40 protein-coding genes and 1 tRNA gene (1 of these 41 running past the window's edge) are annotated in these 47,060 nt (G+C 73.3%); 11 read left to right on the top strand and 30 right to left on the bottom strand.

The features are described 5' to 3' along the window. Positions 1-95: 95 nt before the first annotated feature. Entirely contained in the window at positions 96-1,061 is a 966-nt protein-coding gene (locus IG63_RS0116840; protein ID WP_030485516.1) for a GlxA family transcriptional regulator, read from the bottom strand. 94 nt (positions 1,062-1,155) lie between these two features. Here IG63_RS0116840 and IG63_RS22810 point away from each other — a divergent pair, with 94 nt between their 5' ends. Beyond that, the gene (locus tag IG63_RS22810; protein ID WP_157210253.1) at positions 1,156-1,320 is read left to right on the top strand and encodes a hypothetical protein; all 165 of its coding nucleotides are present in this window, start codon (positions 1,156-1,158) and stop codon (positions 1,318-1,320) included. A 19-nt stretch (positions 1,321-1,339) separates the two neighbouring features. Here IG63_RS22810 and IG63_RS21745 read toward each other — a convergent pair whose 3' ends face one another. From IG63_RS21745 to IG63_RS0116820, 3 genes are all read right to left on the bottom strand, one after another. After that, complete coding sequence (locus IG63_RS21745; RefSeq protein ID WP_051707043.1) at positions 1,340-1,996, bottom strand: SIMPL domain-containing protein; 657 nt, start codon at positions 1,994-1,996, stop codon at positions 1,340-1,342. Between the two features lie 103 nt (positions 1,997-2,099). Beyond that, on the bottom strand, positions 2,100-3,575 hold the full coding sequence (rpsA, locus tag IG63_RS0116825) for a 30S ribosomal protein S1 (RefSeq protein WP_030485514.1): 1,476 nt from the start codon (positions 3,573-3,575) through the stop codon (positions 2,100-2,102). 167 nt (positions 3,576-3,742) lie between these two features. Beyond that, complete coding sequence (locus IG63_RS0116820) at positions 3,743-4,624, bottom strand: phosphotransferase family protein (RefSeq protein ID WP_051707042.1); 882 nt, start codon at positions 4,622-4,624, stop codon at positions 3,743-3,745. A 29-nt stretch (positions 4,625-4,653) separates the two neighbouring features. Here IG63_RS0116820 and IG63_RS0116815 point away from each other — a divergent pair, with 29 nt between their 5' ends. Continuing rightward, on the top strand, positions 4,654-5,454 hold the full coding sequence (locus tag IG63_RS0116815) for a class I SAM-dependent methyltransferase (protein WP_030485512.1): 801 nt from the start codon (positions 4,654-4,656) through the stop codon (positions 5,452-5,454). A 171-nt stretch (positions 5,455-5,625) separates the two neighbouring features. Here IG63_RS0116815 and pgfA read toward each other — a convergent pair whose 3' ends face one another. Then, on the bottom strand, positions 5,626-6,552 hold the full coding sequence (gene pgfA / locus IG63_RS0116810) for a cell envelope lipid trafficking protein PgfA (protein WP_169741816.1): 927 nt from the start codon (positions 6,550-6,552) through the stop codon (positions 5,626-5,628). Between the two features lie 163 nt (positions 6,553-6,715). On the opposite strand from pgfA, the gene IG63_RS0116805 reads away from it, so the two are divergent. Together IG63_RS0116805 and IG63_RS22285 are read left to right on the top strand one after the other, a co-directional pair. After that, entirely contained in the window at positions 6,716-8,542 is a 1,827-nt protein-coding gene (locus tag IG63_RS0116805) for a hypothetical protein (RefSeq protein ID WP_157210252.1), read from the top strand. Further along, positions 8,539-9,729 (top strand): acyltransferase family protein, encoded by a 1,191-nt coding sequence (locus tag IG63_RS22285; RefSeq protein ID WP_169741815.1) that lies wholly within the window; start codon positions 8,539-8,541, stop codon positions 9,727-9,729. The genes IG63_RS0116805 and IG63_RS22285 overlap by 4 nt, the downstream gene beginning before the upstream one ends. Here IG63_RS22285 and IG63_RS0116790 read toward each other — a convergent pair. The 5 genes from IG63_RS0116790 to IG63_RS0116770 form a co-directional block, all read right to left on the bottom strand. Then, positions 9,618-13,661, bottom strand: a complete 4,044-nt coding sequence (locus IG63_RS0116790; RefSeq protein WP_051707041.1) for an alpha-(1->3)-arabinofuranosyltransferase domain-containing protein — start codon at positions 13,659-13,661, stop codon at positions 9,618-9,620. The two genes, IG63_RS22285 and IG63_RS0116790, sit on opposite strands and share 112 nt — an antisense overlap. A gap of 47 nt (positions 13,662-13,708) precedes the next feature. Then, the gene (locus tag IG63_RS0116785; RefSeq protein ID WP_030485506.1) at positions 13,709-14,437 is read right to left on the bottom strand and encodes a class I SAM-dependent methyltransferase; all 729 of its coding nucleotides are present in this window, start codon (positions 14,435-14,437) and stop codon (positions 13,709-13,711) included. Beyond that, positions 14,434-15,618, bottom strand: coding sequence for a glycosyltransferase family 4 protein (locus IG63_RS0116780; protein ID WP_245604477.1), 1,185 nt, complete (start codon positions 15,616-15,618; stop codon positions 14,434-14,436). The genes IG63_RS0116785 and IG63_RS0116780 overlap by 4 nt, the downstream gene beginning before the upstream one ends. 54 nt (positions 15,619-15,672) lie before the next feature. Then, positions 15,673-15,834, bottom strand: a complete 162-nt coding sequence (locus IG63_RS22805; RefSeq protein WP_157210251.1) for a DUF2613 family protein — start codon at positions 15,832-15,834, stop codon at positions 15,673-15,675. Between the two features lie 76 nt (positions 15,835-15,910). After that, entirely contained in the window at positions 15,911-17,608 is a 1,698-nt protein-coding gene (locus tag IG63_RS0116770) for an MmpA family trehalose lipid delivery protein (RefSeq protein WP_157210250.1), read from the bottom strand. Positions 17,609-17,639: 31 nt separating this feature from the next. Here IG63_RS0116770 and IG63_RS0116765 point away from each other — a divergent pair, with 31 nt between their 5' ends. Beyond that, entirely contained in the window at positions 17,640-18,986 is a 1,347-nt protein-coding gene (locus IG63_RS0116765) for a lipopolysaccharide biosynthesis protein (protein WP_211249366.1), read from the top strand. On the opposite strand, the gene polA is transcribed toward IG63_RS0116765, so the two are convergent. Further along, complete coding sequence (gene polA / locus IG63_RS0116760) at positions 18,912-21,599, bottom strand: DNA polymerase I (RefSeq protein ID WP_030485502.1); 2,688 nt, start codon at positions 21,597-21,599, stop codon at positions 18,912-18,914. The genes IG63_RS0116765 and polA overlap by 75 nt on opposite strands. A 54-nt stretch (positions 21,600-21,653) precedes the next feature. After that, entirely contained in the window at positions 21,654-22,223 is a 570-nt protein-coding gene (locus IG63_RS0116755; RefSeq protein WP_051707038.1) for a GNAT family N-acetyltransferase, read from the bottom strand. 93 nt (positions 22,224-22,316) lie between these two features. Here IG63_RS0116755 and IG63_RS0116750 point away from each other — a divergent pair, with 93 nt between their 5' ends. Together IG63_RS0116750 and IG63_RS0116745 are read left to right on the top strand one after the other, a co-directional pair. Further along, positions 22,317-23,114, top strand: coding sequence for a DUF554 domain-containing protein (locus IG63_RS0116750; protein WP_030485500.1), 798 nt, complete (start codon positions 22,317-22,319; stop codon positions 23,112-23,114). A 197-nt stretch (positions 23,115-23,311) separates the two neighbouring features. Next, positions 23,312-24,613, top strand: a complete 1,302-nt coding sequence (locus IG63_RS0116745) for an ABC transporter substrate-binding protein (protein ID WP_245604476.1) — start codon at positions 23,312-23,314, stop codon at positions 24,611-24,613. A gap of 184 nt (positions 24,614-24,797) precedes the next feature. Here the strand turns inward: IG63_RS0116745 and IG63_RS0116740 are convergent, their stop codons facing one another. The 5 genes from IG63_RS0116740 to IG63_RS0116720 all read right to left on the bottom strand — a co-directional run bounded on the left by IG63_RS0116740 (position 24,798) and on the right by IG63_RS0116720 (position 29,631). Further along, positions 24,798-25,580 (bottom strand): ABC transporter ATP-binding protein, encoded by a 783-nt coding sequence (locus IG63_RS0116740; RefSeq protein ID WP_030485498.1) that lies wholly within the window; start codon positions 25,578-25,580, stop codon positions 24,798-24,800. After that, positions 25,577-26,527, bottom strand: coding sequence for an ABC transporter ATP-binding protein (locus tag IG63_RS0116735; protein WP_030485497.1), 951 nt, complete (start codon positions 26,525-26,527; stop codon positions 25,577-25,579). Before IG63_RS0116735 ends, IG63_RS0116740 begins: the two co-directional genes overlap by 4 nt. Beyond that, positions 26,517-27,512 (bottom strand): branched-chain amino acid ABC transporter permease, encoded by a 996-nt coding sequence (locus tag IG63_RS0116730; protein WP_030485496.1) that lies wholly within the window; start codon positions 27,510-27,512, stop codon positions 26,517-26,519. The genes IG63_RS0116735 and IG63_RS0116730 overlap by 11 nt, the downstream gene beginning before the upstream one ends. Before the next feature lie 13 nt (positions 27,513-27,525). After that, complete coding sequence (locus IG63_RS0116725; protein WP_157210249.1) at positions 27,526-28,881, bottom strand: ABC transporter permease subunit; 1,356 nt, start codon at positions 28,879-28,881, stop codon at positions 27,526-27,528. Between the two features lie 123 nt (positions 28,882-29,004). Continuing rightward, the gene (locus IG63_RS0116720) at positions 29,005-29,631 is read right to left on the bottom strand and encodes an ANTAR domain-containing response regulator (RefSeq protein ID WP_036195969.1); all 627 of its coding nucleotides are present in this window, start codon (positions 29,629-29,631) and stop codon (positions 29,005-29,007) included. 64 nt (positions 29,632-29,695) lie between these two features. Here IG63_RS0116720 and IG63_RS0116715 point away from each other — a divergent pair. After that, a tRNA-Leu gene (locus tag IG63_RS0116715) sits at positions 29,696-29,768 on the top strand. A gap of 8 nt (positions 29,769-29,776) precedes the next feature. Here the strand turns inward: IG63_RS0116715 and pyk are convergent. Genes pyk through gltB form a run of 3 tightly spaced genes read right to left on the bottom strand, consistent with a single transcriptional unit; the run spans position 29,777 to position 37,250 of the window. Continuing rightward, entirely contained in the window at positions 29,777-31,219 is a 1,443-nt protein-coding gene (gene pyk / locus IG63_RS0116710; RefSeq protein WP_030485493.1) for a pyruvate kinase, read from the bottom strand. A gap of 39 nt (positions 31,220-31,258) precedes the next feature. Beyond that, positions 31,259-32,725, bottom strand: a complete 1,467-nt coding sequence (locus IG63_RS0116705) for a glutamate synthase subunit beta (RefSeq protein WP_030485492.1) — start codon at positions 32,723-32,725, stop codon at positions 31,259-31,261. Beyond that, a complete protein-coding gene (gene gltB, locus IG63_RS0116700) occupies positions 32,718-37,250 on the bottom strand; it encodes a glutamate synthase large subunit (RefSeq protein ID WP_030485491.1) in 4,533 nt (1,510 codons plus the stop codon). Before gltB ends, IG63_RS0116705 begins: the two co-directional genes overlap by 8 nt. 191 nt (positions 37,251-37,441) lie before the next feature. Here gltB and IG63_RS0116695 point away from each other — a divergent pair, with 191 nt between their 5' ends. Continuing rightward, complete coding sequence (locus IG63_RS0116695; protein ID WP_030485490.1) at positions 37,442-37,633, top strand: ferredoxin; 192 nt, start codon at positions 37,442-37,444, stop codon at positions 37,631-37,633. After that, a complete protein-coding gene (locus IG63_RS0116690) occupies positions 37,633-38,850 on the top strand; it encodes an NAD(P)/FAD-dependent oxidoreductase (RefSeq protein WP_030485489.1) in 1,218 nt (405 codons plus the stop codon). Before IG63_RS0116695 ends, IG63_RS0116690 begins: the two co-directional genes overlap by 1 nt. Here the strand turns inward: IG63_RS0116690 and lgt are convergent. From lgt to trpC, 5 genes are read right to left on the bottom strand one after another with little or no spacing between them, the layout of a single operon-like run. After that, positions 38,838-39,734 (bottom strand): prolipoprotein diacylglyceryl transferase, encoded by an 897-nt coding sequence (gene lgt / locus IG63_RS0116685; protein ID WP_051707036.1) that lies wholly within the window; start codon positions 39,732-39,734, stop codon positions 38,838-38,840. The genes IG63_RS0116690 and lgt overlap by 13 nt on opposite strands. Beyond that, positions 39,731-40,327, bottom strand: a complete 597-nt coding sequence (locus IG63_RS0116680; RefSeq protein ID WP_169741814.1) for an SCO family protein — start codon at positions 40,325-40,327, stop codon at positions 39,731-39,733. Before IG63_RS0116680 ends, lgt begins: the two co-directional genes overlap by 4 nt. A gap of 10 nt (positions 40,328-40,337) precedes the next feature. Further along, a complete protein-coding gene (gene trpA / locus IG63_RS0116675; protein ID WP_030485486.1) occupies positions 40,338-41,162 on the bottom strand; it encodes a tryptophan synthase subunit alpha in 825 nt (274 codons plus the stop codon). Next, complete coding sequence (gene trpB / locus IG63_RS0116670; protein ID WP_051707034.1) at positions 41,159-42,448, bottom strand: tryptophan synthase subunit beta; 1,290 nt, start codon at positions 42,446-42,448, stop codon at positions 41,159-41,161. Before trpB ends, trpA begins: the two co-directional genes overlap by 4 nt. Then, entirely contained in the window at positions 42,445-43,233 is a 789-nt protein-coding gene (gene trpC, locus IG63_RS0116665; RefSeq protein ID WP_030485484.1) for an indole-3-glycerol phosphate synthase TrpC, read from the bottom strand. The genes trpB and trpC overlap by 4 nt, the downstream gene beginning before the upstream one ends. Before the next feature lie 127 nt (positions 43,234-43,360). Between trpC and IG63_RS20955 the strand changes: the two genes are divergently transcribed. Beyond that, complete coding sequence (locus tag IG63_RS20955) at positions 43,361-43,867, top strand: DUF4190 domain-containing protein (protein WP_051707033.1); 507 nt, start codon at positions 43,361-43,363, stop codon at positions 43,865-43,867. Between the two features lie 4 nt (positions 43,868-43,871). Here the strand turns inward: IG63_RS20955 and IG63_RS0116655 are convergent, their stop codons facing one another. The 5 genes from IG63_RS0116655 to IG63_RS0116635 all read right to left on the bottom strand — a co-directional run. Then, a complete protein-coding gene (locus IG63_RS0116655) occupies positions 43,872-44,336 on the bottom strand; it encodes a DUF2752 domain-containing protein (RefSeq protein WP_036195965.1) in 465 nt (154 codons plus the stop codon). Positions 44,337-44,343: 7 nt separating this feature from the next. After that, positions 44,344-44,550, bottom strand: a complete 207-nt coding sequence (locus tag IG63_RS0116650; RefSeq protein WP_030485481.1) for an HGxxPAAW family protein — start codon at positions 44,548-44,550, stop codon at positions 44,344-44,346. 71 nt (positions 44,551-44,621) lie between these two features. Then, on the bottom strand, positions 44,622-45,173 hold the full coding sequence (locus tag IG63_RS0116645; protein ID WP_051707032.1) for a Trp biosynthesis-associated membrane protein: 552 nt from the start codon (positions 45,171-45,173) through the stop codon (positions 44,622-44,624). Next, positions 45,166-45,507: a phosphoribosyl-AMP cyclohydrolase gene (hisI, locus tag IG63_RS0116640; protein WP_211249365.1), complete on the bottom strand. Its 342-nt coding sequence runs from the start codon at positions 45,505-45,507 to the stop codon at positions 45,166-45,168. Before hisI ends, IG63_RS0116645 begins: the two co-directional genes overlap by 8 nt. 11 nt (positions 45,508-45,518) lie before the next feature. After that, positions 45,519-47,060, bottom strand: the 3' portion of a protein-coding gene (locus IG63_RS0116635) for an ABC transporter ATP-binding protein (RefSeq protein WP_030485478.1). Its footprint extends 282 nt past the window's final position; 1,542 of the gene's 1,824 nt are visible here — the last part of the coding sequence; its start codon lies off the right edge, out of view — the gene reads right to left on this strand; its stop codon occupies positions 45,519-45,521.

The following is a 47,060-nucleotide window of genomic DNA, read 5'->3' as shown; positions in this document are numbered from 1 at the left end:
CCAGACGGTGGGTTGGTGTGGTAACCCCCCTCCGTACTGGAGGTCCTCGCTATCCGTCTACCGTCCCGCGTTCACAACCTCTGTGGGAACTACAGCTAGCCGACGCGCTGCTGGAAGGCCCGGCGGTAGGACTGGGGGCTCACCCCGCGGGAGCGCTGGAACTGGTGGCGCAGCGTCGCGGCGCCCGTCATCCCCACGGCGTGGGCGACCTGCTCGACCGAGAGGTCGCTGGTCTCCAGCAGCCGCTCGGCCTCGCGCAGCCGCTGGGAGGTCACCCAGGCGTGCGGCGTCGTGCCGGTCTCCTCGCGGAAGCGCCGCGCGAAGGTGCGCGGCGAGAGGTGGGCCTGCTGCGCCAGCGCCTCGACGCCGAGGTCGTCGGCCAGGTGCTCGGACGCCCAGGCCAGCAGCGGGGCGAGCGTGTCGGCCTCGCAGTCGACGACCGGGCGCGCGACGTACTGGGCCTGGCCGCCCTCGCGCTGGGGCGGCACCACCATCCGCCGCGCCACGGCCGCCGCCACCGCGGCGCCGTACTCCTGGCGCCAGACGTGCAGGCAGGCGTCGAGGCCGGCCGCGGTGCCGGCGCTGGTGACGACCTGGTCGGCGTCGACGTAGAGCACCTCGGGCACCACCTGGGCCAGGGGGAAGCGCTCGGAGAGCTGGCGGGTGTGCCTCCAGTGCGTGGTGCAGGCGACGCCGTCGAGCAGCCCGGCCTGCCCGAGCACGAAGGCCCCGGAGCAGACGGTGAGGATCCGCGCCCCCCGGGCGTGGGCGGCGCGCACGGTCGCCACGACCTCCTCGGTGATGCTGCCGACGCCGTCGATGGTGCCGTCGACCGCGGGGACCGCGACCAGGTCGGCCTCCGCCACCCGGTCGAGCCCGTGGTCGGCGGTCAGCGAGAAGCCGCCCGAGGTGCGCACGCGGCGGTCGCCGGGGGCGCAGACGGCGAAGTCGAGGAGCGGCACGCCGTCGTCGCTGCGATCGACGCCGAAGGCCTCGCAGACGACTCCGAGCTCGAAGGGGGCGACACCGTCGAAGACGACCACGGCCACGTTGGTCAGCACCTCACCATGGTGCCACACCGATTGGCAGGAGATCGACGCAGTGTGGCAAACCTGCCACTGGTGGCAGTCGATCAACGGGCGCAGCATTACTGCCATGACCGTACTCGTGATCCTCGCCCTCGTCTCCACCGTCCTGCTGACCTACGGCGTCGTGCACGCGCTGCGCCACGACCCCCGCCGACCCGACCTGACGCCGCCGCGCAGCCACCACCACGACGCCCCGCCCGAACCCTGGTACGACCACACCACCGCGGCCTGACGCCCGGCCTCGTCGCGCGTCAGCCGGCGAGGAACCGGATCCGCACCCCGGCGCGCACCACGACCTCGCGGGGTGCCACCGGCACCGGCGCCCCGTCGTCGGCGTCCCGGGCGGCGAAGGAGGCCGGCTCGACCGCCTCCCAGTCGTCGTCCCTCGACGACGCGTCGTCGGAGAGGGACACCGCCCGCACCTCACCGAGGGCGAGCGCGTCGGCGTAGTCCTGGGCCTGACGCACCGCCGCGGCGACGGCCGCGACCCTGGCGTCACGCTCCAAGGCGGCGCGGCGCTCGGCGGTGAGGTCCCAGGTGACCTGGTCGACCTCGAACCCCTCGACCGCGGCGCTCTGGGTCAGCCAGCGCCCGAGCGCCTCGTGGTCGGAGAAGGTCGCCACGATCGTCGCTCGCGCGTGCTGGGCGGGCTTGCGGAGACGCTCGCCGTAGTCGTCGTACCGCTCGAGCCAGGTGTGCACCTGGTCCCCGGACCAGCCGACGACAGGTCCGGCGACGGGGTCGTGCTGCGCCTCCAGCGACAGGTGTCGCCCTCGGGCCGCGTCGGCGACCGCCGCCATGGCCTCGTCGGCGGCCGCCCGCCACAGGTGCACGCTCGCGCGCACGGTGCCGCGCTCGGCGGGGGCGGCCACCTCGTGCGCGCCACGGACGGTGATCTCGACGGACATGTGCGCAACCTAGCCGCCCAGCCGGTCGTCGACCGCGGCGCGACGCGACGAGGCCCGCCCCCGCAGAGCGGGGACGGGCCTCGGGTGACGCTGGTGGTGACTGCTACTGCTGGCCGCCGGTGAGCTTCTCGCGCAGCGCCTGCAGCGCCTCGTCGCTCGCGAGCGAGCCGCCCTCCTCGTCGCCGCGCTCCGCGTCGGCGTCGGAGCCGCCGCTGGAGTACGACGTCGCCTGGCCGGCCTCGATCTCGGCCTGCTTGGCCTCGGCCTGCTGCTTGCCGTGGGCCTCCCAGCGGGCGCGTGCCTGGGCGTACTCGTCCTCCCAGACGCGACGCTGCTCCTCGAAGCCCTCGAGCCACTCGCCGGTCTCGGGGTCGAAGCCCTCGGGGTAGATGTAGTTGCCCTGCTCGTCGTAGGTGGCGCTCATGCCGTAGAGCGTCGGGTCGAAGTCCTCCGCGTCGGTCGACACGGCGGTCTCGTTGGCCTGCTTCAGCGACAGCGAGATCCGGCGACGCTCGAGGTCGATGTCAATGATCTTGACCATGACGTCGTCGTTGACCTGGACGACCTGCTCGGGGATCTCGACGTGGCGCTCGGCCAGCTCGGAGATGTGCACCAGGCCCTCGATGCCCTCCTCGACCCGCACGAACGAGCCGAAGGGCACCAGCTTGGTGACCTTGCCCGGCACGATCTGGCCGATCTGGTGGGTCCGGGCGAAGTGCTGCCAGGGGTCCTCCTGCGTCGCCTTGAGCGACAGCGAGACCCGCTCGCGCTCCATGTCGACGTCGAGCACCTCGACGGTGACCTCGTCGCCCACGGTGACGACCTCGCTCGGGTGGTCGATGTGCTTCCACGAGAGCTCGGAGACGTGCACCAGGCCGTCGACGCCGCCGAGGTCGACGAACGCGCCGAAGTTGACGATCGAGGAGACGACGCCCTTGCGGATCTGACCCTTCTGCAGCTGGGTCAGGAAGCCGTGGCGGACCTCGGACTGGGTCTGCTCGAGCCAGGCACGACGCGAGAGCACGACGTTGTTGCGGTTCTTGTCGAGCTCGATGATCTTCGCCTCGAGCGTCTGGCCGACGTACGGCTGCAGGTCGCGCACGCGGCGCATCTCGACCAGCGAGGCGGGCAGGAAGCCGCGCAGGCCGATGTCGAGGATCAGGCCGCCCTTGACGACCTCGATGACGGTGCCCTCGACGACGCCGTCCTCCTCCTTGACCTGCTCGATCGTGCCCCAGGCGCGCTCGTACTGGGCGCGCTTCTTGGACAGGATCAGCCGACCCTCCTTGTCCTCCTTCTGGAGGACGAGCGCCTCGACCTTGTCGCCGACGGCGACGACCTCGTTGGGGTCGACGTCGTGCTTGATCGACAGCTCGCGCGAGGGGATGACGCCCTCGGTCTTGTAGCCGATGTCGAGGAGGACCTCGTCGCGGTCGACCTTGACGATCGTGCCGTCGACGATGTCGCCGTCGTTGAAGTACTTGATGGTCAGGTCGACAGCGGCGAGGAAGTCTGCCTCGGAGCCGATGTCGTTGACCGCGACCTGCGGAGCGGAGTCGTAGGAGAGGGTGCTCGTCATGGAGTGGATAGAACCTTCGGATGGGTGGAGTCGTGCGGGCACGCGCCAAGGCCGGTTTCACCATCACGAGACGACCACGGGCCGATGACGACCTGAGCCACGAGCAACAGCGAGCGAGAGCCTGCTCGGTACGAGACGCACGCAGACCTCTGGCGCAGTCTGCGAGTCTACGCGCCCCTGCCCGGCGCGGTCCAACCCAGGAGCCGCTCCCGCGCCAGGCGCACCGGCGGCGTGTCCTCGCGGCGGGCGGCGAGCTCCACCAGCGAGGCCAGGTCGGACGCCCGGGCACGCTCCCGGACGTCGTCGGGCACGCCCGGCACCAGCGCGGCGTACGCCGCCAGCACGGCGTCGGCGAGCACCTCGCCCCGCTCGCCGTCCGGCACGTGGCGCAGCAGGTTGCCGAGGTCCTCCCAGGGGCCGCCGGCGTGCGCGAACTCCCAGTCGAGCACCGCGGTGACCTCGAGCGTGGCGGGGTCGACGAGCACGTTCTTCGGGTTCAGGTCGCCGTGCACCAGCACCCGGCGTCGGTCCTCGGCCAGCAGGTCCTGCGCGGCCTCCGCCGCCTCCCGGAGCCCCGGGACGAGCGCGGCCGGAAGCCGCTCGAGGTGCCCGGCGACCCACTCCCCGAGCTGGGGGAGGTCCTCCTCCACGACCAGGTCTGGCGTCGCGAAGAGACCGGCGCGCACCTGGAGCACGAGCCCCAGCCGCCCCAGCAGGGTGCCGAGCGCGCTGCCCACCGCGTGCAGACCCGACTCGTCGAGGCCGGGGAGCAGCAGGTCGAGCCGCTCCCCCGGCTCCAGGCTGCACACGAGCAGACCGGGCACGTCCCGCTCCGGGTCGCCGGGTCGCACCTCCAGCACCCGCGGCACCGGCACGACCGGGGCGACGAGGTGCAGCACCGCGGCGTCGACCTCCGGTGCCCGTGGTCCGCGCCGGAGTGACCGCCCGCCGTAGATGCGGACGACGCTGCGCTCCTCGCCGGCGTGCGCGAGGAAGGTCTCGCCGCTCCAGCCGCCGTCGAGCGGCTCCAGTCCGGCGGCGAGGTCCACCCCACCACCCTGCCACTAGGGTCACCGGGGTGAGCGGGGTCAGTCCGGAGCGCCGTCCCGTCTCGGAGCAGGAGTCGGTGCGTGCCAACGCCGCCGACTGGGACGCCTACGCCGACGAGTACCAGTCGACCCACGGCGCGTTCCTCGGTGACGCGGGCTTCCTCTGGGGCCCGGAGGGCGAGCGCGAGGACGAGGTCGGGGCGCTCGGTGACGTCGCCGGCCGCGACGTGCTCGAGATCGGCTCCGGCGCGGGCCAGTGCTCGCGCTGGGTGCTGCAGCGCGGCGGCCGGCCGGTGGCCATCGACGTGTCGCGGCGACAGCTGCAGCACCACCGTCGCATCGATGCCGAGCTCGGCGTGCACGTGCCCGCGGTGCTCGCCTCGGGCGCGGCGCTGCCCTTCCGCGACCGCGCCTTCGACGTCGTCTTCTCCGCCTTCGGGGCGCTGCAGTTCCTCGCCGACGCGCCCGCGCTGGTCGCCGACGTGGCGCGGGTGCTGCGACCGGGTGGGCGCTTCGCCTTCTCGGTGACCCACCCGACGCGGTGGTGCTTCCCCGACGACCCCGGCGAGGAGGGGCTGACCGCGACCCAGTCGTACTGGGACCGCACCCCCTACGTCGAGGTCGACGACGAGACCGGGGAGACCCGCTATGTCGAGCACCACCGCACCCTCGGCGACTGGGTCGGCACGTTGTCGCGCCACGGCTTCTGCCTGCTCGACCTGCTCGAGCCCGAGTGGCCCAGCGAGCACGACTACGTCTGGGGCGGCTGGAGCCGGACGCGAGGGGTCCTCACGCCCGGCACCGCGATCTTCGTGGCCGAGCTGCGCTGAGCCACCGCCCCCGGCGTACGCGGAACTGGGTTGAGGCGGGGTGAGCGGTGCCCGTTTCCCAGGTGAACCTGGGAATCTGGCTCTTCACACGCGTTGCAACGTGTGTGAGGAGCGGGTTTCCCAGGTGAACCTGGGAAACCTGTGACTCAGCCCGTCTTTCCGGCCGGCGGGTCAGACGGGCTGCGGGTCCCGGGCGTGGGTGGTGGAGCCGGTCGGCGGCTGCTGGCGGTTGGCGCGCACCAGACCGACCAGGCCGGCCAGGAGCAGCAGCACGCCGCCACCGATGCCGATGACCGGGATCCACACCGTCACCAGGCGCAGGCTGCCGATGTTGTCCTTGGCGTCGGCGACGTTGGCCGCGACCTGCTCGTCGGTGAAGGAGAGCTGCAGGTCGAAGGCCTGGGTGCCGTCCTCGAGGAAGCGCTGCTGGTCGTCGATCTGGTGGATCAGCGCGCCGGTGACCTGGTCGACCCAGATCTCCTTGCTGTCGTCGTAGGTGCCGGGGGTGCCCTCGGCGATCTCGATGGGGGCGTCGCTGACCTCGACCTTGTAGACGTTGACCTCGAGCCCGTCGACGGTCTCGGTGCGGTCGAAGTCGGCGTCGACGGCCGTGCCGGCGGTGCCGTCCCAGTAGGAGTAGGTCTTCTCCTCGGGGTCGAAGGGCCACTTGTTGACCAGGCCCTCGTGCGGCTCGGCGTCGGCGGGCAGGCCGTCGACGTCGTTGACCGCCTCGGCGGTGACGCGGTCGGTGGCGAAGACGTCGGTGCTCGCGTTGACCAGCCGCTCGTCGCTGCCGTCGACGCAGTCGCCGGGCTCGCCCTCGTCGACCACGAGGCACTGGGTGCTGGTCATGACGACGTAGGAGTCGGTCGAGGCGTCGGTGTCGGACTTGGTGATGCTGGTGGCCACCACGGGCAGGGCCTCGCCCAGCTCACCGGTGGTGGTGTCGATGCGGGCGGCCTCGCCGGACAGCCGGGTCACGCTGTCGACCTCGAGCGGGGTCTTCTTCACCACGCCCGGCGCCCACAGCAGGGCCACCAGGCCCGCCACCAGCAGAAATGCTCCGAGTCCGAGCAGTACAGGCGCGATCTTGCGCATCTTTCGTCCCTCCCACAGGCGTGCGTTCGCGGCACGGTAACCCACCGGTAACTTCCGCGCCATCTCGCGACGCCCCGGGTCCTCGCACTGGTACGTACCAGTGCTCCTCCGGGACCCACTGGCGACCCCGGGGCGGCCCCGGGACCGTGCGACACTTCCGCGCGTGCCGATCCCGGGAGAGTCTCGGAGCGCCCCGGCGACGTGGCGCGACCTCCGCGTGCCAGTGACGCTGGTGGCGCTCGCGCTCGTTGTCGTGCAGCTGCTGACCCGCGGGCTCGCGGTGGGCTCCGGCTGGTTCTACGGCGATGATCTCGAGCTCCTGACCGACGCCTCCGAGCAGCCACTCACGTGGGCCTTCCTGACGAGCCCTCACGACAGCCAGCTGATGCCCGGGGGGCTCCTGGTGTCGGCCATGGTCGAGAGCGCAGGTGTGTTGCCCTGGGGTGCCGCTGCGGCCAGCATCGTGGTGCTGCAAGCCTTCGCGAGCCTTGCCTGCTGGGCGATGCTGTCCGAGATCCTGGGAGCGCGTCGGCGCGCCCTGGTGCCGCTGGCCTTCTACCTCTTCACCCCGATGACCCTGCCCGGTCTCTCCTGGTGGGCCTCGGCCCTCAACCAGGTGCCGGTGCAGCTGGCCTTCTTCCTCGTCGTGCTGTGGCACGTGCGCTACCTGCGCTCGGGTCGGCGGCTCCACGCCGTGCTGGCGGTGGCCTCGCTGGTGCTGGGGCTCGCCTGCTACGTCAAGGCGGTGCTCATCGTGCTGCCGGTCCTCGCGCTGAGCCTGCTGTGGTGGTCGCCCGTCGAGACGCCCGACGGCAGCTGGACGCGTCGGTCCGGGAGACACCTGCGCAGGCACCTCGGCCTGTGGGCGGCGTACGCGGCGGCGGTCGTCGCCTACGTCGCCTACTACATCGCAGCCGTCCCCAACCCGATCGACACCGGTGAGACCACCCCGTACCTGAGCCTGGCCGACACCGTCCTCCGACGAGCGCTCGGGCCGGCGCTGCTCGGCGGGCCCTGGACGTGGGACGACCGGAACCCCCCGCTGGCGACGGTGGCGACGTCCTCCGCTCTCGCGACCCTGTCGTGCGTGGGCGTCGTCGTCCTGCTGGGCTGGCTGTGGCGTCGCACCGAGGCCGGGATCGCTCCCCTGCTCGTCGCACTTCCCTACCTCGCGGTGTCGATCGTGCTCGTGGCCCGGGGTCGAGCCAGCCTGATCGGCTCCGACTCCGGGCTGGAGCTGCGCTACCTCGCCGACCTCGCGCCGGTGCTCACGCTGGCGCTGGCGCTGGTGCTCCGTGGTCCGGGAACTCTCGCCGAGCCGCCCGCCGCTGGGCCCAGGCTGCCGCGGCGCGAGCGAGTCATCGTCGCAGCGGTGCTGCTCGCCGTCGTGGGTGGCGCCGTCGTCTCCAGCGTCCGCTACACCGAGCACTGGCACGAGTTCCCGACGCGGACCTTCGTGCAGCGAGTGGCCGCGGAGAGCCAGGAACGGCGGCTCCGGGTCCTCGACGAGCCCGTGCCGGCCGAGGTGGTGCCCGGCACGAGCTTCCCGGACAACCTGCCCGGAAGACTCTTCGCCACGCTGGACACCGACCGTGTCGAGGCGTTCGAGGCCGGCACCGACCTGGAGCTGCTTGCTGACGACGGCGCGCCCTCGGCCGTCGCCGTCGAAGGGGCCACCTCGACCGGGCGACCCGCCGACGACTGCGGCTTCCTGGTGCGTGACGAGCCGGTGGTCGTACCGATGACCGGTGAGCCAGGAGAGTTCTTCTGGTGGTTGGAGATCGCCTACCTGGCCGGGGAGGATGGCGCGATGACCATCACCGTCGGCGGCCTCGACCTCGAGGGTGAGGTGCGCCAGGGGCTGCACCGCTACTTCGTGCGCGGCGAAGGCCGGGTCGACGAGGTCACGCTGCGCACCGACTCCCCCGCCACCGTGCTGTGCGTCGACAGGGTCAGCGCGGGGTCTGTCGAGCCGGTTCCCGTCTCGTGAACCGGCTGCCCGCGCTCGACACCCTGCGCGCCGTGGGTGCGCTTGCCGTGCTGACCACCCACGCGGCGTTCTGGGCCGGGGCCTACACCGGTCACGGCCTGTGGGGCACGGTGCTGGCGCGGCTCGACGTGGGCGTCGCGATCTTCTTCGCCCTCTCGGGCTTCCTGCTGGCCCGGCCGTGGCTGGCCGCGGCGCAGGAGGGACGGCCGTCGCCGCGGGCCGGGCGCTACCTGTGGCACCGCTTCCTGCGGATCATGCCGCTGTACGCCGTCACGGTGGTGCTCGCGCTGAGCCTGATCAGCGCCAACGCCGACCGCGACGCCGGCGACTGGGTGGTGACGCTGCTGCTGCTCGACACCTTCGTGCACCCGTCGCTGCCCGACGGGCTCACCCAGATGTGGAGCCTGGCGGTCGAGGTCACCTTCTACCTGGTGCTCCCCCTGCTCATGGTGGCGGTCGTCGGCCGGCCGGGCCGGCCGCGCCTGGGGCGGGTGCGACTGGCCGGCGTGCTGGCGGCGATGGTCGTGCTCGGTGCGGTCTGGCACGTCGTCGCGGTGCCCCGCCTCGAGGGCGTCGTCGGCGGGCAGCCGGCGCAGTGGCTCCCGGGCTACCTGAGCTGGTTCGCGGTCGGCATCGGCATCGCCGCCGCCAGCGTGCGCCACGACCACGGCAGCACCTCGCGGACCGTGTCGACGCTCGTCACGCTGGGCCGGCAGCCGGGAGCCTGCTGGGTCGCGGCGCTGGGCCTGCTGCTCCTGACCGCCACCCCGCTCGCCGGGCCGACGATGCTGGCCGCCCCCACCACCGGGGAGGCGGTCTTCAAGCACCTCGTGTACGCCGGCGTCGGCGCGCTGCTGCTGCTGCCCGCCGTCTTCGCCGGCCCTGGCGGCTTCCGCACGGTCTTCGAGGCCCGGCCGCTGCGACGCCTCGGGCAGATCTCCTACGGCGTCTTCTGCCTGCACCTGCCGCTGCTCCACCTCGTGATGTGGACGACCGGGTGGGAGCTCTTCGACGGTCGGCTCGCGCAGATCTGGCTGCTGACCGTCGTCGCCAGCCTGGTCGCCGCCGAGCTGGGCTACCGGCTCGTGGAGCTGCCCGCCATGCGCTGGCGCGGCCTGGGCTCGTCACGGTCGTCGAGCAGCGCCAGCGCGAGCGCCGCCAGGACCGGCAGCAGCGCGAGCAGCTGAGGCCAGGCGAGGTCGCCCGCCCAGCCCGACGGGTCGCCCCAGGGGCGGGCCAGGTAGGCCACGGAGGTCACGAGCACCAGCCCCGCAGGCGCCACCCGGCCCAGCGCACCGACACGGCGGCGTCCGAGCACCAGGCCACCCACGACGACGGCCACCAGCACGCCCGGGAGGCCGGCCAGCAGCGCACCGCCGAGCAGCGCGGCCACCCCTCCCCACCACGACGAGGGACGCCCCCCGGCCAGCGGCGGCGGCTGGCCGGCGGCGGCCTCGCGGCCACGACGCCACGTCGTCGTCGCGACGAGCGCCACCAGGCCGAGCAGGGCGACCGCGCCCACCAGCAGGCCGGCGCGGTAGACGCCCTGCGGGGCGAAGCGCGGCGCGAGCGGCGCCGCCGAGCCGACCTCCCAGCCCTGCCGCCACCCGTCGACGACCTGTGACCTGGCGCCGGCGACTCCCGACGTCCACCCCGGGTTGGAGTTGTGGCGCAACGCCCGGAGGCCGGCGTCGGGCTCCGCGGACTCACCGGCCGCGGGGAGGGCGTCGGCGCCGCCGCGGGTCAGCACGAGCGACTCCAGCTCGAAGGCCGCCGAGGGCCGTGACGCGACGTCGACGATCCCCGGGCCGAGGTCGAGCCGGGTGCGGGTGCTCCCCTCGGCGTCGCAGAGCCGGGCCGGCAGGCTGTCGCCGGCGACCAGCTGCGCGTCGGAGGCGACGAGCGCGGTGCGCAGGCGCTCGCCCGCGACGTCGACGTCGGGGCCGGTGCCGCACGGACGCGCGACGGCGCGCGTCGAGGGTGGCTGCGGGAGGAGGTCGGCCCCCCTGAGGTCGAGCTCGGCGACACCCGCGGGGAGCTCGCTGCCCGCGGCGGCGAAGTCGAGGTCGACGGCCTGCTCGACGCCGGTCACCTCCACGCGGAGCTGGTCGGTCCGGATCGCCGGGAAGCGCGCCCGGCCCTGCTCCAGCGTCACCTCGCGCGACCCCTGGGGCCACACCAGCCGGAGCGAGGTGGGTCGCGCCACCGGGCTGCTGTCGGGCACCTGCAGCGAGACCCCGGTCAGCCGCTGGGGCTCCAGCCACGCGAGCGAGAGCGCGGGTGCGGGGTCGTCGGCGTCGGCGACCCACGCCGTGCCCGGGTCGCCGTCGACAGCGGCGAGCGCGGAGCCGCGGACGTCGGGCACCCCCGCGCTCGACGAGCTCACCCCGAGCAGCCGCGACTCCGCGAGCAGCTCGGCCAGGCCCGGGCCGGGGCGCGGGCGCACCCGCAGGTCCGCGGCGTACGACGCGCCCTCAGCGACCACGAAGCGTCGCGCCATCCCGGCCGCCTCCTCGCTGTGACGGATCGCGGCCGCGGTGCAGGGCACCGCGTCCCCGACCTCGGTGCAACCGGCGCGGGGGTCGAGGTCGGCCCGCAGCACCACGGCGTCGGGCGCGCCCCACGAGCGCGGGAGCCGGGGCAGGTCGAGCCGACGCTGCACCTCCACCCCGGGCACCTCGACCTCGGCCAGGGCGAGCGGGACGCGGCCCGACCCCACCTGCACCACCTCGAGGGCAGCCGTGGCCGGGGCGTCGACCTCGACCGTGACCTGCTCCCCCGGCCCGAGCGCCACCGGGTCGCTGCGCCAGCGGGCCGTGACGACCCGCACCTCCTGGGAGTCCGCCGCCGCGTCGCCACCGGTGAGCGTCACCTGGCCCACGTCGCGCACCCTGCTCAGCCCGAGCCGCCAGAGGTCCGGACCCGGGTCGGCGGGATCCGCGCTCCACTGGGTGGCGGGGTCGCCGTCGACCGCGGCGTACGGCAGCCGACCCCGGTCGCTGCCCGTGGTGGCGGTGGCGTCGGACGCCGAGGAGCTGGCACCCACCTCGGCAGCGCCGAGCAGCGTCGCCGTGGTCTGCCACGCGGCCCGGCCTGGCGCCAGGTAGTCCGAGCGCGGGTTGCCGGTACGCCGCTCGTCGCCCGCCGTCGTGACGGGGGCGTAGCCGTCGTGCACGCGGGCGAAGTTGCGCTCTCGCTCGCGCAGGCCGTCGGTCAGCACGACCGGGGCGTCGCGCAGGGCGCCGGTCAGCTCGCCGTCGGGCACGTCAGGCGACAGCACCGTCGCCGCGTCGCCGATCACGCCGAGGTCCTCGAGGTCGAGCAGGTCCTCCGGACCGCCCGCGACCACGGTCGGGCGAGCGGTGGTGGTCTGCGCGGGGCGTGGCAGCGAGACCTCCCAGACCTCCACCGCCGGCTGGGTCCGCTGCCGGGCGCCGTTGACCACGACCCGGGTGTCCCCGTCGTACAGGAAGGGCTCTCCCCCCACGTCGGGGCCGAAGCCGCGCACCGGCGCCAGCCCGGGCGAGCCCGCCAGCGCCTGTCGCACCACTGCGGGGTCCGGCACGTCGCTGGTGGGCTGCAGGTCACCCCGGACGACGAGCCACCGCACCCCGGCCCGACGCAGCGACTGCGTCAGCGCGCGGGAGCCCTCGCCCTCCGCGAAGGCCCGCTCGATGCGGTCGAGCAGCCGGATGTTGCCGGGGGGCGTCAGCGGGATCTGGTTGCGCACCGCCCAGCTCGACCGCGCCAGCGCCTGCATCGGCTCGTCGTGCGGGTCGCCCCAGACGTACTCCCCGAAGGGCGACCCCGGCACCAGCAGGGCGGTGCCCGGCGCGGCGTTGCGCTCCAGCCAGCCGGCGGTCTCGCGCCAGTAGTCGGGCACGTCGAGGAAGGCGCCCGACGGCGCCAGCCGGGTCAGCAGCGCCGGCGAGGCTGCCACGGTGACCGCGACCAGCACGACGCCGACCGCGACGCCACGGTCGAGGCGACCCAGGCCACGCACCCGCGCCCGGAGCAGCCGCTCGAGCGTCCACGCCAGCCCGACCACCAGGGGCAGGCGGACGACCGGGTCGAACTTGTGCACGTTGCGCAGCGGAGCGAGCGCGCCGTCGAGCGCCTCGGCCAACCCACCGGCGAGGAGCCCCTGGACGGCGCCCTGGTGACCGGCGGTGACCATGAGCAGCCCGACGAGCAGCGAGAGCGAGAGGAACCAGCGGTGCGGCTGCCGGCGGTCGAGCAGGCCGACGAGGCCGCCGGCGACGAGGACGGCGCCCATCACGGCCAGGTAGCCCTGCGTCACCAGGTCGTTGCCCGCCCGCGAGCCCGTGCTGACGTAGGGCACCCAGTTGGACGTGCCGCGCAGGGCGTCGAAGAGCGTCGTCGGGTAGGTCGTGATCGACGCGCTCTCGATGAAGTCCAGGAAGGGCGGGCTGTAGGCGCCCAGGGTGAAGAGCGGCACCAGCCACCACAGCGTGCCGAGCAGGGTGAGGGCGGGCCACCACAGCATCAGGGCCCGGCGGCGCGGGCCGCGCTCGCGGGTGAGCAGCCAGACCGCGCCGAGCGGGACCACCGCGAAGGTCGCGGCGGCGTTGACGCCGCCCACCATGGCGATCGCCAGCGCCGAGAGGGCGGCGTACCTCCGGGGGGAGCCGCGCTCGGCGCCGAGGACGAGCGGCAGCAGCACCCAGGGGGCCAGCGCGCTGGGCCACGCCTCCACCGAGATCGGCCCGAGCACGGTCAGCACCCGCGGTGACAGCGTGTAGGCGAAGGCCGCCGTGAGCACCGCGAGGTCGCTGCGGACGCCGAGGGCCCGGACCACCTTGGCCGTGCCGACGAAGGCGGTGCACAGCAGCAGCGCCCACCAGAGCCGCTGCACCACCCAGCCGGGGAGGTCGAGCAGCGCCCCGAGCCAGAAGAAGGGGCCCATCGGCCACAGGTAGCCGTAGGCCTGGTTCTGCAGCTGGCCGAAGGCGCTGGCGGGGTCCCAGAGGTCGGTGGCGCGGGCCAGGAAGCGACCGGGGTCGAGCACCAGGTCGAGCTTGGTGTCGGCGAGGACCAGGCCCGGGTCCTGCACGAAGGCCACCGCCGTGAGCAGCACGCAGCAGGCGAGCAGCCGCACGCGGATGGTGCTCGCGGTGGCTGCCCGGTCGGCGGGGACGGGGGGGCTCAGCGCTTCCGGAGCACGATGACGAGGTTCCACGTCACCACCTCCCGGAGCAGGGGCACGCGCAGCAGCCACCAGGTCCAGCGAGGGTTGTAGCGCGGCAGCAGCGCGACGACGTCGGCCTGCTGCTGGGCGCGGGCCCAGCGCAGGCCCTCGCCGACGGTGACCGCGAAGAGCGACTCGCCGTACCTGTTCTTGGGCTCCCGCCCGTGCCGGCGGCGGTAGCGGCGACGCGCCCGCAGCCCGCCCAGGTAGTGCCAGGGGGCGGTCTCGTGCCCGCCCCAGGGGCCGTACCAGACCGTCCAGCTGAGGAAGACCGTGCCGCCGGGCCGGGTGACCCGCACCATCTCCTCGGCCATCCGCCAGGGGTCGGGCACGTGCTCGAGCACGTTGCTGGAGTAGCAGACGTCGACGGCGTCGTCGCGGAAGGGCAGCTCCATGCCGCTGCCGACCACCGTGCCGCGGGCGATCTCGCCGAGGCCCGCCAGCTCACCCGCGTCGGCGTCGAGGGCGAGGTACGAAGCCCCGCGGGCCTCGAAGGCGGCGCGGAAGTAGCCGGGGCCACCGCCGACGTCGAGCATCAGCCGACCGTCGAGGTCGACGAAGTGGGCGAGCTGGGCGGCGGAGTCGGCGGCGAGCGCGCCGTAGAAGCGGTCGGGGTCGGGCTGCTCGTAGCGGAAGTCGCGCAGCAGCCGCACGGAGCGACGCAGCGTCGGGCGCCAGGAGGTCACGCCTCAGGGTCCTCGACAGGATCCTGGGCGGCGACCCGGCGACCCGCGAGCACCTCGCGCAGCACCACGGCGAAGGACTCCTGGGCGTGAGCCCAGGTGAAGGTGTGGCTGACCCGGACGGCGCCGTCGGCGAGCTTGGCGCGTCGCTCGTCGTCGTCGAGCAGGGCCGCCACCGCGGCCCGGAAGGCGGGCTCGGAGTCGACCAGGAGCCCGGAGACGTCGTGCTCGATCGACTCGCGGGTGCCCCCGGCGTCGGCGTAGGCGACGGTCGGGGTGCCGTGCATGCCGGCCTCGCCGACGACCAGGCCCCAGCCCTCCTTGAGGGAGGGCAGCAGCTGCAGCCACGCCTCGGCGTAGACGTCGTGCTTGCGCTGCTCGTCGACCTGGCCCTCGAAGACCACCACCTCGCCGGCCGGGTCGGCCGCCGCGGCGTGGGCCCGCAGCTCCTGCTCCCACCAGCCGCTGCCGACCACCCGCAGCTGCAGACCGGGGTGGGTGGCGCGCAGGGCGACGGCCGCGTCGATCGCGTGCTCGACCTGCTTGTGCGGCACCAGCCGCCCGACGGTGGTGAGCAGCGGGGTGGCCGAGCGGCGCTGCGCGGTCGGCAGCGCCGGGTCGGTGCCGTTGTGCACCACGGCGACCCGGTCGCCCGTGACGCCCAGGTCGCGCAGCTCGCCCCGGGTGGCCCGCGAGACCGCGACGTACTGCTCGCGACGGTAGAGCCACGGCGCCAGCCGCCGCTCGACCCACCAGCCGATGCGTCCGGTCACGCCCGGGTAGACCACCGGCCACTGCTCGCGGTGCACGTGGTGGACCAGGACGACGACGGGCGCGCGGGTCGCCAGCCGCGAGAAGAAGGGCAGGCCGTTCTGGACGTCGACGACGAGGTCGGGTCGGCCCAGGTCGCCGCGCCGCAGGGCGCGCAGGGCCTGGAGGTAGACCGAGAGCTTGCCGCCGCGACGGACGAAGTGGATGCCGTCGACGACCTCTTCGGTGGGGGCCGCCGCGTGCGCGGCGCAGAAGACGGTGACCTTCGCCCCCCGGGCGACCAGGCCGGCGGCCATCTGCTCGAGGTAGCGCTCGGCGCCGCCGCCCTCGGGGTTGCGGGTGTCACGCCAGCTCAGGAAGACGATCTCGGCGCCGGCGAGGGTGTCGCCGCCGGCCGAGTGGTCGGCTGGCACGGGTGAGTCGTGCATGGTGCTCGCAGGACGCGGGAGGGCAGGGCCCTCCATACGTCAGTTGGAGCCGTAGTCGATGACGACCGGCTGGTTGGCGTTGGTCGGCGACTGCGACGGTGCGCTCGTCTGCGAGCTGACCAGGCCGACCACGCCCACGGCGGCGATGGCGCTCCCGGCGATGAGACTGGCGATGGTGGTGAGAATCGACGTGGTCGTCACTGGTGTCCCTCCCTGAGATCCGGGGGAACGTTACCACCGAGTACGCACGGCACCGGAATCTCGCGACCGGTGGTCCTCAGCCGGGTGCCAGTGGTCTAGCTCTCCGCCGCAGGGCCAGCCCCGTCGCCACGAGCGGGGCGCCCACGAAGCCGGCCCAGGCCACCGCCATCACGGCGCGCCAGGTCCGCGGCACCGCGACCGGCGCGACGTCCGCCAGGCCCTGCACCACGAGCTCGGTGCCGCGGTGCCAGGGCTCCCCTGCGACGGCCACGGATGCCCCCGCACCGAGCTCGAGCACGACCGCGCCGACCCCGAGCGCCGCGAGGTCCTCGGCGCGCGAGCGCGGGTTGCCACCGGCGAGCACCTCGCGCACCTGCGCGGCGCGGGGGTCCTCGCCGGGCAGCAATCGACCCGAGACGGCGAGGGTGTCGTCCTGCACCACGTCGACGCCGAGGTAGCGACCGGTCGGGTCGAGCACCTTGCGGCCGCCGTTCCACGCCGGTGCCCGGTAGCTGCTGAAGGGCAGGAGCACCGTGTCGCCCTCGGGTCGCTGCTGCTGCACGGCCGCGCGGGCCGCGGCGTGGTCGGCCGGGTAGTCGACCGCGCGCAGCGCGCCGCCGGCGCCCCACGCGACGCCCGGCAGCAGCGCCAGGGGCAGCGCGAGCAGCCCCAGGGCCGCGCCGACCCGCGCGGGCTCGGGGACCCGCTCGAGCAGCCGTCCGGCACCGGCACCGAGCGCCAGGCACAGCAGGGGGGCGCAGAGCACCAGCAGCCGCGCCCCATCGCGCAGCACCCCGCCACCCGGGACCACCGCGGCCACCGCGCCGACCGCGCCGGGCGCCAGCCAGGTGAGGCACGCGCCGAGCCAGCCGACGGTCCAGCACGCCACCAGGCCCCACCAGGTGCGCTCCCCCAGCTGGGCGCGCAGCCGCCCGACGCCCGCGGCCGCGAGCGGCACCAGCACCACCGCGGCCAGCCAGCCGAGCGCGCCGCTGCGGGAGGCCGGCACCACCTCGGCGTTCCAGATCCCGCCGAGCGTCAGCGCCGCGAGGGGCGCGGGCACCGAGCCCTCGGCGTGCAGCCCGAAGCGGGCCGCGGCCGACGCCGTCGAGGTCGCGCTGCCGGCGTGCAGCAGCCCCGCCGCCAGCCACGGCAGGTTGGCCAGGAGCAGCAGCGCACCGAGCTGTGCCCAGCGGCGTACCTCCCGGCGCGCGGTGAGCACGACGAGGAGCAGCCCCGTGACCAGTCCCGTGCTGGCGCTGAGGCTGCCGAGCGGGACGAGCCACCACAGCGCGACCGGCACCGCGGCCGAGCGCTGCCACCGGCGCGCCGCCAGCACCACCCACGGCGCGACGGCGTACCCGAGCAGCAGTGGCCAGTGGCCGATCACCAGGCGCTCCACGACCAGCGGGTTCCACACGTACGCCGCCCCGGCCACCAGACGCGGCACGACGGCGTCGGGCGGGAGCAGCCGCACCACCCCCAGGGCGCCGCCGACCACGGCGCCGAGCAGCACCGCCTTCTGCAGCACCACCGCGGGCACCAGCTCGTCGAGCACCGCGACCACGGCGTCGGAGGGCACCGCCCGCGGGAGGCCGCTGCCGAGCCCGAGGGCGTCACGGGTCAGCGCGAGGTCCGGCACCCAGACCATGTCGTAGCTGAGCACGTAGCCCGGCGCCAGCGCGGGACCGAGCAGGAGCAGCCCGAGGAGGCAGACCCACGCGGTCTCCAGCCGCCCCGGCCGGGCGACCTGTGCCCGCACGCGCCGTCTCACGGGGACATGGTGCCCCCGTACCCTCGCCTCCGTGGAGCAGCGCACGCCGTGGCACCGGTCCGGCGCCGTTATGGCGGTCGCGATGGCGGTGATGAACGTCGCCACCTACGGCTACACCATGGTGGCGGCGCGGCTGCTCGGACCGGGCAGCTACAGCGCCTTCGCCGCTGTCATGGGGCTGCTGCTGGTGCTCAGCGTGCTGCAGCTCGGTCTGCAGACCACCGGAGCGCGCCGCGTCGCCTCGCACCCGGAGGCGGTGGCCGAGGTGGAGCGCCGGCTGCTGCGGGTCTCGCTCGCGGTCTCCGCCGGGCTCGCCGCAGCGTGCTTGGCGCTGGCGCCGGCGATCAACGCGCTGCTCAACCTCGACAGCCTCGCCACCGCGCTGCTCGTGGGCCTCACGGCCTTCCCGATGACCCTGATGGGCGCGCAGGCGGGCGTGCTGCAGGGCGAGCGGCGCTGGCTCGCCCTGGCCGCGCTCTACGCCACCGCCGGGGTCTCCCGGCTCGTGGTGGGCACCGGGCTGCTGCTGTGGCGGCCCGAGGAGCAGGTGGCGGTCGCCGCGGTGCTGGTGACCTTCTTCGCCCCCGTCGCGATCGGCTGGTGGGCGCTGCGCCGCTCGGCTCCCGGTCGCGTCGAGGTGACCACCGACGACGACCACAGCGCGCGCAGCATCCTGCGCGAGATCGGGCGCAACTCGCACGCGCTGCTGGCCTTCCTGGCCCTCTCCAACGCCGACGTCATCGTGGCGCGCGACGTGCTCGACGCCCACGACGCCGGGCTGTACGCCGGGGGGCTGATCCTGGTCAAGGCGGTGCTCTTCCTGCCGCAGTTCGTGGTGATCGTCGCGTTCCCCTCGATGTCCGACACCGACGTGCGCCGCCGCGCCCTGACCCAGAGCCTGTGGCTGGTCCTGGTGCTGGGCGGGCTCGCCGTGGTGGCCGCGTGGGTGCTCAGCGGGCTCGCACTCGTCTTCGTCGGCGGCCCGCAGTACGCCGAGATCCAGGACCAGCTGTGGCTCTTCGCGATCCTCGGCACGGTGCTCTCGCTGCTGCAGCTCGTCGTCTACAGCGTCGTGGCCCGGCAGGCGCGCCGGTCGGTCTACGCCCTGTGGGCCGGACTGCTGGCGCTGGTCGTGCTCAGCCGCAGCGCCGACGGCGTGACCACGCTGCTGCTCAGCGTGCTGGCCGTCGACGCCGGGGTGCTGGCGCTGCTGCTGCTCACCAGCCTGCAGCGCCTCGGTCCGGCCTCGAGGAGCGCCTCGGGCGCCGGCGACCCGCCAGCGGGCGGCGGTCCGGGGACCGGGTCAGTGGGCGGCGTCGTGCCAGGAAGCCCCGGTGCCGACGGAGACGTCGAGCGGCACGGTGAGCTCGGCCGCTGAGGCCATCTCGGCGCGCACCAGCGCCTCGAGCGCCTCGCGCTCCCCCGTCGCCACCTCCAGCACGAGCTCGTCGTGCACCTGGAGCAGCATCCGGGAGGCGAGCTGCTGCTCGCGCAGCGCCGCGTCGACCCGGAGCATCGCGACCTTGATGATGTCGGCCGCCGAGCCCTGGATCGGGGCGTTGAGCGCCATCCGCTCGGCCATCTCGCGCCGCTGCCGGTTGTCGCTGGTGAGGTCGGGCAGGTAGCGCCGCCGTCCGAAGATGGTCTCGGTGAAGCCGGAGCGGCGAGCCTCGTCGACCACGCCGGCCAGGTAGTCGCGCACCCCGCCGAAGGTCTCGAAGTACTCGTCCATCAGCGCGCGCGCCTCGCTGGTGTCGATGCGCAGCTGCTGGGAGAGGCCGTAGGCGGAGAGGCCGTAGGCCAGCCCGTAGTTCATCGCCTTGATCTTGGCGCGCATCTCGCTGGTGACCGCCGTGGGGTCGACGTCGAAGACGCGGGCGGCGGTCACGGAGTGGAAGTCGTGGCCGGAGCGGAAGGCCTCGGTGATGCCGGCGTCCTCGGAGAGGTGCGCCATGATCCGCATCTCGATCTGGGAGTAGTCGGCCGTCATCAGCTCCTCGAAGCCGTCGCCGACCACGAAGCCCTCGCGGATGCGGCGCCCGGCCTCGGTGCGCACCGGGATGTTCTGCAGGTTGGGGTCGGTCGAGGAGAGCCTGCCGGTGGCCGCGATGGTCTGGTTGAAGGTGGTGTGGATGCGGCCGTCGCCGGCCACGGACTTCAGCAGCCCCTCGACGGTCTGGCGCAGCCGGATCTGGTCGCGGTGGCGCAGCAGGTGCTGCAGGAAGGGGTTCTCGGTCTGCGCGTAGAGGGTGGCCAGCGCGTCGGCGTCGGTGGTGTAGCCCGTCTTGGTGCGCTTGGTCTTCGGCATGCCGAGCTCGTCGAAGAGCACCACCTGCAGCTGCTTGGGCGAGCCGAGGTTGATCTCGCGCCCGATCACCTCGTAGGCGTCGGCGGCGGCCTCGCGGACGGCGTCGCCGAACTGCGACGCCAGGCCCTCGAGGAAGTCGGTGTCGACCGCGATGCCGGTGCGCTCCAGGGTCGCGAGCACGCCCACCAGGGGCAGCTCGATGTCGGCGAGCAGCCGCTCGCCGCCCCGCTCGGCCAGGTCGCCCTCGAGCACCACCGCCAGGTCGAGCACCGCCCGGGCGTGCAGCATCGCCGCCTCGGCGACCTCGTCGCCGGTCTCGAAGAGCGCGTCCTGCTCGGCGACGCCCTCCTGCTTGAGCTCGCGACGGAGGTGGCGCATGGTCAGGTCGGCCAGCGCGTAGGCACGCTGGTCGGGAGCCACCAGGTAGGCCATCAGGGCGGTGTCGGTGGCGAGACCACGCAGCTCCCAGCCGTGGGCGCCGAGCGCGAGCAGCGGGCCGTTGGCGTCGTGCACGATCTTGGGCCGCTCGGGGTCGGCCAGCCAGCCGGCCAGCGCGGCGTCGTCGTCGGGCGAGAGCGTGCTCGCGTCGACGTACGCCGCCGGACCCTCGGCCTGGGCGAAGGCCAGGCCCTCGACGCGGCCGGACCCGGCGCCCCACGCGCCGCGCACGTGCAGCCCGACCGGGTCGGTGCCGAGACCGTCGAGGTAGCCCGCCAGCTCGCCCGGGGCGATGGTGCTGCCCTCCAGCGAGAAGCCCCCCTCGGCCTCCGGCTCCTGCTCGGGGGCGAGCGTGTCGAGGATGCGCTGGCGCAGCTCGCCACGGAACTCCAGCTCGTCGAGCAGCTCGAGGGCGCCCTGGCGGTCCCACTCCCCCAGGCCGAGCCCGGAGGGCTGGACGTCGAGGGCGAGGTCGCGCACCAGCGCGTTGAGGCGCCGGTTGCGGATCACGTCGTCGAGGTGGGCGCGCAGGTTGTCGCCGGCCTTGCCCTTGACCTCGTCGGCGCGGGCCACGACGTTGTCGAGGCCGTCGTAGGTGGCGATCCACTTGGCGGCGGTCTTGGGACCGACCCCCGGGATGCCCGGGAGGTTGTCGGAGTCCTCCCCGACCAGCGCGGCGAGCTCGGGGTAGCGGTGCGGCGGGACGCCGTACTTGGCCTCGACCGCGTCGGGGGTCATGCGGGCGAGCTCGGAGACGCCCCGCATCGGGTAGAGCACCGTGGAGTCGGGGGTGACCAGCTGCAGCGAGTCGCGGTCGCCGGTGAGGATCATCACCTCGAAGCCGTCGGCCAGGCCCTGGGTGGTGAGCGTCGCGATGATGTCGTCGGCCTCGAAGCCGGCGTGCGTCAGGTGGGTGATCCGGAAGGTGTCGAGCAGCTGCTGGATGAGCGGCAGCTGGCTGCTGAACTCGTCGGGCGTCTTGTTGCGCTTGGCCTTGTACTCGGGGTACTCCTCGAGCCGGAAGGTCTGGCGCGACTTGTCGAAGGCCACCGCCATGTGGGTCGGCTGCTCGTCGCGCAGCACGTTGGTCAGCATCGAGGTGAAGCCGTAGACGGCGTTGGTGTGCTGCCCCGTCGCAGTGGTGAAGTTCTCCACCGGCAGCGCGAAGAACGCGCGGTAGGCCAGCGAGTGCCCGTCGAGGAGCAGCAGGCGCGGACGGGTCTGATCAGCAGTCTCCTCGGCCACGCAGCGACCCTAACGCGGGCTTCCGACAGCCTCCCAGGAGGCGTCCGGGACCGGTCAGCCCGCCGCCTGGCGCCGCCGCGCGTGGCGGCGCGCCGCGAGCACCTCGACGAGGTGCCGGTTGCCGGGTCGGCTGGTCGCCGCCCGCTCGCTGGTGAGCCGCTTGCGCAACGCCGCGGTCGAGGTGAGCCGCACCGTCGCCACGGTGGCCAGGCCCAGCCGGGCCAGGAAGCGGTTGTTCTCGCGGTGCCCGTCGGTCACGGCGGTGACCTGGGCGACGTCCTTCTCCTCGGCCCACGTGACGGCGGCGTCCATCAGCAGGTGGCCGTAGCCCTGGCGGCGGCACTCCGGCTGCACCAGCAGGTAGGAGGTGTGCACCGCCGGCTCCAGCGACAGCGGGGTGATCGGGCCGCGCTGCAGGTGCAGCGCCGCCACCACGCGGCCGTCGTCCTCGACGACCAGCAGCCGCTCGTCGGGCTCGGCGGCGAGGTTGGCCAGCGCGCGCTCGGCCTCGGCGGTGGCCCGCTCCCCGGTCTCGGTGCCGGGGGCCACGCTCGCCCACAGGAGCAGCAGCTCGGCTGCGTCGCTGGGATCGGCCTCGCGGACCACGGACGCCTGGCGCGCCATACGACCTCCTGAGCGGACGTCCGCCAGGATGTCGACAGGGCTGACGGACGAAGGACACGGGGCCCGCACTAGTTGCAGGCTCAAGGAGTTGGATTGTTCCCGGGCATCGGCACGGCCGTCAACGTGACGACGGTCCTGGTGGGCAGCACCATCGGCGTCCTGGCCGGCGACCGGCTCCCCGAGCGCACCCGGACGGTGGTCACCGACGGTCTCGGACTGGTGACGCTGCTCATCGCCGCGTCGTCCGCGACGGCCGTCGCCTCGCCCGCGCTGGCGGCCGCCGTCGGCTCCTCGGCACCGATGCTCATCGTGCTCGGCGCGGTGCTCGGCGGCGGCATCGTCGGCTCGCTGCTGCGGCTCGAGGACCGCCTCGAGGCCTTCGGCGGAGTGCTGCAGCGCACGCTGGTGCGGCGTACCTCCCACCGGGCTGCAGGCGACCACGCCGACGCCGACGCGGTGGAGGCCCAGCGGGTGCGCTTCGTGCAGGGCTTCGTGGTGTCCTCGCTGGTCTTCTGCGTCGGCCCGCTCACCATCCTCGGCTCCATCGGCGAGGGCCTGGGCGACGGACCCGACCAGCTGCTGCTGAAGTCGGCCCTCGACGGCTTCGCCTCGATCGCCTTCGCGGCGGCCTTCGGCTGGGGCGTCGCGGCCTCGGTGGTGGCCCTGGTCGTGGTGCAGGGTGGGCTCACCGCCCTGGGCGTGGTCCTGGGCGACGTCGTCCCCGCGGCCCACCTCGACGCCATCACCGCGACCGGCGGCCTGCTGCTGGTGGGGGTGGCGCTGCGACTGCTCGACCTCAAGCAGGTGAAGGTGGCCGACCTGCTGCCGGCACTCGTCGTCGCCCCCCTGCTCACCGCCGCGGTCGTCGCCGTGCGTGCGGCGGGCGGCTGAGCCGTTCGACGCCCCACTGGGCTAGGCCGCTTCCGCCTCATTCGTCACCTGCGTAACGGTTCGCTAACGACCGCGGGTGGGGCGGCGGCGCCGCCGACACGCAGACCTACGGTTCTCTCGCGGTCGACGGCCCACCGGGACCGGCCAACCGCGGCACCCTTCCGCACCGCCGGTTAGCAAAGAGAAAGGTTCACCACGTGAATCGACGCAGAATGACCTCCTGGGGCAGGGTCGTGGCCGGCTCCGCCGCGCTCGTCCTGGCACTCTCCGCCTGTGGCGGGTCCGACGACTCGGACTCCGGCGACAGCGGCTCCTCGGGCGAGTCCGAGGCTCCCGCCGCCGCCGAGGGCGACGGCACCCTGACCATCGGCTCCCTGCTGCCCCAGACCGGCAGCCTGGCCTTCCTCGGCCCGCCGGAGTTCGCCGGCGTCGACCTGGCCGTCGAGGAGATCAACGAGGCGGGCGGCGTGCTCGGCGAGGACGTCGTGCACGTGCGCGCCGACTCCGGCGACACCGACTCGGGCATCGCCCCCGCCGAGACCGACAAGCTGCTCGACGCCGACGCCGACGTGATCGTCGGTGCCGCGTCGTCCGGTGTCTCGCTGACGGTGATCGACAAGATCCTCGCCGCGGGCGTCGTGATGTTCTCCCCGGCCAACACCTCCACCGCCTTCGACGAGGGTGACTACGCCGAGCCGGACCTGTACTTCCGCACGGCGCCCTCCGACATCCTGCAGGGCGCCGTGATGGCCAACCTGCTGCTGCAGGACGAGCGCTCCAACGTGGCGATCCTGGCCCGCCAGGACGCCTACGGCGAGACGCTCGCCCAGGAGGTCACCACCAACCTGGAGAACGCCGGCGCCACCGTCGCCGACACCGTCTTCTACGGCGAGCGCGCCCCGTCCTACGACTCCCAGGTCGCGGAGATCGCCGGTGCCGGTGCCGACTCGCTGGTGCTGATCGGCTTCGAGGAGACCGCCTCGATCGTGCCGCAGCTGATCCAGGCCGGCGCCGGTCCGCAGGACCTGCCGACCTACTTCGTCGACGGCAACACCGCCGACTACTCGGCCGACTCCGACACCCCGCTGCCTCCTGGCACGCTGGCCGGCACCAAGGGCACCATCCCCGGCGCCGACGCGGGCGACGACTTCCGCAACCGGCTGCTCGAGGTCGACCCCGACCTCAACAGCTTCGCCTACGCCGCGGAGTCCTACGACGCCGTGATCGTCTCGGCGCTGGCCGCGGTCGCCGCCGAGAACGACTCCGGTGAGGCCGTCGGTGGAGGCATCGTCGACGTCACCACCGGTGGCGAGAAGTGCACCACCTTCGCGGACTGCCTGGAGCTGGTCGAGGCCGGCGAGGACATCGACTACGACGGTGCCTCCGGTCCGATCGAGCTCGGTGAGACCGGCAGCCCCACCGCCGCGTCCATCGGCATCTACGAGTACCAGGACGACAACACCAACGAGGCCATCGAGTACATCGAGGGCGAGATCTGATCAGGGTCACTCGCTGACACGCCAAGGGCCCCGGGAGCTTCGGCTCCCGGGGCCCTTCGGCTTGTCCGGCGACGCGAGTGCCACACCAGCGTCGCCCTCGCCCGCCCATGACGACGCTCACGCCGCACTCGGCGGCTCCACCGGCTGGCCGGTGTGAAGCTGCCGAGTGCGGCGTGAGGGTCGGTCAGTCGGCCTTCTTGCCGAGCGTGCCGAGGTAGAGCTCGATGACGCGGGGGTCGTCGGCCAGCGACCGGCCGGTGCCGGTGTAGGCGCTGCGGCCCTGGTCGAGCACGTAGCCCCGGTCGCAGATCTGCAGGCAGCGACGGGCGTTCTGCTCGACCATGACGACCGAGACGCCGGCCTGGTTGATGTTGCGCGTCTGGACGAAGACCTCGTCCTGCATGACCGGGGAGAGGCCGGCCGACGGCTCGTCGAGCAGCAGCACGGAGGGCTCCATCATCAGGGCGCGCCCCATCGCCACCATCTGGCGCTCGCCGCCCGACAGGGACCCCGCGCGCTGCTTGCGGCGGGTGCCCAGCGCGGGGAAGATCCCCGTCACGAAGTCGAAGCGCTGGGAGAACTTGCCCGGCTCCTGGTAGCAGCCCATCTCGAGGTTCTCCTCGATGGTGAGGCTGGGGAAGACGTTGTTGCTCTGCGGCACGAAGCCGATGCCCTTGGAGACGAGCTGGTCGGCGCGCTGGTTGGTGATCTCCTGGCCCTTGAGCTCGACCGTGCCGCTGTGGACCGTGACCAGGCCGAACATCGCCTTCAGCAGCGTCGACTTGCCGGCGCCGTTGGGGCCGATGATGCCCACCAGCTCACCGGGGTGGCAGTAGAGGTCGGCGCCGTTGAGGATGTTGACCCCGGGCAGGTAGCCAGCGATGAGGTTGTCCGCGCGCAGCACGGCTCCCTCCGCGGCGGCGAGGTGGGCCTCGCGCTCCGGTGAGGTGGTGCTCTGCTCGCTCACGGCTTGTCCTTCCCCTCGAGCTCGGCCATCGCCTCGGCCTCGATCTTCTCCTCGTCGAGCTCGCTGAGGTCGGTGTCGTGGTGGGCGCCCAGGTAGGCGTCGATGACGCGGGGGTCGGCCATGACCGCGTCGGGGGTGCCCTCCGCGACGATGCTGCCCTGCGCCATGACGATGACCCAGTCGGAGATGTCGCGGACCATGTCCATGTCGTGCTCGACGAAGAGCACCGTGCGGCCCTCGTCGCGCAGCGACTTCACGTGCCCGAGCAGCGACTGCTTCAGCGCGGGGTTCACACCCGCCATGGGCTCGTCGAGCATGATCATCTCGGGGTCGACCATCAGCGCGCGGGCCATCTCGAGCAGCTTGCGCTGGCCACCGGAGAGCGAGCCGGCGAAGTCCTCGCGCTTCTTGGCGAGCAGGAAGCGGTCGAGCAGCGCGTCGGCGCGCACGGTGTTCTCGTCCTCCTGCTTGCGCCAGATCGAGGGGAAGACCGCCGACCAGAAGCGCTCGCCCTTCTGCCCCGTGGCGCCCAGGCGCATGTTCTCGATCACGGTCAGCTTGGCCAGCACCTTGGTGAGCTGGAAGGTGCGCACCATGCCCATCCGGGCGACCTTGTAGGAGGCCACCTTGCGCAGCGAGCTGCCGTTGAAGGACCAGTCGCCCTCGTCGGGCTCGTCGAAGCCGGTGAGCAGGTTGAACAGCGTGGTCTTGCCCGCGCCGTTGGGCCCGATCAGGGCGGTGATGACGCCGCGCTGGATCTCGATGTGCCCCACGTCGACGGCCTTGAGGCCGCCGAAGCGGCGTACCAGCCCGCTGCCGACGAGGATGGGGTCGGGCTTGGGCGCGCCCGGGTCGTTGGGAACCTCGCGCAGCGCGGCCCGGGCGGCGCCGACGTCGACGGCCCCCGTGCTCCCGGGTGTGGTCCCGGTCGTGTTCTCAGCGGCCATCGATCGCGATCTCCCTACGGTCGCCGAAGATCCCCTGCGGTCGGAAGATCATCAGCAGCATGAGCGCCAGGCCGACCAGGATGAAGCGGACCAGGCTGGCCTGTTGGTTGGACATGATCACCTCGGGGATCAACGGGTTCGCCCCGCTGGTGGCCTGGCTGAAGAGCGCCCCCAGGCCGGACAGCAGGAACCAGAAGATGATGGCACCGACGACCGGGCCGAGCACCCGGGCGGCGCCGCCGATCAGCAGCGCGGTGTAGGCGAAGAAGGTGATGTTGGTGCCGTAGTCGCTGGGCACCACCGAGGCCTGCCGCAACGCCAGGAAGAGGCCGGCCAGACCACCGAAGACACCACCGAGGACGAGCGCCTGCATCTTGTAGGCGAAGACGTTCTTGCCCAGGGAGCGCACGGCCTGCTCGTCCTCGCGGATCGAGCGCAGCACGCGCCCCCACGGGCTGCGCATCAGGGCCCACACCAGCAGGCTGCACAGCGCCACCAGGATCCAGCCGACGGTGGCCGCCCACAGGTCGTTGCGGCTGAGCGCGAAGATGCCGAGGTCGATGCCGGAGCCGTAGGGGTTGAGGTCCTGGAAGGGGCGGGCGTAGCCGGTGAGGCCGTTGGAGCCGCCGAAGATGTCGCGCATCTCGACCGACCCGAAGACCAGCCGCAGGATCTCGGCCGTCGCGATCGTCGCGATGGCGAGGTAGTCGGCCCGCAGCCGCAGCGTCGGGAAGCCCAGGACCACCGCCAGCACGACCGGCATGAGCAGCGCCATCACCAGGCCGGCCACGAAGGGCAGGTCCATGATCACGATCGGCACCGCGAGGCCGTACGCCGCGACCGACATGAAGCCGGCCTGGCCGAAGTTGAGCAGCCCGGTGTAGCCGAAGTGCACGTTGAGCCCGATGGCGGCCAGGGCGAGCACGATGGCCTGGGGGCCGAGCGCCTGCGACAGCGCGGCGCGGAGGATCTCGAACAAGTCCATGACGTAACCCCCTCTACCCGACGCGCTGACGACGGCCCAGGATGCCCTGGGGACGGATGAGCAGGACCAGGATCAGCACCACGAGGGCGCCCACCTCCTTGATCGAGGACGGCACCCCGAAGAGCGGCCCGACCTCGACCATGAAGCCGATCACCATCGACCCGAGCAGCGCGCCCCAGATCGTGCCGAGACCGCCCAGCGTCACCGCGGCGAAGACGAGCAGCAACAGCTTGAAGCCCATCAGGAAGTTGACCTGCGAGTTGACCGCGAGCAGCGCGCCGGCCAGGCCGGAGAGCGCCGTACCGAGGATCCACGCCGCGGCGACGACGCCGTCGACGCGCATGCCGGAGCTCGCGGCCAGCGGCGGGTTGTCGGAGACCGCGCGCATCGCCTTGCCCAGGCGCGTCTTCATCAGCGCGATGCAGGTCACGGCGATCACGACGATCCCGACCAGGATGATCACGATCTCCTTGTCGGCGATCGCGATCGGCCCGTAGGTCTGCCGCTGCTGGGTCGTGTACTGGCTCAGCGACTTGGTCTGCGGGCCGAAGAAGTACTGGAAGAGGTAGCGCAGGAAGAGCGCGAAGCCGATCGAGACGATCATCATCGCGATCAGGCCCGTGCCGCGTTTGCGCAGAGGTCGCCACAGGCCGCGCTCCTGGACCCAGCCGAAGCCCGCCGCGAAGACCATGGCCAGCAGCCCGGCCACGATCACCGGGAGCCCGAAGGAGACGTTGAAGACCCACGTCATGAGGCCGCCGAAGGTGATCAGCTCGCCGTGGGAGAAGTTCGTCAGGCCGGTGGTGCCGAAGATCAGCGACAGTCCGAGCGCGGCCAGCGCCGTGATCAGGCCGAACTTCAGTCCCGAGACCAGCGCCGCGGAGAGCTGGAAGCCGAAGCCGGCGGTGTCGGCCGCCTGGGTGCCGATGTTGTAGACGACGATGTTGGGCCCGTTGAGGGGGGCCCTGACCTCGCGGGTGTTGCCCGTCTCGTCGTCGAGGGCGATGCCGTCGGGCAGCGTCTCCTCGTCGAGCTCGACGGTGTAGGTGCCGCTGCCCGGGATCTCGATGATGGCGATGCCGTTGTCGGCCGTCTCGGCGGAGCCGAGCTCACCGCCGTCGGCGTCGGTCGCGCTGATCGTCACGCCGGGCACGGGCTCACCCTCGTCGAGCAGGCGCACCGAGAGGTACGGCCCGTCGGGGACGGTCGGCGCGGCGCTCTCGGACTCGGTCGGAGAGGGCTCGTCGGTGGGCTCGGCCGCGACGGGGGTGCCCGCCGCGGTGGTGCGTCCCTCGGCCACGGCCTGGGCGGCCGTGGGGAGCAGGAGGAACACGAGCAGCACCGCCAGTGCCACTAGTCGTCTCGCCACGCAGGATCTCCTCGTCGGCTTGCCTGGGCAGTGGGTCCGGGGCAGTTTAGGAGCAAGACGGCCCGAGCCGTGCCCTCGAGGCGCGATCTGGTGGCTGCCGTTGCCGAACGGTGACCTTCGGGTCTAGCCCGGCTGCTCCGGCGGCGCCGTGTCGCCCGGGCCGTGCTCGACCACGCCCTCGGCCACCTGGCGCATCGAGAGCCGCAGGTCCATGGCCGTCTTCTGGATCCAGCGGAAGGACTCGGGCTCCGAGAGCCCCAGCTGCTGCTGCAGCACCCCCTTGGCCCGGTCGAGCGCCTTGCGGGTCTCGAGCCGGTCGCTCAGGTCGGCCACCTCGGCCTCGAGCTGGGTCAGCTCGGCGTACCGGCTCACCGCCATCTCGATGGCAGGCACCAGGTCGGCCTGGGTGAAGGGCTTGACGAGGTACGCCATGGCTCCCGCGTCGCGCGCCCGCTCGACCAGCTCGCGCTGGGAGAAGGCGGTCAGCATGACCACGGGGGCGATCCGCGCGCGGGCGATCCGCTCCGCGGCGGCGATGCCGTCGAGCCTCGGCATCCGCACGTCCATCAGCACCAGGTCCGGCCGCAGCTCCTCGACCAGCTCGACGGCCCGCTCGCCGTCGGCGGCCTCGCCGACCACGGCGTACCCCAGCTCGACCAGCATCTCGGCCAGGTCCATCCGGATCAGCCCCTCGTCGTCGGCGATGACGACGCGGCGGGCCGTGCTCGTGGTGCTCGGGTCGGCGGTCACGGGCAGCAGCGTAGTGGCCGTGGGATAGCGTGGCGCCGCCCGGTGAGACGACGTCCGTCCCGGAGCCCCGGTATCCCAACGGCAGAGGAAGCGGTCTCAAACACCGTCCAGTGTGGGTTCGAGTCCCACCCGGGGCACGTGCGCCTCAGCGTCGGTACGCCGGGGCCACCTCGTTGATGGCGTCGCCCATCTTGTGGATCCGCAGCGCGTTGGTCGAGCCGGGGATGCCGGGGGGGCTGCCGGCGATGATGACGACGAGGTCGCCCTCGGCGACCCGGCCGCTCTGGAGGAGCTGCTCGTCGACCTGGCGGACCATCTCGTCGGTGTGCTCCACCGCGGCGGTCTTGAAGGTCTCGACGCCCCAGGTCATCGAGAGCTGGGAGCGCACCTTGGCCTCGGGGGTGAAGGCCAGCACCGGGACGGCGCCGCGGTAGCGCGCCAGCCGCCGCGCGGAGTCACCGCTCTGGCTGAAGGCGACGAGGTACGACGCGCCGACGCGCTCGGCGACCTCGGCGGCGGCCTTGGCGATGATGCCGCCCTTGGTGCGCGGCTGCCAGTCGATGGCCGCCATGTCGTGCAGCGCGTGGTCCTCGGTGGAGGCGATGATCCGGGCCATCGTCTCGACGGTCTCGATGGGGTACTCCCCCACGCTGGTCTCGCCGGAGAGCATCACCGCGTCGGCGCCGTCGAGCACGGCGTTGGCGACGTCGGAGGCCTCGGCCCGGGTCGGGGCGGGCGCGCTGATCATCGACTCCAGCATCTGGGTCGCCACGATCACCGGCTTGGCGTTGCGGCGGGCCTTCTCGATCACCCGCTTCTGCAGGAAGGGCACGTCCTCGAGCGGGCACTCCACGCCGAGGTCACCGCGCGCCACCATGAAGCCGTCGAAGGCCTTGACGACCTCGTTGAGGTTGTCGATGGCCTGCGGCTTCTCGATCTTGGCGATGACGGGCACCATGACGCCCTCCTCGCGCATCACCGCGCGGACGTCCTCGGCGTCCTGGGCGTTGCGCACGAAGGAGAGCGCGACGAAGTCGACGCCGAGGCGCAGGCCCCAGCGCAGGTCGGCGACGTCCTTCTCCGACATCGCCGGCACGCTGACCGGCACCCCGGGCAGGTTGATGCCCTTGTGGTTGCTGATCCGGCCGCCGACGACGACGGTGGTGTGCACGTCGGTGCCGGAGACCTCGGTGACGCGCAGGCGCACCTTGCCGTCGTCGATCAGGATCTGGTCGCCGGGGCCCACGTCGCCGGGGAGGCCGTCGTACGTCGTGCCCGCGATCTCGTTGTTGCCCGGCACCTCGCGGGTGGTGATGGTGAAGGACTGGCCCGCGTGGATGCGCGCGGAGCCCTCGGCGAAGGTGGCCAGCCGGATCTTCGGGCCCTGGAGGTCGACGAAGATGCCCACCCCGTGCCCCGACTCGTCGGAGGCCTGCCGCACGTGGCGGTAGACGGCCTCGTGGTCCTCGTGGCTCCCGTGGGAGAGGTTCATCCGGGCGACGTCCATGCCGGCGGCCACCAGCTCTCGGACCCGCTCGAGGCTCGAGGTCGCCGGGCCGAGGGTGCAGACGATCTTGGCTCTACGCACGGTTCACCACCCTAGCCGCCCCTGGAACGATCCAAGGAATCACGCGGTGAGAGGCCGCTCCGTGGGCGGGATCGGGGCGGGCAGGTTGGTCGACCCGGAGAGGTAGGCGTCGACGGCCGCGGCGGCGGCCCGGCCCTCGGCGATGGCCCACACGATCAGCGACTGCCCGCGACCCACGTCGCCGGCGGCGAAGACGCCCTCGACGGAGGTCTGGTAGCCGCTGTCGCGGGCGACGTTGCCGCGGTCGTCGAGCTCCACGCCGAGCTGCTCGACGAGCCCCTGCTGCTCGGGGCCCACGAAGCCCATCGCGAAGAGCACCAGCTGCGCGGGGATCTCGTGCTCGGTGCCCTCCAGCTCGTGCAGCTTGCCGTCGCGGAACTCGACCTCGACCAGGCGCAGCGCGCGGACCCGGCCGTCGTCGTCGCCGAGGAACTCCTGGGTCGAGACGGCGTAGACCCGCTCGCCACCCTCCTCGTGGGCCGAGGCGACGCGGTAGACCATCGGGTAGGTCGGCCAGGGCTGGTTGGACGGGCGGTCGTCGCCGGGGCGCGCCATGATCTCGAGCTGGGTGATCGACCTGGCGTCCTGGCGGATCGCGGTGCCGAGGCAGTCGGCGCCGGTGTCGCCGCCGCCGATGATGACCACGTCGAGCCCGTCGGCGCGGATCTGCCCGTCCACCTCCTCGCCCAGCGAGGCGCGGTTGGACTGCGGCAGGTACTCCATGGCCTGGTGGATGCCGGCGAGGTCGCGGCCCGGCACCTGCAGCTCGCGGGCGGCGGTGGCGCCCATCGCGAGCACGACGGCGTCGTAGCGCTCGCGCAGCTGGTCGCCGGTCAGCGTGTCGCCGACCTGGACGCCGGCGCGGAAGACGGTGCCCTCGCGACGCATCTGGTCGAGGCGACGGTCGAGGACCTTCTTCTCCATCTTGAACTCGGGGATGCCGTAGCGCAGCAGGCCGCCGATCTTGTCGGCCCGCTCGTAGACCGCGACGGTGTGGCCGGCGCGGGTCAGCTGCTGGGCGGCCGCGAGACCGGCGGGCCCGGAGCCCACCACCGCGACGGTCCTGCCGGTGAGCCACTCGGGCGGCGCGGGGCGCACGGCACCGGACTCCCAGGCGCGGTCGATGATCGAGACCTCGACGTTCTTGATCGTCACCGGGTCCTGGTTGATGCCGAGGACGCACGAGGTCTCGCACGGCGCCGGGCACAACCGCCCGGTGAACTCCGGGAAGTTGTTGGTCGCGTGCAGCCGCTCGATCGCGCCGTCCCAGTCGTCGCGCCAGACCAGGTCGTTCCACTCCGGGATCAGGTTGCCCAGCGGGCAGCCCTGGTGGCAGAAGGGGATGCCGCAGTCCATGCAGCGCCCCGCCTGGGTGGTGATGATCGGCAGCAGCGCCCGCCCCGGCCCGCCGGGGTAGACCTCGTTCCAGTCCTCGACACGCTCGTCGACCGGACGCCGCTCGGCGACCTGGCGGTCGTGCTTGAGGAATCCCTTGGGATCAGCCATGGAGCGCCTCCATCATCTTCTCGGCGACCTGCTTCTCGTCGAGCCCGTCGGCCTCGGCCTTGGCCTTGGCCTCCATCACGATGCGGAAGTCGCGCGGGATGATCTCGGTGAAGCGGGTCAGTGCGGTCTCCCAGTCCTCCAGCAGCCCGGCGGCGACCTCCGAGCCGGTCTCCTCGTGGTGGGCGCGCACCAGGGCCTCGAGCTCGACGGCCGCGTCGTCGGTGACGGGACCGAGCTCGACCAGGTCCTTGTTGACCCGGAAGTCCTTCAGGTCCAGCACCCACGCGACGCCGCCGCTCATGCCGGCGGCGAAGTTGCGCCCGGTCTTGCCCAGCACCACCACCCGGCCGCCGGTCATGTACTCGCAGCCGTGGTCGCCCACGCCCTCGGTCACCAGGTGGGCGCCGGAGTTGCGGACGGCGCACCGCTCGCCGACGCCGCCGCGCACGAAGATCTCGCCCGACGTGGCGCCGTAGGCCAGGGTGTTGCCCGCGATGATGTGCTCGTGGGCGGCGAAGGTGGCCGCCCGGTCCGGGCGCACCACGAGCCGACCGCCGGAGAGGCCCTTGCCGACGTAGTCGTTGGCGTCGCCCTCCAGGCGCAGCGTCACGCCGGGCGGCAGGAAGGCGCCGAAGGACTGCCCCGCCGAGCCGGTGAAGGTGAGGTCGATCGTGCCGGGGGGCAGCCCCTCGGCCCGGTAGCGCTTGGTGACTTCGTGGCCCAGCATCGTGCCGACGGTGCGGTTGACGTTGCGGATCGCCAGCTGCGCCCGCACCGGCTCCCCGCGCTCGAGCGCGTCGGCGCTGAGCTCGATCAGCTCGTTGTCGAGCGCGTGCTCGAGTCCGTGGTCCTGGGCGTGCACCTGGTGGCGCGCGGAGTCCTCGTGCAGCTCGGGCACGTGGAAGATCGGCGCGATGTCGAGACCCGCGGCCTTCCAGTGGTTGACCGCCTCGGTGGCGTCGAGCACGTCGGCGTGGCCGATCGCCTCGTCGAGGCTGCGGAAGCCGAGCTGTGCGAGCAGCTCGCGCACCTCCTCGGCGATGTAGGTGAAGAAGTTGACGACGTACTCCGCCTTGCCGCTGTAGCGCTCCCGCAGGACGGGGTTCTGCGTCGCGACCCCGACCGGACAGGTGTCGAGGTGGCAGACCCGCATCATGATGCAGCCCGAGACCACCAGCGGCGCGGTGGAGAAGCCGTACTCCTCGGCCCCGAGCAGCGCGGCGACGACCACGTCGCGGCCGGTCTTGAGCTGGCCGTCGGTCTGCACCACGATCCGGTCGCGCAGGCCGTTGAGCAGCAGCGTCTGCTGGGTCTCGGCCAGGCCGAGCTCCCACGGACCGCCGGCGTGCTTGAGCGAGGTCAGCGGGGAGGCCCCGGTGCCGCCGTCGTGACCGGAGATGAGCACCACGTCGGCGTGCGCCTTGCTCACGCCCGCCGCGACGGTGCCGACCCCGACCTCGGCGACGAGCTTGACGTGCACCCGCGCCGAGGGGTTGGCGTTCTTGAGGTCGTGGATCAGCTGGGCGAGGTCCTCGATGGAGTAGATGTCGTGGTGGGGCGGCGGCGAGATGAGGCCGACGCCCGGCGTGCTGTGGCGGGTCTTGGCCACCCACGGGTAGACCTTGTGGCCGGGCAGCTGGCCGCCCTCGCCGGGCTTCGCGCCCTGCGCCATCTTGATCTGGATGTCGTCGGCGTTGGTGAGGTACTCGGAGGTGACGCCGAAGCGGCCGGAGGCGACCTGCTTGATCGCGCTGCGCCGCTCCGGGTCGTGCAGCCGGTCGGCGTCCTCGCCGCCCTCGCCGGTGTTGGACTTCGCGCCGAGGCGGTTCATCGCGATGGCGAGCGTCTCGTGGCTCTCCTTGGAGATCGAGCCGTAGGACATCGCGCCGGTGGAGAAGCGCTTGACGATCGCCTCGACCGGCTCGACCTCGTCGACGTCGATCGGCTCGCGCCCGGTGACCGAGCCGTCCTTGAAGCGGAAGAGCCCGCGCAGGGTCATCAGCCGCTCGGATTGCTCGTTGACGCGCGACGTGTACTGCTTGAAGACGTCGTACTTGCCCTGCCGGGTCGCGTGCTGGAGCCGGAAGACGGTCTCGGGGTCGAAGAGGTGCGGCTCGCCCTCGCGGCGCCACTGGTACTCGCCGCCCACCTCGAGCGAGCGGTGCGCCGGCGCGACCCCGCTGACGGGGTACGCCGTGCGGTGGCGCATGGCGACCTCCTGGGCGATCACGTCGAGCCCGATGCCGCCGAGCTTGGAGGTGGTGCCCGTGAAGTACTTGTCGACCAGCTCCTGGGAGAGCCCGAGCGCCTCGAAGATCTGCGCGCCGGTGTAGGACGCCACGGTGCTGACGCCCATCTTGGACATCACCTTCAGCACGCCCTTGCCGAGCGAGCGCACCAGGTTGGCGACGGCCTTCTCGGGCTCCGCCTTGACGTAGTAGGCGTCGCGGGCGAGGTCCTCGACGGTCTCCATGGCCAGGTAGGGGTTGACCGCGGCGGCGCCGTAGCCGATGAGCAGCGCGACGTGGTGGACCTCGCGCACGTCGCCGGCCTCGATGACGAGACCGACCTGGGTGCGGGTCTTCTCGCGCACCAGGTGGTGGTGCACGGCCGCGGTCAGCAGCAACGACGGGATCGGCGCCTTGGTGGCGTCGGAGTGCCGGTCGGAGAGCACGATGACGCGGGCGCCGTCGCGGATGGCGTCGCTGACCTCGCGGCAGATCTCGTCGAGGCGCTCGGCGAGGGCCTCGCCGCCGCCGCTCACGTCGAAGAGGCCGCGCGAGACGTGGGCGATGAAGCCCGGCATGTCGCCGTCACGGTTGATGTGGCGGATCTTGACCAGCTCGTCGTTGGTGATGACCGGGAAGGGCAGCACCACCTGGCGGCACGAGGCCGGCGAGGGGTCGAGCAGGTTGGACTCCGGCCCGATCGCGCCGGCGAGGCTGGTGACCAGCTCCTCGCGGATCGCGTCGAGCGGCGGGTTGGTCACCTGCGCGAAGAGCTGGGCGAAGTAGTCGAAGAGCAGCCGCGGCCGCGAGCTCAGCACGGCCACCGGGGTGTCGGTGCCCATCGAGCCGATCGGCTCGGCGCCGGTGTTGGCCATCGGGGTCAGCAGGACCCGCAGCTCCTCCTCGGTGTAGCCGAAGATCTGCTGGCGCCGGGTGACCGAGGCGTGGGAGTGGATGACGTGCTCACGGTCGGGCAGGTCGGGCAGGTCGATCAGCCCGGCGTGCAGCCACTCGTCGTAGGGGTGCTCGGTGGCGAGGGCGGTCTTGATCTCCTCGTCCTCGATGATGCGGTGCTCCTCGGTGTCGACGAGGAACATCCGGCCCGGCTGCAGCCGGCCCTTGCGCACGATCCGGTCCTGCGGGATGTCGAGCACCCCGACCTCGCTGGCCAGCACGACCAGGCCGTCGTCGGTGACCCAGTAGCGCGACGGCCGCAGGCCGTTGCGGTCGAGCACGGCACCGACCTGGGTGCCGTCGGTGAAGACGACGCAGGCGGGGCCGTCCCACGGCTCCATCATCGAGGAGTGGAAGCGGTAGAAGGCGCGCCGCTTGGCGTCCATCTCGCCGTGGTTCTCCCAGGCCTCCGGGATCATCATCAGCACCGAGTGCGGGAGGCTGCGGCCGCCGATGTGCAGCAGCTCGAGCACCTCGTCGAAGGACGCCGAGTCGCTGGCGCCGGGCGTGCAGATCGGGAAGAGCCGCTCCAGGTCGCCCGGGATCAGGTCGGACCGGAGCAGCGCCTCGCGGGCGCGCATCCAGTTGCGGTTGCCCATCACGGTGTTGATCTCGCCGTTGTGGGCGATGAAGCGGAAGGGGTGCGAGAGCGGCCAGCTCGGGAAGGTGTTGGTCGAGAAGCGCGAGTGCACCACCGCGACCGCCGACTCCACCCGCTCGTCGACCAGGTCGGGGAAGACGTGGTCGAGCTGGTCGGTGGTGAGCATGCCCTTGTAGGCGATGGTGCGGCTCGAGAGCGACGGGAAGTAGGCGTCGGTGTCGTGCTCGGCGCGCTTGCGCAGGCAGAAGGCCAGGCGCTCCAGCGCCATGCCGACGAGCCGGCTGCCGCGGGCGGCGACGAAGAGCTGGCTGAAGGTGGGCATGCAGTCGAGCGCCGTGCGGCCCAGCGACGACGGGTCGGTGGGCACCTCGCGCCAGCCGAGCACGGAGAGGCCCTCCTCCTCGGCGATCTCCTCGATCCGGCGGCGGGTCTTCGCGACCTGCTCCTCGTCGCCCGGGACGAAGGCGGTGCCGACGGCGTAGCCGTGGCGGGAGGGCAGGTCGAAGTCGACGACCTCGCGGAAGAAGCGGTCGGGGACCTGCATCAGGATGCCGGCGCCGTCGCCGGAGTTGGGCTCCGCGCCTGCGGCACCGCGGTGCTCGAGGTTGCGGAGCGCGGTGAGGGCCTGCGCGACGATCGCGTGGCTGGGCTCCCCGGTCATGGTGGCCACGAAGGCGACGCCGCAGGCGTCGTGCTCGTGGAGACCGTCGTACAGACCCTGGGCTGGCGGGAATGCCTGCACGTGCGTCCTCCCAACGTGTTACTCGCGTGGTGCTCTGAGCATGCTGGTGCTGGGACGACGTTGGCCCATGCAGAAGGTGCAGCGTAACTCAGCAGACCCTCCAGAGCCTCTTCCGTCCCGGGGGCGGACATCGCGTGACACCGGTCACGCTCGCTTTACAGACGGAGGCTGTTTGTCAAAGGCTGGGGCGCATGAGGATCCTGCTCGACGAGTCCGCCTGCACCTCCATCGGCATGTGCGAGTCACTGGCCCCCGACGTCTTCGAGCTCGACGACGACGGCCTGCTGCTCGTGCACGACGAGGAGCCCGAGGAGGCCCGGCGGGCCGAGGTCGTGGCGGCCTGCGAGGCCTGCCCGAACTCCGCCCTGACGGTCGAGGGCTGATGCCGCACCTGGTGGTGGTGGGGGGCTCGCTGGCCGGGCTGCGGGCCGCGGAGGCGGCCCGGGCCGCCGGTCACGAGGGCCCGGTCACGCTGGTGGGCGCCGAGGAGCACCTCCCCTACGACCGGCCGCCCCTGTCGAAGCAGCTCCTCGCGCCCGGGGGCACCACCGAGCACGCCCCCCTCCGCACCGAGGAGCAGCTCGACGCGCTGGGCGTGACCCTGCGGCTCGGCGCCGCGGCGACCGCCCTCGACACCGCCGCGCGGCAGGTCGTCGTCGGCGACGCCGGGCTGTCGTACGACGCCCTCGTGGTGGCCACCGGCGCCACGCCCCGCACCCTGCCCTGCGCGCTGTCGCGGCCGCGCGGCGTGCAGGTGCTGCGCACCCGGGACGACGCGCTCGCGCTGCGCCGCGCCCTCGACGCCGGCGCCCGCACCGTGGTGGTCGGTGCCGGGCTGGTCGGCCTCGAGGTGGCCACCGCCGTGCGCGACCGAGGGGCGCCGGTGACCGTGGTGGAGCTCACCGAGCAGCCGCTCGCCCGGGTGGCGGGCCCGGCAGCCGGACTGCTGGTCGGCCTGGTGCGCTCCGCCGGCATCGACCTGCGGGTGGGCACGGGCGTGCGGGCGCTGGAGCAGCACCACGGCACCCTCACCGGCGTACGCCTCGACGACGGCAGCCGGCTGCCCGCCGACCTGCTGGTGGTCGGCATCGGCGCCGCGCCGGCCACCGCCTGGCTGGCCGGCAGCGGCGTCGAGGTCGACGACGGCGTGCTCTGCGACGCGACCCTGAGCACGTCGGCCCCCGGGGTGTGGGCCGCCGGCGACGTGGCCCGGGTCGGGCGGCGCACCGAGCACTGGACGGCGGCCCACGAGCAGGGTCGGCTCGCCGGCGCCAACGCCGCGGCCTGGCTGCGCGGCGAGCCGCAGGGCGAGCTGGACGGGACGCCGTACGTCTGGTCGGACCTGTGCGGGAGCAAGGTGCAGCTGCTGGGCGAGACCGACGGGGCCGACGCCTTCGAGGTGGTCGACGGACCCGACGGCACCGACGGTCCCTGGCTCGCGCTGCACGGGCGCGAGGGACGGCTCGTGGGCGTGCTCGCCCGCGACCTGCCCGGCCGGGTGATGAAGTTCCGCCGGCTGCTCGGCACCGCCACGCTCGAGGAGGCGCGGGCGCTCGCGACCAGCCGGCCGCTGCCCCGCGCGCGAGCTCACTCCGCCTGAGCGGGCTCCTCGGTGGTCTGTCCGTGGCCCTCGCGGTGGACCGAGGCCTCGCGGCTGTCGTCGCCGCGGTGGCGGCGTCCGACGACCACGAAGTACGCCGCGGCGGCAACCCCGAGCACGATCGAGGTCCACACGTTGAAGCGCAGGCCGCCGACGTCGGCCAGCTCGACCGGGTCGATCCGCAGCATCTCGATCCACCCGCGGCCCAGCGTGTAGAGCAGCACGTAGAGCGCGAAGACGCGGCCGTGGCCGAGCCGGAGCCGGCGGTCGAGCAGCACCAGCACGGCGGCTGCCGCCAGGTTCCAGAGCAGCTCGTAGAGGAAGGTCGGGTGGAAGGTGGCGAACTGCTCGTAGCCCAGCGGCCGGTTGGCCGGGTCGATCTCCAGGCCCCAGGGCAGCGTGGTCGGCCCGCCGAAGAGCTCCTGGTTGAAGTAGTTGCCCAGCCGGCCGATCGCCTGGGCGACGATCAGGCCGGGCGCCAGCGCGTCGGCGAAGGGGCGGATCCGGATGCCGTGGCGCCAGCAGTAGAACCACGCGCCGAGGAAGCCGCCGGAGATGGCGCCCCAGATGCCGAGGCCGCCGTTCCAGACCTGCAGCGCGCCCCACGGGTCGCCCCCGGGTCCGAAGTAGAGCTGGTGGTCGGTGGCCACGTGGTAGAGACGCGCGCCGATGACGCCCGCGGGCACCGCCCACAGCGCCACGTCGGCGACCTCGCCCGGGCGGCCGCCGCGAGCCACCCACCGCCGGTCGCCGATCCACACCGCGGCGAAGACGCCCACGATGATGCCGAGCGCGTAGGCCCGGATCGGGACGGGTCCGAGCTGCCAGACTCCTTGCGAGGGGCTCGGGATCGAGCCGGGGACGAGCAGCAGGTCGGCGATCATGGGTCCTCCCGCAGGATCCGCTCGAGGTCGTCCGCCATCGCGGCGGGGGTGGTGGAGTGGCTCCACAGCAGGTCGGCGCGACCGTCGGCCACCGAGACCGCCACGGTGCCGCGGCCGTCGTCGAGGCGCACCTGGAGCGCGTCCGCCAGCGCGGCGACGTCGTCGGTGGAGCCCCGGACGCCGCGGAAGGCGGGGTCGAAGCGGTCGAGGTGGCGGCGCAGCACCGCGGCCGTGTCGTACGCCGGGTCGGTCGTCACGAAGAGCACCTCGACCTGCCCCCGCTGCGCCTCGGGGAGCAGCGCGACGGCGCGGGCCAGCGTGCTCAGCACGACCGGGCAGATGGTGGTGCACCGGGTGAAGCCGAAGAAGACCACGGCCCGCCCGGGCTCCGTGGCCAGGTCGACCGGCTCCCCGTCGGTGTCGCTGAGCGCGACGGCCGGGACCGGCTGGCGGTCGCCCTCCGCGAGCAGCGCCCCGCGGTAGCCGTCGTCGTCGGCGCCGCCGAGGTCGCTCACGGCGGCCGTCTCGCCGGTCCAGCCGCAGCCGCCGAGGGCGACGAGCGCCACGAGCGCCGTCAGCCACGCCACCGCCACGCGGGGGCGGTCAACGAGCACGGACGCCCTCGGCGAGGTCCTCGGTGAGGGCGGCGAGCCGCCGGTGTGCCTCCACGCCCTCGTGGTCGAGCAGCGCCCGCACGAAGGCCGAGCCCACGATGACCGCGTCGGCGTACGCCGCCACCTCGGCGGCCTGGGCGCCGGTGCCGACGCCGAGGCCGACGCCGATCGGCAGGTCGGTGACCGCGCGGGTGCGGGCCACGAGCGGCCCGGCCAGGTCGGAGCTGGTGGTGCGGGCGCCGGTGACGCCCATGACGGCGGTGGCGTAGACGAAGCCACGGCACTCGGCGGTCGTCGAGGCCAGCCGCTCGTCGGTCGAGGAGGGCGCGACGAGGAAGACCTTGTCGAGGTCGTGCTCGTCGGCGGCCGCGATCCAGCGCCCGGCCGACTCGGGCGTCAGGTCGGGGGTGATCAGCCCCGCTCCCCCGGCCGCGGCCAGGTCGGCGGCGAAGCGCTCCACCCCGCTGTGGTGGCCGCTGTCGCCCTCGGACCGGCCGTACTGCTCCACGGGGTTCCAGTAGGTCATCACCAGGGTCGGGACGCCGAGCGCCGCGACCGCCTCGACGGTGCGGATCACGTCGGTGGTGCGGGTGCCGTGCTCGAGGGCGCGCTGGGCGGCCGCCTGGATCGTCGGCCCGTCCATCACGGGGTCGCTGTAGGGCAGCCCGATCTCGATGACGTCGCAGCCGTGGTCGACCATCACCTTGATGGCCTCCACCGAGCCGGCGGCGTCGGGGAAGCCGGCCGGCAGGTAGCCGACCAGAGCGGCGCGCTGATCGGCGCGCGCCTTCTCGAAGGCGACCGAGGTGCTCACTTCGCGCCCTCCGCGACCTGCTGGTCGTCGGCCTGCCGCGGCGTGCCGTCGGCCGCGGCCTGGCCGAGGCCGAACCACTCGATCGCGGTGCCCATGTCCTTGTCGCCGCGCCCGGAGAGGTTGACCAGCAGCGTCGCGCCCGGTCGCTCGGCGGCGAGCCGCTGCGCCCCGGCGAGCGCGTGCGCGGTCTCGATCGCCGGGATGATGCCCTCGGTGCGGGCGAGCAGCGCCATCGCGTCCATCGCCTCGGCGTCGGTCGCCGAGACGTACGTCGCCCGCCCGGTGTCGGCGAGGTGAGCGTGCTGCGGCCCGACGCCGGGGTAGTCGAGCCCGGCGGAGATGGAGTGCGACTCCTTGGTCTGGCCGTCGGCGTCCTGCAGCACGTAGGTGCGCGCGCCGTGGAGCACGCCCGGCGTGCCGCCGCCGATCGTCGCCGCGTGCCGCGGCGTCTCGACGCCGTCGCCGCCGGCCTCGACACCGACCAGGTCGACGCCCTCGTCGCCGAGGAAGGCGGTGAAGATGCCGATGGCGTTGGAGCCGCCGCCCACGCACGCCACGACGGCGTCGGGCAGGCCGCCGGTCAGCTCCAGGCACTGCGCCCGCGCCTCGTCGCCGATGCCGCGGCAGAAGTCGCGCACCAGCGCGGGGAAGGGGTGGGGTCCCGCGGCGGTGCCGAAGCAGTAGGCCGTGTGGTCGACGGTGCTGACCCAGTCGCGGATGGCCTCGTTGATGGCGTCCTTGAGGGTCCGCGAGCCGGAGGTGACCGGGACCACCTCGGCCCCGAGCAGCTGCATCCGGGCGACGTTGAGCGCCTGGCGCTCGGTGTCGACCTCGCCCATGTAGACGGTGCAGTCGAGGCCCAGGTAGGCCGCCGCCGTCGCGGTGGCGACGCCGTGCTGGCCCGCGCCGGTCTCGGCGATGACCCGGGTCTTGCCCATCCGCTTGGTCAGCAGCGCCTGGCCCAGCACGTTGCGGATCTTGTGGGCGCCGGTGTGGTTGAGGTCCTCGCGCTTGAGCAGCACCCGCGCGCCGAGGCGCTCGGAGAGCTTGGTGGCGTCGTAGAGCAGGCTCGGGGTGCCGGCGTACTCGCGCAGCATCCGCTCGAACTCGCCGGTGAAGGCCGGGTCGGCCATCGCCTCGCGCCAGGCCACGGTGAGCTCGTCGAGCGCCGCCATCAGCGCCTCGGGCATGAAGCGGCCGCCGAAGTCACCGAAGTGCCCGGTCTCGTCGGGGCCGATCCCGGTGTCGCCGATGGGGCCGGTCTGGCCGGTCTGGGTCGTCGTCATCTGCTTCCTCCTGCGGCACGCATCGCCGCGACCGCGGCACGCGGGTCGCCGTCCTTGACCAGGGCCTCGCCCACCAGCACCACCCGCGCGCCCTGCTCGGCGTACGCCGCGGCGTCGTCGGGTCCGGCGATGCCGGACTCCGCCACCGCGACCACCTCGGCGGGCAGCAGCCGGGCGAGCCGGGCGAAGGTCTCGGGGTGCACCTGCAGCGTCTTGAGGTTGCGGGCGTTGACCCCGACGAGACGGGCGCCGACGGCGAGCGCCCGCTCGACCTCGGCCTCGTCGTGCACCTCGGTGAGCGCCGTGAGGCCGAGCTCGGCGGCCTGCTGGTGCAGGTCGTGCAGCAGCGGGTCGTCGAGCGCGGCGACGATGAGCAGCACCAGGTCGGCGCCGGCGGCCCGGGCCTCGAGCAGCTGGTAGCCCTCGACCACGAAGTCCTTGCGCAGCAGCGGCGTCGGCACGGCCGCGCGCACCGTGCGCAGGTCGTGCAGGCTGCCGCCGAAGCGGCGCTCCTCGGTGAGCACCGAGATCGCGTCGGCGCCGCCCGCGGCGTACGCCGCCGCGAGCGCCGCGGGGTCGGGGATGTCGGCGAGCGCGCCCTTGCTGGGCGAGCGGCGCTTGACCTCGGCGATCACCGAGAGGCCGGGCGCGGCGAAGGCGGGCATGGGGTCGAGGGGCGCGGGCTGCGCCGCGGCGGCGGCGCTGAGATCGGCCTCCGGGAGCGCCGTACGTCGTGCGGCGAGGTCCTCTCGCACCCCGGCGACGATGTCGTCGAGCACGGACATGCGGGGACCTCTTCGAGAAGGACGGGAGCAGCACTTGCGGCGACTCGTGGGGCGCCCTCAAGGCTCTCACACGCGCGGGCAGATAGATTCCGGGCATCCATGACGCCCATCTCGGAAAGGCCGAGCCATGAGCAACCCGAACCCCCCGTCCGGACCGGGCGAACCCGAGCCCGGCCAGACGCCGGGTCAGTCACAGCCCTCCCAGCCGTCGTACGGCGAGCCCTACGGCCAGTCGGGACAGCCCGGGCAGTACGGCCAGGAGCAGTACGGCCAGGGCCAGTACGGCCAGGGCCAGCCGCCCCCGCCCCCCGGGCAGTACGGCGCCCCCGGCGGCTACCAGCAGCCGCAGAAGAGCTCGCCGCTGGCGATCACCTCGCTCGTGACCGGCATCGTCGGCGTGGTCCTGTGCTTCTGCTGGTCGATCCCGATCTTCGCGATCGCGGCGCTGATCACCGGCATCCTGGGCAAGAACCAGATCAAGGCGGCCCCGCAGCAGTACAAGGGCGGCGGCATGGCCACGGCCGGCATCATCCTGGGCGCCATCGGCGTGGTCATCGCCGTGGCCTACTGGATCGCCTTCGCCACCGGCGCCTTCGACCAGTTCCTCGACTACAGCTTCGACGTCCAGAGCTGAGCCGTCAGCTGTGCAGCCAGGCCCCCGCGGGCAGGTTGCGCAGCACCGTGAAGGCCACCACCGCGACGCCTGTCACCGCCCACACCAGGGCCGGCGACAGGCGTCGCGCCGTCTCGGGACCGCTCGGCGCCCACGCCGTGGGCCCCTGCGGTGGCCGGGGGCGCCACGCGCGCCGCAGCCACACCACCCACGCCACGAGCGCGACGGGCACCGCGAGGGTCAGCATCAGGTTGCTCGAGGCCGCCGCGACCACGTCGAGGTCGGTCAGGGCGTGCACCGCGCGCAGCGAGCCGCACCCCGGGCAGTCGACGCCCAGGACCAGCGACACCGGGCAGTAGCCCCAGCTGCCCCGGGTGTTGGGGTCGCGCAGGTGCAGCGCGACGGCGCCTGCGACGGCCACCCCACCCGTGAGCAGCGGGCCGGCCAGCCGGGTGACGGCCGACCGCTGGAGCACCGGGGCGTGGGTCATGGGCGGGTCAGTGGGTGGTGGCGCGCGGCTGCGAGCCGTGACCCATCTTGCTCATCACCGCGCCGGCGATCGCACCGATCGGGGCGAGGGCGACCCCGATCCAGAAGGTCACCCAGCTGCCGACCATGAGGCCGATGCCGCCGATCACGAACGCGGCCAGCACGAGGGTCACCGCGGTCCAGGCCGCGGGGGTGTTGCCGTGGTTGTCGGACATGCGGGGGGCTCCTCGGGGGTCGGCGACGCTGCGCGGCACGGTCGTGCGGAGCAGTCTAGTGAGGCGGTGGGCTAGCGGTCGCGCTCGGGCTCGGTCGGGTCGTGCCCCTCGTCGAGCGCGCGCCACAGCTCGCGCTCCTCCATCGGCTCGCCGGTGGTGCGCGGCGGCGCCTCGGCCGCCGGCGCGTCGTACCGGCTGCCCATCTCGGGCCAGCCCGGCACCAGCCGCACGGCCAGCACGGCGGGCACGACCGCGAGCACGGCCGTCGCAGCGCCCACCCAGAACCACCCGGTCAGCGCGGGGTCGCCGTCGGGCCGGTCGGTGGCGGCCGCGACCGCCGTCGCGACCAGGCCGACACCTGCCAGCACCGCGACCACCGCGAAGACCCGGCGCACCCGACCCCGGGTGACGAGCAGCACCCCCCAGGCGGCCAGCAGCACCAGGCTGACCGCGGAGGCGGCCGGGTAGGTCTGCTCCAGGTCGGCGCCCATGCCCGGCAGCGTGGTGCCGCGGCCGACGTCGTACCAGGGGCGCGTGGCGGCGAGCGTGGCGAGACCGGCCGTCACCAGCCCCGCCAGCACGACCGGGCCGAAGCCGCTGCGCGAGCGCCGGGGCTCAGCCATGCAGCAGGTCGGCGTCGAAGCAGGTGGCGGCCCCGGTGTGGCAGGCCGGGCCGGTCTGGTCGACCTTGAGCAGCACGGTGTCGCCGTCGCAGTCGAGCCGCACCTCCACCACGCGCTGGGTGTGGCCGGAGGTCTCGCCCTTGACCCAGTACTCCTGGCGCGAGCGCGACCAGTAGGTGCCGCGGCCGGTGGTCAGCGTGCGGTGCAGCGCCTCGTCGTCCATCCACCCGAGCATCAGCACCTCGCCGGTGTCGTGCTGCTGGACGACGGCGGGCACCAGCCCGTCGGCGGTGCGCTTGAGCCGGGCGGCGACGGCAGGGTCCAGGGAGCTCACCCGACCAAGTATCACAGCGCCTGCTGCGCCACCCACGACGCGTGCAGCCGGGCGTAGACCGACGGCTCGTCGGCGTCGGTGCGCTGCTGGACCAGCGAAGCGTGGGGCCCGCGCTGCACGACCCGGCCCCGGTCGAAGACGATCACCTCGTCGGCCTGCTCGGCGGTGGAGAGCCGGTGGGCGATGGTGACGCTGGTGCGACCCGACATCAGCCGCTCCAGCGCGCGGCCGATGCGCATCTCCAGGGCGGGGTCGACCGCGCTGGTGGCCTCGTCGAGCACCAGCAGGTCGGGGTCGGCGAGGTGGGCGCGCAGCAGGGCCACCAGCTGCCGCTCCCCCGCCGAGAGCGACTCGCCGCGCTGGCCGACCGGCGTGTCGAGCCCGAGCGGCAGCCCGTCGAGCCAGTCGCCCAGCCCCAGCTCGAGCGCGGCGGCGTGCACCTGGTCGCGCGTGGCGTCGAGGTCGCCGTAGCGCGCGTTGGCCAGCAGCGTGGAGTCGAAGAGGAAGCCCTCCTGCGGCACCAGCACCACGCGGCGGCGCAGCGAGGCGAAGGAGATCTCGCGCAAGTCGAGACCGTCGAGGAGCACCCGCCCCGCCGTGGGGTCCATCAGCCGCGTGAGCAGCTTGGCGAAGGTGGTCTTGCCCGACCCGGTCTCGCCGACGACCGCGACCCGGCTGCCCGGCGCGATGCGCTCCTCGACCGAGCGGAGCACCAGTGGACCTCCCGGGTAGCCGAAGTCGACGCCCTCGAAGGCAACCTCGACCGGTCCGCGCGGCAGCTCGCGTCCGCCGGGACCGGGGTCGTCGAGGTCGGCGGGGGTCTCGAGGATGCCGAGCACGCGGCGCCAGCTGACGATGGCGTTCTGCGCGTCGGTGAGCACCTGGGTGCCCATCTGCACGGGACCGACGAAGAGAGTGACCAGGAAGGCGAAGGCGACCACCTGGCCGGCGGTGATGCCGCCGTCGAGGCCGAGCTGGATGCCGACGATGAGCACGCCGGCGTTGGCCAGGCCGCCGGAGAGGCCGCCGAGGGAGAACGAGAAGGCGGTGAGGCCCTGCGCCTGCGTGGCGGCCGCCCGGTTGGCCTCGATCGATTCGTCGATGCGTGCCTGGGTGCGCTCCTCGATGGCGTAGGTGCGCACGGTCAGCGCGCCGACGACCGGCTCGGAGACGGCCGAGAGCATGGTGCCGACCGACTGCCGCACCCGCCCGTAGGCCTCGGAGAGCCGGCGCTGGAAGTAGCGAAGCGAGATGAAGAGCGGGGCGAAGGCCAGCCACACCACGAGCGTCAGCTGCCAGCTGTAGAAGAGCATCACCACGGTGGCGACGAGCAGCTGGCCGACGCTGACGATGCCGATGATGCCGCCGAAGACCAGGAACTGGCTGACCTGGTCGACGTCGCTGGTGACCCGCGAGACCAGCGCGCCCCGACGCTCGGTGCTCTGCGTCAGGAGGGGCAGGTCGTGCACGTGCCGGAAGGCCTTGGTGCGCAGCGTGGCCAGGCCGCGCTCGGCCGCGGTGAAGAGCCGCGAGGTCATCAGGTAGGACGACAG

Origin of the sequence: Nocardioides aequoreus, from assembly GCF_000720335.1 — a bacterium.
GTDB classification, from domain to species: Bacteria; Actinomycetota; Actinomycetes; order Propionibacteriales; family Nocardioidaceae; genus Marmoricola; species Marmoricola aequoreus.
Note: the sequence above shows the minus strand (reverse complement) of the source record. Positions and strands in the feature narration are given on the sequence as shown.

What these genes read in the sequence shown, in the direction of transcription:
- IG63_RS22810 (WP_157210253.1), top strand. Translation starts at nt 1,156, where the DNA reads ATGACCGTACTCGTGATCCTCGCCCTCGTCTCCACCGTCCTGCTGACC.
- IG63_RS21745 (WP_051707043.1), bottom strand. Translation starts at nt 1,996, where the DNA reads ATGTCCGTCGAGATCACCGTCCGTGGCGCGCACGAGGTGGCCGCCCCC.
- rpsA (WP_030485514.1), bottom strand. Translation starts at nt 3,575, where the DNA reads ATGACGAGCACCCTCTCCTACGACTCCGCTCCGCAGGTCGCGGTCAAC.
- pgfA (WP_169741816.1), bottom strand. Translation starts at nt 6,552, where the DNA reads ATGCGCAAGATCGCGCCTGTACTGCTCGGACTCGGAGCATTTCTGCTG.
- IG63_RS0116755 (WP_051707038.1), bottom strand. Translation starts at nt 22,223, where the DNA reads ATGGCGCGCCAGGCGTCCGTGGTCCGCGAGGCCGATCCCAGCGACGCA.
- IG63_RS0116735 (WP_030485497.1), bottom strand. Translation starts at nt 26,527, where the DNA reads ATGGCCGCTGAGAACACGACCGGGACCACACCCGGGAGCACGGGGGCC.
- IG63_RS0116730 (WP_030485496.1), bottom strand. Translation starts at nt 27,512, where the DNA reads ATGGACTTGTTCGAGATCCTCCGCGCCGCGCTGTCGCAGGCGCTCGGC.
- IG63_RS0116705 (WP_030485492.1), bottom strand. Translation starts at nt 32,725, where the DNA reads ATGGCTGATCCCAAGGGATTCCTCAAGCACGACCGCCAGGTCGCCGAG.
- IG63_RS0116695 (WP_030485490.1), top strand. Translation starts at nt 37,442, where the DNA reads ATGAGGATCCTGCTCGACGAGTCCGCCTGCACCTCCATCGGCATGTGC.
- IG63_RS0116690 (WP_030485489.1), top strand. Translation starts at nt 37,633, where the DNA reads ATGCCGCACCTGGTGGTGGTGGGGGGCTCGCTGGCCGGGCTGCGGGCC.
- lgt (WP_051707036.1), bottom strand. Translation starts at nt 39,734, where the DNA reads ATGATCGCCGACCTGCTGCTCGTCCCCGGCTCGATCCCGAGCCCCTCG.
- trpB (WP_051707034.1), bottom strand. Translation starts at nt 42,448, where the DNA reads ATGACGACGACCCAGACCGGCCAGACCGGCCCCATCGGCGACACCGGG.
- trpC (WP_030485484.1), bottom strand. Translation starts at nt 43,233, where the DNA reads ATGTCCGTGCTCGACGACATCGTCGCCGGGGTGCGAGAGGACCTCGCC.
- IG63_RS20955 (WP_051707033.1), top strand. Translation starts at nt 43,361, where the DNA reads ATGAGCAACCCGAACCCCCCGTCCGGACCGGGCGAACCCGAGCCCGGC.
- IG63_RS0116655 (WP_036195965.1), bottom strand. Translation starts at nt 44,336, where the DNA reads ATGACCCACGCCCCGGTGCTCCAGCGGTCGGCCGTCACCCGGCTGGCC.
- IG63_RS0116650 (WP_030485481.1), bottom strand. Translation starts at nt 44,550, where the DNA reads ATGTCCGACAACCACGGCAACACCCCCGCGGCCTGGACCGCGGTGACC.
- IG63_RS0116645 (WP_051707032.1), bottom strand. Translation starts at nt 45,173, where the DNA reads ATGGCTGAGCCCCGGCGCTCGCGCAGCGGCTTCGGCCCGGTCGTGCTG.